This window comes from Brevundimonas sp. RM1, assembly GCF_052907225.1.
The window spans coordinates 221884-276507 of the sequence record NZ_JBRERY010000003.1 but is presented as its reverse complement, the minus strand read 5'-3'; the positions used below and the strand labels follow the sequence as shown (position 1 = coordinate 276507).

Sequence of the window (54624 nt, the reverse complement as noted above, 5' to 3'; positions counted from 1 at the left end):
ACCATGACCCAGGCCGAGGTCTGGCTCGAACTGTTCTCCCCGGACCACAGCGCCGCCCTGCGACGGCTGGAGGACGGCGGCGCCGTACGCTGCGACCTGATCGAACCGCTGGGCGAGGCGTTTCGCGGCGGCTGGATCCTGAACCCCGCCAACATCGTGCACATGGTCCGCGAACCCGACGCCTGGTGACCTCTTCAGGACATCGACCCGTTCGCCACAAGGCGCGCACCTGCTATCGGCGGCGAAAAGGCCTCCCGGCGATCGCGACGGCGTGCGCTTTCCATCCATTTCTTCCTGACCCAAGCCCCCCAACCTGATCTCCGTCGCGTTCCGGCTCGAAACCCAAAGAAATGACGGCGCGACGCCGCTTCCCTTCGCCTCGGCTCCACGGTTAAGGTCGGCGTTCCGTAGGGGGAGTATTCTCATGCCGTATCGTCGCCGCGCCGCCTGTTCTCTGCTGGCGCTCAGCCTGGCCCTGGGCGCCGCGCCCGCCCTGGCGCAACAGAATCCGCCCGAACTTCTGGCCGTCGTCGGCCACGACAGCGGCGAGCGCATCACCCGCTCGGCCGACGTGCGCCGCTATTTCGAGGCGCTGCGGACCGCCAATCCCGACCGCATGGTCATGGGCGACTACGCCCAGTCGTGGGAAGGCCGCCCCCTGTTCTGGGCCGCCGTCGGCTCGCCGCGCAACATCGCCCGGCTAGACGCCATCAAGGCCGCGACCAACGCCCTGGCCGATCCGCGCAAGACCTCGCCCGAGCAGGCTCGCGCCCTGATCAACGACACCCCGGCCATCGTCTGGATGGCCTATTCCGTCCACGGCAATGAGATCAGCCCCGCCGACGCCGCCCTGATCGCCGCGCGCCGCCTGACCGACAGCCTCGACGCCGAGGCGCAGGGCTGGCTGGAGAACGTCGTGGTCGTCTTCGTCCCGACCCAGAACCCCGACGGGCGCGAGCGCTTCATTAACAGCTTCGAAGCCGGTCTGGGCGCCCAGCCCAACGGCGATCCCCTGTCGGCCGAGCGGGCCGAGCCGTGGCCGTCCGGCCGCTTCAACCACAATCTGTTCGACCTGAACCGCGACTGGTTCATCCAGTCCCAGCCCGAGACGCAAGGCCATTCGGCCCTCATCCGCGAATGGCGGCCGCAGGTGGTGGTCGATTCCCACGAGATGGGCACCGACTCCAGCTTCTTCTTCCCGCCCGAGGCCCAGCCGCTGAACCCGTGGATCTATCCGCCGATCCTGGACGCGCGCGAGCGGTTCGGCCGCAACACCGCCGGGCGCTTCGACCAGGCCGGGCTGGACTATTTCACGCGCGAGACCTTCGACGCCTTCTATCCCGGCTACGGCGACGGCTGGCCCGCCTATTTCGGCGCCGTCTCCATGACCTATGAGCAGGGCTCGTCGCGCGGTCTGCTGGCGCGCCGCTCGTCGGGCGAGATGCTGACCTACGCCGACACGGTCAAGGGCCATCTGACCGCCACCCTGTCGACCATCGAGACCGCCGCCCGCGACCGCGAGAAGCTGCTCAGCGACTTCTACGCCTTCCACCGCGACGGGATTTCGGGCGGACGCGGCGCCTATGTCCTGTCGCGCTCCGCCGCCGCCGATCCGGCCGCCGCCGACAAGCTGGCGGGCCTGCTGGTCCGTTCGGGACTGGAAGTCGGACGCGCCACCGCCGCCTTCTCCGCCTGCGGCCAGAATTATCAGGCGGGCGACTACGTGGTGAACCTGTCCCAGCCCCAGCGCCGCATGGCCGAGACCCTGCTGGCCAAGGACGTGCCGCTGGACCCCAAATTCCTGGCCGAACAGGAGGCCCGCCGCGCGCGCGGCCTGGGCGATGAGATCTACGACCTGACCGGCTGGTCCCTGCCGCTACTGTTCAACGTGCCGAGCCAGCGCTGCACCGGCGCTCCGTCGGTGCAGACGGCCGCCGTCGGCCCTGAACTGATCCGTCCCGCCGCCGTGGCGTCCGGCGACGCGGCCTACGGCTACGCCATCCATCCGGGCACGGCGGGAATGCGCTTCCTCACCGCCGCCCTGACGGACAAGCTGCCGGTCCGCTCGGTCGAGGAGCCCTTCACCCTGGACGGCCGCGCCTATCCGGGCGGAACCTTCATCGTGCCGCGCGCCGGGTCGCCCGCCGACCTCGACGAACGCGTCCGCCGTCTGGCCGCCGGCAGCGGCGCCCAAGTGACGCCCCTGGCCACCTCCTGGGTCTCCAGCGGCCCCAGCGTCGGCTCGGACAAGGCGACCGTCATCGCCGCCCCGCGCGTCGCCATGGCCTGGGACGACCCGACCGAGCCGGAATCCGCCGGCTCCATCCGCCATGTGCTGGAGCGCGAATACGGCTGGCCCGTCACGGCCGTCCGCACCCGCCGCCTGGCGAACGCCGACCTGTCCCGCTACCAGGTGCTGATCCTGCCGTCGGGCGGAAACTATGAGCAGATCCTCGGCGAGAGCGGCGTCGCCAACCTGCGCGCCTGGGTCCAGGCGGGCGGCGTCCTGATCGGCGTCGGCTCGGCCAGCCGCCTGCTGACCGACCCCGATTCCAAGCTGCTGGAAAGCCGCCGCGAAAACGCCGTCTCCGGCGACGGCGACAAAGACAAGAAGGACGGCGGCAGCGAGATCGCCACCGACGCCGAATACCTGGCCCTGACCGGCCACCACGGCGGCGCGCCCGATCCGGTCGCCGGCGTCCTGGCCAGCGCCGTGGTCGACAACGAACACTGGCTGGGCGCGGGCGTCGCCCCGACCCTCAGCGTCATGGTGCGCGGCTCGGACATCTACACTCCGCTGGCCCGCGACCAGGGAACCAACGTCGTGCGTCTGGCCGGACCGGATCAGGTGCTGGCGTCCGGCCAGCTGTGGGCCGAGAACCGCCGCCAGCTGGCCTACAAGCCCGTCGCCATGGCCTCCGAAGTCGGTCGCGGCCAGGTCGTCGCCTTCACCCAGGACGTAACCATGCGCGCCTTCCTGGAAGGGCTGAAGCCTTTGTTCCTCAACGCCGTCTTCCGCGGCCCGGCGCATACCTCGGGGACGAAGGGGAACTGACATCCCTTCTCCCCTTGTGGGAGAAGGTGGACGGCGAAGCCGGACGGATGAGGGGTCTGTTGGAGGTTTGACGAGAGGCCGAGGCTGAGGTCTCGCAACCCCTCATCCGACCTCACTCCGTTCGGCCACCTTCTCCCACAAGGGGAGAAGGAACAGCACGCCGGCTTTGACAACCCGCGCCCGCACAGGCTTTGCTGCATCCGCCAGCAGGGGAGCTGACCACGCATGACCATCCACACGCCGCGCCCGCCCGCCGACGACGGCGACTGGACTCTGCTGCAAAGCCGGATCGACCGCAGCTTCTGGCAGTGGGATCGCCGCCGCGAGCCGGACGCGCCCGTCCTCAGCCGCTTCGTCATCCTGCGCCCGCCCGAACGCCTCGACTACGACACCTTCGACGAAGCCGAAGCCATGTTCGAGGCGATGGAGGAGTGAGCCGCGCCGCCCTCGCCAGACTCTCCCTCCAGCGTCGCGCGACCAGTCACTGGATTCGCGTCGCCAGCGGCGGGGCGGCCGTAACGCTCCAAGCCCGGGGAGCGACCAAAGGCCTGTCGCACTTCGCCTCGACCACCCGCCCCTCCTGCGTGCTGTAGCGCACAGGCGAGGCGGCCGCGCAGCGCGCTTGGACGGCGAAGAACATGGCCGTTGCGTCCGTCATCGGATCATGACCCTCGACCTTCGCCAGCAAGGGATCGCCCGACAGGACGCCGCACTTGTCGCCCGTATCCAGCCGCACGCCCTTCTCCGTCCGATAGAAGCCTGTGCTCCCCCCGGTGCAATTCTCGCCGTTCAGGTGGAACAGGGCCGCCGCGCGATACTCGTCCGGCGAAGGCTTTTCCTCCAGGGTGACGCCCAGCGCCGCCAGCCGCGCGGCGACGCCGTCCCAGCGCGTCGCTCCTGGACCATCCATCAGCAGGGCGACCGCGCGTTCGCCCTCAGGCCGGGCGCGGAACTCGGCGACGCCGTAACCGTCGCCCGCCATGCCCTGATCCAAGACCTCCTTCCACAGGTCGAAGACATCCCGCGCGCCTGACGACGCATGACGGGTCTCTAGATCGGCCAGCCACTGCACCACCGTCCCGCAATCATAGACCGCCGACCCCGAGCGCAGCCGCGCCGGGTCGTAATCGCGGTCGCCCAAGGCCTTGCGGCACCCGTTCAACCGTTGCGACAGGGCCTCATGCGCCGCCATCTCCGTCACCGCGCCGGTGGAGACCGCCGCCGCCCAGGCGCCGTATTCAGCCGCGCCCTCATGCAGCCAGGGCGCGGCCTCGCCGTCCCGGTTCTCCAGCCGATGTCCGTTCCACAGATGAAAGGTCTCATGCCAGACGAAGGTCGCCAGGCCGGCCGCCACGTGCGCTGGCGGTTCGTCCCAGGCCGCCCCGTGAAACCGGGTCGAGATGACGCCGCTGTCGCTCACGTCGCCACGGAAATCCACCGGCCCCGGACTGTCGGTCGTCACCAGCAGCACCGGCTCATACGGCAGATCCCGTCCCAGCCGCGCGCCGAAGAAGGCTTGGGCCGCGAAGAAGCCGTCGCGCATGATCCCAGCCAAGGTCGGCGATACGGTCTCGCCGATCGCCAGCTTGGCGCCTGGATAGGTCTCGACCTGGCTTTGAGGGCCGAGATAGACAGAGCCCTTCTCCGCCTTCGACATCGGCAAGGCCGTCTCGCCCGCCGCCGGGCGCGCGGTCAGCTCGGCGTCCATGCCCCGCAACGCCACGGCGGGTCCGTACAGGATGCTGCCCGATCCGATCTGCGCCAGGGCAAGGTAGCCGCGGTCGCGCTCGGTCGTATCGGGCCTGATCAGGATCTCGAAGGACTGGAACGGCGCCTCGCCCTCGACCGCCCCATCCGTCAAGGTCAGGCCTGGCGTCGTCATAGTCCACTCGGTGCGGACGATGTTCTGATTGAGAAACGCCACGCGCGTCGTCGGCTCGGCCAGGCGCCAGGTCACGGCCACTCCGCCGGGTGCCGAGCGCGCCTCGACCGTCGCCGCCTGCTGGGCCTGGGCGGGCGCCGCTGCGCCGCACGTCATGGCTGCGACCGTCGCCATCGCGGCGGCCGCGCGCAGAATCGTCTTGCTCATGGTCGCTTCCCTTACGCCCCGTGGGGAAGCTTGGCCTCGGCGCGCCCGCCTCGTCAACCGACGTTCAGTCTTAAGTTTCGACCTCCCCGCCCTGGACGATGCGGACCACGGCCAGGTCGGCGGTGACGTTGCCCAAGGTGCGGAAGATGTCAGGCACGACCTCGACCGCCAGCAGCAGGGGCAGTAGCTCCAGCGGCACGCCCATGGCGATGCAGATCGGGGCGATGGAGGCGAAGAAGCTGGCCTGACCCGGCAGGCCCACCGTGCCGATCGAGATCAGCACCGCCGTCAGCATGGCGGCCAGCAACTGCCCCGCCGAAGGCTCCAGTCCGAACAGATGGGCGCAATAGATGGCGACGCCCAGGTTGGCGACCGGGCTGGTGATGCGGAACACCGCCACCGCCAGCGGCAGGACCAGTCCCGCCGTCGACCGCTTGACGCCCAGTTCGTCGACCGCCCGCTCGACCATGACCGGCAGGCTGGCCAGCGACGACTGGGTCGAGAAGGCCACCACCTGCGCCGGCGCCGCCGCCCGCGCGAACCGGCCCAGCGACACCCGACCGAAGAGGACCGCCAGCGGATAGAAGATCAGGCCGATGCCGATGCAGGCGAGCGAGATCAGCGCCACATAGTGCAGCAGAACCCCCGCCGCGCTGGCCCCCGCCGTCAGCCCCACCCCGATCGACAGGGCGAAGACGCCCAGCGGCGCCGCCTTCAGCACCCAGCGGACGATGACGATCATCGTCTCGCCCACCGCCTCGAAGAAGGTGATCAGGGGAACCCGCAGCCGCTCCGGCAGGCCCGACGCCGCAAAGCCGAAGAAGACCGCGAACACCACCATGCCCAGAATGGCGTCCTCGGCCGCCGCGCGGATCGGATTGGCCGGGGCGATGGTCTTCAGGAACTCGCTGAACGGCGCGCCCGCGCCCAGGCCCTCTGCGCCTTCCGGCTTGATCGCCAGCAGCAGGCGCGCTCCCTCCGGGTCGATGGGCCAGACGGCGTGCAGTCCATAGGCCGCCGCGACGGCGTAGATGGTCGCGAAGACGATCAGCCCGCCGAACCACGACACCGCCTTCAGCGCCAGCCGCCCGGTCCGCGCCGCATCGGCGATGGAGGCGATGCCCGTCACCAGCAGGCTGAACACCAGCGGGATGATCGTCATCCTCAGCGCATTCAGCCACAGCTGGCCCAGCGCCTGGATGAAGTCCGCCGTCACGTGGCCGCCCGGCAGGCCCCAGGCCTGCGCCGCCGCCCCGGCCAGCAGGCCCAGCACAAGCGACAGCAGCACAAGCGTGCTGAGAGAGGTCAGAAAGGAGCGCGCCGATTTCATGACCGCCACGCTAGCAGCCGCCGCGCCGCGCGCCAGCGGAAAACGCCGTAGGCTCCGCGCCCTACTTCGGCGCGCCCGAGTTGGCCGGGTCCAGCGGCAGGCCCGCCGCCTGGCGCGCCTTCATCACCCGCAGCCAGCCGTGCATGGCCTCTGAATCCAGCCCGTGCATCATCAACCGATAGCCCGCCTGCAGCGTCGACAACGCCACCAGCGGATGGCCGTTCTTGACGAAGGCCATGTGGTAGCTCGTCCCCAGAATGCGGGCGATATAGATGGCCATCACCTCGTCCAGCTGCAGCGAACTGGACGCCCGCACGAAGTCGTCGCGCGGCAGCATCAGGGCGTAGATGGGGGTGTAGAACTCCACCGCCGTCTGCACGTCGACGAAGTTGTGCCATTTGCGCGGAAACTCCTCGAACGGAGGGAATTCGTCCGAGATCATGGAGAAGTCGATCCGCTCGGGGGGCGTCAGCTCCCGCCCCTCGGCGCGCAGGGCGGCGTTCATCTCGATGACGAAGTTGAAGATGTTCAGGTCGTGCTGAAGGAACAGGTCCGGCTCGATGTCCTTCAGCCGCGTCGGCGTCAGCGGCCACTTCGTCACCTTGTCGCCCACGCCCGCGTTCTCGCGCACGAAGGCGGTCAGCTCGGACCCGACGTGGAAGTGCCGCAGGATCACCCGATTGCCCTCGGGCGTCACAAAGGTCCGCAGGCCCCAGTGGATGGTCTTGTGCAGCAGGCCGTTCAGGTTCGGATATTTCGGCGAGATGACCCGCAGCACCTTCACCAGACAGAAGAACAGGAACACCAACGGCCGCGCCACCGGGAACAGCCAGCGCCGCGACCGCGACCGCGCCCCCAGCAACAGATCGCGCTTCGCCCCGTCGTCGATCGGCAGGCTGTGGTCCAGATACAGCGCCATCCACGGGTCGGGATCCTTGGGATCGAACCGCGCGGGGTCGAACGGATCCTCCCCCGGCTTGTAGTACCTCACGCCGCGATCTCCTCGATCTGCAGGGCGTAGAGTCGCGCCGTCACCCTGGCCGTGGTGACGATGCGTTCGGCGATGAAGGGATCGGGCAGCACCATGCCCAGCATCTCCTCGAACTCCTTCATGTGCTCGGCGTCGTTGTCGCCGTGATACAGCAGGAAGCGCACCGCCTCGTCGGGCAGGGCCAGCCGCTCCTGCACCTTCAGGCCCCAGGGCCGCGCCTTGATCGAGCCCAGCCCCTCGATAATGAACATGGCGCCCAGCAGGCCGAACGGATCGGGCTTGGACGCCTCATGGAACATCCAGGCTGACAGGGCCTCGGACCCCACGTTCTTCGGCGCCGACTGGATGTCCTCCAGCGCCCCGCCCGCCGCCACAAAGTCGGCCTCCAGCAGACGGAAGTCCCGATGCTCCGTCACCGCATGGCGCATCAGGGTCGAGCGCAACTCCAGATGGTCTTCGCCGATGTTGGATGCCGCCCGGCTCATCCACAGCGCCCCGTCCTTCACCTGCTGGCGCAGATTGATCAGGAAGGCGTGGTAGTCGGCGATCTCGAACCGCCCGCGCGTCAGCTTGCGGATCAGCGGGGTCGCCTCCAGGCGCTGCTCGAAATCGGCGAAGACCACCGCCAGCTTACGCAAGCAATCGGCCACCGCCGCCTCGGCCTCAAGTTCCGCCATCACACAATCTCCAGCATCATGAAGCCGATCATCGCCCGCCCGCTCTCGGGCACGATGCACAGCACCCTGTCTCCGCGCTTTCCGCGTCCCGACTTCAGGAAGGCGTCCAGCATGACCCAGATCGACGCCGAGCCGACATTGCCGCTGTCGGCCAACGTCGTGAACCACTTCTCCTCCGGGATCATGGCCGCCGTGCTTTCCAGCAGGCCGACGATCTCCTCGCGCAGCGACCGCGCGGAGTAGTGGCACAACAGATGATCGACCTGATCCGGCACGATCCGCCCGGCGTCTACCTTCTCCAGCCAGACGCCGATCCAGGCGCGAATGACGATCTTCAGCAGGTCGAAGTCCTGCAACAGGGCCACCGCCCCCGCCGCATGCGCGGCCACAGGGCCTGCGTGGCTCCAGGCGCTGGTCATGTCGGCGCGCGCTTCCGGCGTCGATCCGGCCCACATGCAGGGATCGAAGCGCCCGGCCAGGGAGGTCATGTCGATCCACTCGACCTTCAGGCTCAGACCCTCGGGCTTGGGCCTCGGCTCCATCACCACGGCGCCCGCCCCGTCCGACAGGGTGAAACGCAGGAAGTCCGCCTCGATCCGCGCCCGCCCCTTCTCGTCCACCAGCGCCGTGCCCTCATAGAAGGCGGGCCGGAACCAGCGGGATGAAAACTCCCCTGCACAGGCCGCGGCCACCTCCGCCTCGCCCGCACGCACGCTCAGCCACGCCCCCTTGGCCGCCATCAGGGCGCTGGCGCAGACCGATTGATAGCTGAACGCTTCCAACGGCCCCGCGCCCAGTTCCGCCTGAACCGCGCTGGCGTGACCGGGCACCAGATAGTCGCCCTGCGTCGCCGCCGCGCCCAGATGCTCAAGGTCGCCCAGGCTCAACCCCGCCTCATCCAGCGCCGCCCGCACGGCGTCCGCGCACATGGAGGCGTTGGAATGCAGCGGCTCGCCCTCAGCATCCAGGGCGTAGTGCCGCCCCTCGATCCCGTTCCAGCGCAGGGCGCGCCGCCCGACGGCGGACGCCCGCCCGCCGATGCGGCCGATGAAGTCCTCCATCCGATCATTGCCGATCCGCTCGCCGGGCAGAACGGCGCCGGTCCCGGTGATGAAGACGTCGCGAAGCTCACTCATGGTTGCGGACCTTGGCGACCCGCCCTGCTTCGCACAACCCGGAAACTGCCGTTTCAAAAGCAGAAAGGGCGGCGAACCGAAGTCCGCCGCCCTCTCCTCAACCTGAAATCAGGTCAGACCTTAGAAGGACTTCGTGAGGTTCACGAAGGCCGTCCGGCCCAGGTAGTCGTAGCCCGAGTACAGCGGGGCGTTGCCGACCCGGTTGTTATAGCCCGACGAGATCGTCGGCGGGTCTTCGTTCAGCAGGTTGCGAACCCCAGCCGTGACCGTCCAGCCTTCGCCCGTGTACTGAACCGAGGCGTTGTGCAGGTAGTAGTCATCGACTTCCAGATCGTACTGGCTAGCAGCCGGATCCTTGATACGACGGTAGCCGTAGTCGTCCATGCCCTGAACCCACTCGACGCCATAACGCACGCGCCACTTGTCCCAAGCATAAGACAGGTCAGCCGTGCCGGTGAACTCTGGGTTGTTCAACCGGCCCTTATACTCCTGCAGAGGATCTTCGGCGAACAGCTTGCTCGAGATCTCCGTGTATTGAGTAACAGCAAGATTGAACAGAACCGATCCCGGACCGACGTCTTTGCGATAACGCGCAGTGTAGTCCAAGCCCTTGACGATGTCGGTCGCCAGGTTGACGTAGCCGTTCTCGACCGTCAGGCGCTTGTCTCCGGCGTCGCGCGACACGAGCGAGCAGAAGCCCACGTCAGCCGCGAACTCAGCCGGGGTCGAGTTGTAGCAACGCTCCAGAATGTTGGCGGCGCCGTATTGGGCCACGCCGTTCTTCACTTCGATCTCGTAGTAGTCGACAGCGAAAGCGAAGTCGCCCCAGCCTTCCGGCAGGGTCGGACGCAGAACCAGACCGACGGTCAGGTTGGTCGAGGTTTCGGCCTCAAGACCGGCTTCGGCGCCGCCCTTGGTGATGACTGCGACGCTCGACTTCTGCTGGAAGTCAGCCGACACGCCATCAGCCGCGCAGTTGGCGATCAGGGTCGGCGTAGCCGAGTCCGGATCAACTTCGCTGCAGGGGTCGAAACCAGCGGCCTGGAAGCCCGAGGTCGCGCCTACGAACTGCTCGAACAGCGCCGGAGCGCGATACGAGGTGCCGTAGGTAGCGCGGAACGTCAGCATGTCGATCGGCTGATAGACCAGACCCACCTTGTAGGTCGTGTCGTCGCCGTAGGAGTCATAGTCCGTGTAGCGGAACGAAGCGTTCAGCGTCAGTTCCTTGGCGAACGGCTGATCACGCAGCAGCGGCGCTTCGATTTCGCCGAAGACTTCCCACACCGAGTCCGAACCGCGGGTAATGGCCGAGGTCGAGTAGTTGTAGGTGTTGCCCAGCTGCGAATCGAGACCCGGCGTGTCGTCGATCTCCGCATCACGCCATTCGGCGCCGAAGAAGCCCATGACCTTGCCGGCCGGCAGGTCGAACAGCGGACCGTCGATGCCGAGGCTGACGATCTTCTCTTCATACTCCGTCACGCCCTTGACCGGACGGAAGACGTAGTCGGTCCAGGCCTTCGGCAGCACGCCGCCGATAACTTGCGAGCTCAGCTTCGGCGCGGCGACGCACCCGGGGTTCGACGCCAGTTCACGGCACTGGAAACCGCCAGCGCCATTCGGAACAACATCCAGGCTTTCAATCAGGCGGTTCGTCAGGAACTGCTGGCTGGTGTATTCCGAACGCGACTTGGAGTAGCTGGCCGCCAGGTCATAGCGCCATTCCGGGATGAAGAAGTCACCCTTGATGCCGACGACGTTGCGGTTGAAACGCTGCTCTTGCGTCGACGTGTCGTTGCCGAAGCCGATGAAGGCGCGAACGCCGATGTCGGCGTCCTTGTTCAGGCCCTGATCGCCCGAGAAGGTGCTGAAGGACAGGTCCGAGGGAATCAGCGGGCTGCCCTTGGCGTAGTCAAGCGCCAGCTGACGGTAGCCCGTCTGCGACGACTTGCGCTGGTTCAGCAGGAATTCGCCATAGACTTCGGCGTTGCCCAGGGCGTTCAGCTGGTAGCCGCCTTCGCCGTAGATGGTGGTGATCTCGACCGGCGAGATCAGCGAACGGTTCAGCATGCGGTCGTCAAAGGTGTCGCGCACGTTGACGTTTACGCCCGTACCGCCGACGCCTTCATAGCCGGCCATGTCGCCGGTCACGCCCGAGTTCGGACGGAAGCGGTTGAACAGGACGTTGGGGGCGCCTGCGGCAGGGGTGCCCGCCACGCCGTTGAAGACACGGTTGCCGTCATCGTCCAGCCCGCCGTCGACGCCGACGCCGATCGTGTTGATCGACGAACCGTTCGAGCCGGTGCTCGTGATCGGGTAGCACTTGGACTCGCCGGTCAGCGGGTCGATGAAGTCGCGACCGAGGCGACGGCCGTCGGTCTGGCAGCGCGTGAATTCACGGTCGCGCAGGGTCAACTCGTCGCGCTCATAGCGCTCGATCGAGCCGGCGGCGCGCCAGCGGTCGCCACGGGCGCCGGCCGTCAGCGACAGACGGGTCGAGCCGCCGTTGCCGTTGGCTTCCAGCGGCTCGTTGCGCTGGGCTTCGAAGACCAGGCCTTCGAAATTCTTGCGGGTCTGGATGTTGACCACGCCGGCCACGGCGTCCGAACCGTAGACCGACGAAGCGCCGTCCCGCAGGACTTCGACGCGGTCGATCATGGCGGTCGGCAGCACGTTCAGGTCGGCCGAGCCGACCGAGCCGCGCGAACCGGCGGGCGAGACGCGACGGCCGTTCAGCAGCACCAGGGTGCGGCTCGGGCCCATGCCGCGCAGACCGATGGTGTTGGCGCCGGGGCCGCCGTTGGTGACGTAGCCGCCGTAAGAGTTATTGATCTGGGCGGAACCGCCCGTGACGGCCGTGCTCTGCAGAGCTTCCGTCGTCGAGGCGAAGCCTTGCAGCGTCGCTTCTTCGCGCGTCACAACCTGCGTGGGCGAAGGCGCGTTATAGTTGTCGCGACGGATACGCGAGCCGACGACGACGATTTCGTCGACCTGGGTCGCTTCCTGGTCAGTATTCGAAGCGCTTTGAGCAAGCGCCGTCCCCGGAATAAGCATGGCCATCGACAGTGCGGCGGCTCCAGCCGCCATCGTCGTGCCCAGCAGGTAGTCTTTACGAGTGCGCATAAGCCTCTGTGTACCTGTTAATCGTTACTGAACATCACGTCGTTCTGTGAACGACGCTGAAAACCAATGTTCGTCATTACGCTTCTTGGCTGTTGCAATGGCTATGGCTGGGTCGTCACAGCATCAACCAATTTCTTTCAAAAAATCATTGTTAGGGGAAATTATGAGGCATTTTTGACGCGCAAAGGCCGAGTTCGGACCGTTATTTCGTCCTTTTCGACCACATTTTGCTCAAATATGTTTTCAATAAGTCGAATTCGCCTCATTTGCGGCGACATACAAGCGTGACTGTGGCGCAGGTAAGTTCAACCTGTGGTGGCGCGCTGGCGGATTCTGGCCCCGTCCCGCCCCCGCCGGGCCTAGCGCCTTGCACGCGCGCGCATTACCTTGATGTTCATGGCCCGTTCTCCCGCGAAACCGACCAAGCCCGTTCACACGCCCAATCCCGGCATGGCCGAGGCGCCGGTCGCCTTCGACCACGGCCGCGCGCCGATGTTCGCGCCCGTGAACGGCCCGCGCCTGACGCCGGAGGAGGCGCCCGCCGCCCCCGCCGACTGGGTGCCTCACCGCCCCGACCGGCCGACGAACAAGAAGCGCGTCCCCTTCCGGCTGGAGACGAAATACCAGCCCGCTGGGGATCAGCCCTCGGCCATCGCCGAGCTTGTGGCCCAGGCGGACGAGGGCGATCGCGAACAGGTGCTGCTGGGCGTCACCGGTTCGGGCAAGACCTTCACCATGGCCAAGGTGATCGAACAGACCCAGCGCCCGGCCCTGATCCTGGCCCACAACAAGACGCTGGCGGCCCAGCTCTATTCCGAGTTCAAGGCCTTCTTCCCCGACAATGCGGTCGAGTATTTCGTCAGCTACTACGACTACTACCAGCCCGAGGCCTACGTCCCGCGCACCGACACCTACATCGAGAAGGACAGCTCGATTAACGAGCAGATCGACCGGATGCGCCACGCCGCCACCCGTGCGATTCTGGAGCGGGACGACGTCATCGTCGTCGCCTCGGTCAGCTGCATCTACGGCATCGGCTCGGTCGAGACCTATACCGCCATGACCTTCAACCTGAAGGTCGGGGACCAGATCGACGAGGCCAAGCTGCGAGCCGACCTGATCGCCCTGCAGTACAAGCGCAACGATGTCCATTTCGAGCGCGGCATGTTCCGCAAGCGCGGCGACACGCTGGAGATCTTCCCCGTCCACCTCGAGGACCGCGCCTGGCGCATCAGCCTGTTCGGCGACGAGATCGAGGCCATCGACGAGTTCGATCCCCTGACCGGCAAGAAGACCAATGCGCTGGACGAGGTCACCGTCTACGCCGCCAGCCACTACGTCACCCCGCGCCCGACGCTGAATCAGGCCGTCAACGGCATCAAGGCCGAGCTGAAGGAGACGCTCGACTGGATGGTCGAGAACGGCAAGCTGCTGGAGGCCCAGCGCCTCGAACAACGCACCCGCTTCGATCTTGAGATGATGGAGGCCACCGGCTCCTGCGCCGGCATCGAGAACTACAGCCGCTGGCTGACCGGCCGCGCGCCCGGCGAGCCGCCGCCGACCTTCTTCGAATACATCCCCGACAACGCCCTGCTGTTCGTCGACGAGAGCCACGTCACCGTCGGCCAGATCGGCGCCATGTTCCGCGGCGACTACCGCCGCAAGTCGACCTTGGCCGAATACGGCTTCCGCCTCCCCTCCGCCATCGACAACCGCCCGCTGAAGTTCGAGGAATGGGACGCCATGCGGCCCCAGACCGTCTTCGTCTCGGCCACCCCCGGCGCCTGGGAGCTGGACAAGACCGGCGGCGTCTTCACCGAACAAGTCATCCGCCCCACCGGCCTGATCGACCCCCCGGTCGAGATCCGCCCCGTCTCCGGCTCCACCCGCAACCAGGTCGACGACGTCATCGACGAGGTGAAGGCGACCAGCCGCGCCGGCTACCGCTCCCTGGTCACCACCCTGACCAAGAAGATGGCCGAGGACCTGACCGAATACATGCACGAACAGGGAGTGCGCGTCCGCTACATGCACTCCGACGTCGACACGCTGGAGCGGATCGAGATCCTGCGCGACCTGCGCCTGGGCTCGTTCGACTGCCTGATCGGCATCAACCTGCTGCGCGAGGGCCTCGACATCCCCGAGTGCGGCCTGGTCGCCATCCTCGACGCGGACAAGGAGGGCTTCCTGCGCTCCGAGACCTCCCTGATCCAGACTATCGGCCGCGCCGCGCGCAACGTCGACGGCCGCGTCATCCTCTACGCCGACCGCATGACCGGCTCGATGGAGCGCGCCATCGCCGAGACCGACCGCCGCCGCGAGAAGCAGCAGGCCTACAACCTCGAACACGGCATCACGCCCGAGACGGTCAAGCGCGACATCAAGGAGATCCTCGAGAGCCCCTATGAGTCCCGCGACCTGGACCGCCTGACCCGCCCCGGCGTCGCCGAGGAGGCCAAGCCCTTCGTCGGCTCCAACTTCCAGGCCGCCCTCAAGGATCTGGAAGGCCGCATGCGCGACGCCGCCGCCAACCTCGAGTTCGAGGAAGCCGCCCGCCTGCGCGACGAAATCAAGAAGATGAAGCTCCTCGACCTCGAATTCGCCAACGAAGCGCTGACGGGCGCGGGGGAAGAGGTCGACAAGTCAGCGCCGAAACGTTGGCGGAAAGAGGCGGCGGCCGAAAAGGCGGAGGCGTTCAGAAAGGGGCGGTAAACCTTCCCTTCTCCCCTTGCGGGAGAAGGTGGCGGCCGAAGGCCGACGGATGAGGGGTCTCGCTGCGGGTGGATTTCGCAACCTTCATCACCGTCCAGAAACCCCTCATCCGACCTCGCTCCGCTCGGCCACCTTCTCCCGCAAGGGCAGAAGGAATAACGTTGTCCTATGAACGACTGGCTGCACTCTCGCGCCAAGGCGATGCGTCGCGAACCCGCCCTCTATGAGCGGCGGCTGTGGGCCATTCTGCGGGACCGGCGGCTGGAGGGTCTGAAATTCCGGCGACAGGTCGTGATCGGGCGCTATGTCGCCGATTTCGTCTGTCTGCGTCATCGCCTGGTCGTCGAGGCCGACGGCCCGCACCACGGCGACCGCGCCGAGGACGCCGCCCGCGACGACTTCCTGCGCGGAGAAGGCTTCCGCGTGCTGCGCTTTCCCAACCCGCAGATCGAGAACCGCCCCCACGAGGTGCTGGCGGCGATCATCGCGGCGGCCGATGAAAAGCTGACGCGCGACTAATCCCTTCTCCCCCTGCGGGAGAAGGTGGCCGAGCGGAGCGAGGTCGGATGAGGGGTCTCGCTGTGGATGGACGATCGCCTTCGTCCTCTGTCGAGAAACCCCTCATCCGTCGGCCTTCGGCCGCCACCTTCTCCCGCAAGGGGAGAAGGACGAACCCTCCTACCTTCCCGCCCTAACCGCAGCAATTTCCCGCCTTTCCCTCTCCGCCATCCCCTTTCCGCCCGCCCTGCCTCGCCGCCATGCCACCCTGCCCTCGTTCCGTCGCATGGAGGGCTCGTGAGGCCTGCGACCTTGCGGGCGGCGGGAGCGGATGGAGCGGGGTTCTTGTCGGACCGTGCGGCGTCCGTCGCGGCGGCCGGTCGAGGGCGGGAGCCCAGCGGCGCGTCGGGCGGAGCGCGCCGGGCGGTCCAGGATGCGAAGGGCGGCGACGCGGGCGAACGCCGGCGCCGGCGCCCGGCTTGCCACAACCTGACGGCTGCCGGCTGCTTTCGCGGCCTCAAGCAGCCCGAAGGGCGGTAGGCCAGGCATCAAGACAAGAAGCCGACGGAGCCTAGCGACGGGGCGTTCGACCCGTCCGTCAGAGAGGTTCCGGCCAGGGTCGCGGGGGTTACGCGGACCGTTCCGGGAGGCCTGTCGCAAGCAGGCCCCCGCCCGCCGCGGGCGCCGGGGGTAGCCGATAAGACCGGCGCCTGCCCCGAGCTCGTGGAAGCCCGTCCGCGCGGAGCGTCTGTCGGCGTCGAAACGGTAACACACATCACACTCCGGGCGTCGGCCCGGCGCTCCGCCCAGCCCTCCCACCGCCCGCCGAAAGGCGCGGCGGCCATCCGTGTTCCTTCTCCCGCAAGGGGAGAAGGAAGACCCGCGCCCAGCCCTCAGCAAGGAAAGCCCCCATGACCCGTCCCCGACCGCCGCGCGCCGCTGCGTCTCCGCCTGTTCCCGATGACGACGACCGGCCCCTGCATCCGGCCGAGGAGCGTCGGCTGCGACGCGAGCTGGCCAGCCGCATCGATCACCTGTGGGCCATCGCCGAGCGGCGTCGCGTGCGCTGGGCGACGCCGCCCTTCATCCCCGATTCATGAGGCCCTGTTCATGAGGCTTACAGGCAACATGGCCGCGCGCCGTCGAGCTTGGCCGCAAAATGGGATGCGACCTTGCGGCGAAAATGCGGCATGGTGCGTTCAGGAGAGACTCGATGACCAAGTCCAGCAATGAATCCGACGCCCGCGCCGCCCTGCGCGTGGTCTCCTCGCCGGAAGCCGAGGTCTATGACCTGATGCGCGCGCCCGAAACCACCGCCGAACGGGTCAAGCGCCTGCAGGCCGAAGCCCGCGCCCTGGCGCTCGAACAGGTCGAGGCCCTCGAAGCCGCCCTGTGCAAGGCCGCCGACATGGCCAAGGAGATCGCCGACGGCGGCGACGCCTATCCCGTCGGCGCCCGCGAACTGGCCGCCCGCCTGGTCCAGGATCTGCCCGCCAAGGCCGAGACCATGAAGGCCATCGTGGCGAAGAGTCATCCTTGATCGGCCGCGGTCAGAAGGCTCCGCCTTCTCGACCCGACGCGGCCTGTGCGCTTCGCGCCGCGCCTCCCTTCAACGCCCTCATCCTCGGGCTTGACCCGTGGATCCAGCAGGCGCGCCGCTACGACCCCACCACGTCCTCGTACTCGGGATGGCGCTTCAGCCAGGCGACGGCATAGCTGCAATGCGGGATCAGGGTCAGCCCCTCGGCGCGGGCGTGCTCGGCCAGGGCCTGCATGAAGCGGCCCGCAGCCCCCGCGCCGCGCAGGGCCGGGTGCGCCTCGACGTGCAGGATGACGCGGGCGTGGCCGCGCACCGCATACTCGGCCCAGACGGGATGCTCGGTCCCGTCCGCGTCGGCGAACATCTGCTGGAAGCGGCGATCGGCGGCGTGGTCTTTGAAGGCGGGCACGGCGGTTCCTCCCGAATGGATCAGTTCAGGCCGGCCGGTCGGTCAGCAGGGCCATCAGACCCAGAACGCTTTTCACCGTGAACCAGATCGACACCAGCAGCAAAAGAAGCCCGAACAGCAGAAGGAACGGAATCCCGATCAGCAGAACGGAAGCCACCGCACTGACCGCCACCAGCACCCACAGGACGGCGCTGATCCAGAACACCGACCAGAACAGGCTGATCTGGTCCTCGACGTGCTGGGCCGCCAGCCCGGTCGCCGAGCCCCGGTTCATATAGGCCAGCGCCAGGCCGACCAGCACCAGCAGGTTCGCGCTGGGGATCGACAGGATATAGAGAATCCACGCCACCACGGCGCCGTCTCGGCCCGCGACGGGCGCGGCGGTGTTCTGATCGCTCATGACGGCGGGCCTTTCAGTAGAAAAGACGACGCGGCTCGGCGATGGGCCGCCCGGTCAGCAGATCCTTCAGGCCCAGGGCGCCGCGCACGATGGTCCACACCGCCATGACGAACAGGACGAAGACCCCGACGTTGACCAGGATCAACACCGCCCCGGCGATGATGGCGCACACCGCCGCCAACAGTGTCCGCTGCTGGAAGACGAAGTGGCTGCGCAGCATGGGATCGACGGGCGCGGGGCGGCGCCACACGCGCAGCAAGCCGATCGCCGCCGCCGCGCCGAAGGTCGGCGCCGCCAGCAGGATCAGGGCGTAGCCCGCATAGAGCCCCGTCAGATCGGCCGAGGCCTCGCCGCCGCTGTTGCTGCTGTAATCGCCGGACTGGACCATCGGAACCTCTTGTCAGGCCGGGATGATGGCGGGACGGACGATCCCGCGCAACCGGCCTCAGCGCGAATAGGCGACTTCGCAGGCGGCGGCGGCCGCATCGGGAATGGCGCCGGGCTTTTCGACCCGCACGACGACGTTCAGCACGCGGGGATCGGCCAGGCAGGCGACGGCCGCGCGCTCGGCGAAGGTCTCGATCAGGGCGATGTGCGGCCCCGCCGCCAGCTCGCGCACGATGCGGGCGACGCCGTCATAGTCCAGCGTATCGGCCAGCCGCTCGACCGGGGCGGCGCCCAGGTCCAGCTCGACGTCCACCACCAGGGGCTGCAGCCGTCCATGCTCATGATCATAGAAGCCGATGGAGGCCTCGACCTTCAGGGCGCGGACCATGACCTTCAGGCCCAGGCGGCGCGGCTCGACGGACGGCAGGGGGGTGACGACGGCGCTCAAGACCAGGTCTCCGGCGGCAGAAGATCATTGATGCTGAAATCGGCCCGATCGCACCAGGCGCCCAGTTCCCAGGCCCGCTCCGCCTCGGTCAGGCCGCGCGTCAGGACGGTGTTGGTCGGCGTCTCCTCGATGGCCAGTTCGGCCAAGCGGAACGGCAGGCCCTCGGCGGCCAGGATGGCCTCCAGCTTGCGCCACAGGGCGATGACCAGGGCCTCGGTCGTCGGATCGCCGTCCACGGTCAGCACCTGATTCAGGCGGTGCGGCTCGTGCTGCTGGAACCAGGCCAGCAGGGGGTCGGCGCGGTTCAGCTGGAAGGCGTGGTCCAGGCTGCGGTCGACGAAACCGTGCCAGCGCGCCTTCAGCCGCTCGAACGAGGCCGCGTGGTTGGCGCCGCCGAAATCGATCTCGGCCGTCGGCTCCAGCGTCACCGTCACGAACTCATTGTGCCCATGCGGCACGGCGCACTTCGACCCCGCATCGGCGATCAGCCGATGCGCCATCGAGAAGCGGCGAGTGAAACGGACAGCGGGCATGAAGGTCTCAGGATGAATGGCGGCAGCTAAAGCACCAACCTATCGGCAAATAAAGGTCATGTGACGACGAACGCCTTCAGGCGAATTCCAGATCGCGTTCGCGGCGGGTCAGGCCGGCGCCGGCGTCCACCACCAGATTCTGCCCCGTCAGGCTGCGCGCCGTCAGGATGAAGGTCAGGGCGGCCGCCAGATCCTCGACCGCCACCGGCCGCTTCAGCGGCGTGGCCTCGGCCCCCGCCTGATAGTCGGCCTCGGGCCAGCCGGCCGAGGGCAGGGTCAGACCCGGCGCGATACCGCAGACGCGGATGCGCGGCGCCAGGGCCAGCGCCAAGGCTCCGGTCATATGGGCGATGCCCACGCGGCTGACGGTATAGGAGAAGAAGTCGGGGTTCGGCGCCGTGACCTTATAATCCAGCATATTGACCACCACGCCCTCATCCCCGTCGGGCAGGCGCGCGGCGAAGTCCCGGATCAGGGCCAGGGGCGCCAGGACGTTGACCTCGTGGTGAAGGCGCAGGTCCGCCTCCTGGAAGGTCTCCAGCTGGTCATAGACAAACAGGGAGGCGTTGTTGACCAGCGCCCGCAACGGCCCGAAGGCGGCGGCCTGATCGATCAGGGCGGCGCGCGCCCCGGCGTCCGTCAGCTCGGCCTGGACGGCGACGGCGCGCCGTCCCATGGCCTCGATGGCCTGGACCACGGCCTGCGCGCCTTGCGCGTCCGAGCGATAGTGGACGACGACGTCATGGCCCGCCTGGGCCGCCGCCTTCGCCAACACCGCCCCGATCCGGCGCGAGGCGGCCGTGACCAGCGCCACGCCCCTCGAAGGGGCGTCAGCCGACCTGGGCTCAGTCAACCCGGCCGAACTCGAAGTAGTTGAAGGCGGCGACGACGGCGATGAAGGCGAAGATGGTGGCGATGGCCAGCATGATGGGTCTCCTGTTCCGCCCCCGAATAGGGGCAAGCGCGCCCCTGTTCAAGCCATGGCTCAGTCGTCAACGACCATGCCGGGCGGAGGCGGCGACAAGGTCTGCGGACATTGCGGCTGACTTTCAAAGTGCGCGCGATAGTCGGCAAAGGGGACGGGGAAGGCCATCTCCTCGCGGCGAGCCTCCAAGTCTTCGACACTCTCGATCGGATAGGGCCGCCATTTGCCGTTGTCGCAACGAAACTGCGTCCCATAGCGCTGGGGGCGTCCCTCGGATGTCGCCAAGCGATCAAACATCATGGCGTAGCTCTGACCGTCGATTTCGCCCGTCGCGACCAGCGGCTCCAGTACGGGAAGGAAACGCCGCCACAGACCCTCGTCCGAGTGCTGGATAATGTGGAAAGCGGCCGCAGAGGCTTTGTCGCCATATCGACTTTTCAGAAACCAGCCTTCGGGCGGCGTCATCGCCAGAAGCGCCTGCTGATTTTCCTGGTCCACCGCTTCGATCACTGCTCCCGCAGCTCGAACCGCCGCCATGCGCTCCGTGTCCGGTATGCGCGAGAAATCCAAGCGGGTAATGACCTGCCGTCCCGCCTGATCCAACTCCCCCATCCGCTCCAAGCGCGCCCTGTCGTCAAGCGCCGTCCCAAGGACGGCGTGCCGCGCGCGCACCTCTTCAATCGCCATGCTCACTGGCGCGATGATCTCCTGCGTCTCAGGCGAAAGCGCCTGAAGTTGAAGCCCCAACATGACCGCCGCCAGCAACATCGTCGTCCCCCGTTCCTCTTCACAGCAGCCTACCACAAGCCATGGTGCGCCCTACCATCCGCCATGCCATGCTTGCCGAATGACCACCTGGCGCACTCGCATAGAACCCTTCACCCGGCCGCTGTTCTTCGCCTGGTCGCGGATGAGCCGGGGCATGACGCTGGGCGTGCGCGGCGTCGCGGTCGACAGCGAGGGGCGGGTGCTGCTGGTCAAGCATACATATTTGGAAGGCTGGTGGCTGCCCGGCGGCGGGGTGGACAAGGGCGAGACGACGCAAGCCGCCGTCATCCGCGAACTGCGCGAGGAAGCCGGACTGATCGTCCGGGGCGAGCCGCGCCTGCTGTCGGTGCACTCCAACGAACGCTTCTTTCCGGGGGATCATGTGCTGGTCTTCCGCGTCGACGCCTTCGACCTGACCGAGCGGACCAGCCACGGCGAGATCGCCGAGATCGGCTGGTTTCACCCCGACGCCCTGCCCGAAGACACGACCCGCGCCACCTGCGATCGCCTGGCCGAAATCTTCGGCGGCGCCGCGCCCGATCCGAACTGGTGAGACCGCCGATGCAGCTTCCCGTCCTCGCCCTGCTGGCCATGATCCTGGGCGGCGCCGCCACCGCCCTGCAGGGACCGACCAATGCGCGGCTGGCCAGCGCCGTCGGCTCGCCGGTCAATGCGGCGCTTGTCTCCTTCTTCGTGGGAACCGTCGCCCTGGCCCTCGTCGCCGTGACGCTGCAGGCGCGGCCGGACGTGCAGGCGATGAAGGCCCTGCCCGCCTGGGCCTGGCTGGGCGGCCTCTACGGCTGCGTCTTCGTGGTGGCCGCCGCCTGGGGCGTGCCGAAAATCGGCGTGGCGCTGACCATCACCCTGATGGTGGCGGGCCAGTTGGCGTTGAGCCTGATCCTCGACCACTTCGGCGTCATGGGCGTGCCGCAGCAGCCGATCAGCCTGACCCGCATCGCCGGAGTGCTGCTGGTGATCGGCGGGGTGCTTCTGGTCCGGCGCGGCTGAGCCTATATCCCGCCTGATGACCGACCCGACGCCCGACATCCCGGAGACGCCCGACTCGCAGGCGAACGCCCTTCCGCTTCAGGCCGCCGAACTGATCGCGGACGAGGCCCGGCGCGCGCCCGACAAGCCCGGCGTCTATCGCATGTACGGCGAGGACGGCGCCTGCCTCTATGTCGGCAAGGCCAAGTCGCTGAAGAAGCGGGTGGTGCAATATGCGCAAGGCCGCTTCCACACCCAGCGCATCGGCCTGATGGTGTCGCTGACCCGCGCGATGGAGCTGGTGGTCACGGCGTCCGAGACCGAGGCCCTGCTGCTCGAATCCAACTTCATCAAGAAGCTAAAGCCGCGCTTCAACGTCCTGCTGCGCGACGACAAGTCCTTCGCCGAGCTGATGATCCGCCGAGACCACCGCGCGCCCCAGGTCCGCAAGCATCGCGGCGCCCATACGATTCCCGGCGACTATTTCGGCCCCTTCGCCTCAACCTGGGCGGTCAACCACACGCTGAACACCCTGCAGAAAGCCTTCCTGCTGCGGTCCTGTTCGGACAGCGTCTATGAGACCCGAACCCGCCCCTGCATGCTGCACCAGATCAAGCGCTGCTCAGCGCCCTGCACCGGCCTGATCTCGCTTGAGGACTACGGCGATCTGGTCACGGAGGCGGAACAGTTCCTGCGCGGCAAGTCGCGCGCCGTCATCGGCCGCCTGTCGCAGGAGATGCAGGCAGCGTCCGACGACCTCGACTTCGAGACCGCCGCCCGGGTGCGCGACCGCATCCGCGCCCTGTCGGCCATCGCCATGGAGAACAGCGTCAACGCCGACGGCGTGGCCGAGGCCGACGTCTTCGCCCTGCACGCCGAGGGCGGCCAGGCCTGCGTCCAGGTCTTCTTCTATCGCGCGGGCCAGAACTGGGGCGGACGCGCCTATTTCCCGCGCGTGGACAAGAGCGACAGCGACCCGGAAATCCTCGCCGCCTTCCTGGGCCAGTTCTATGAGGACAAGCCGGTCCCGCGCCTGATCCTGTCCAACGTCCGCCCGCACGAGCTGGAGCTGCTGGAGGAAGCCTTCAGCATGAAGGCCGAGCACAGGGTCGAGATCGCTCGCCCCCAACGCGGCGGCAAGGCCAGTCTGGTCGACCACGCCCTGACCAACGCCCGCGAGGCGCTGGGCCGCAAGCTGGCCGAGAACTCGGCCCAGTCGAAGATTCTGGACGAGGTGTGCGAGGCCTTCGGTCTGGACGCCCGGCCCGAGCGGATCGAGGTCTATGACAACGCCCATATTCAGGGGACCAACGCCGTCGGCGGCATGGTCGTCGCGGGGCCGGAGGGCTTCCGCAAGAACCAGTACCGCAAGTTCAACATCCGCGGCGAAGACCTGACGCCCGGCGACGACTACGGCATGATGCGCGAGGTCATGCGCCGCCGCTTCGGCAAGATGGTCAAGGACGAGGAAGCCGGAGAGGCGGTTGAGCGCCCCGACCTGCTGCTGGTCGACGGCGGGGCGGGCCAGCTGGCCGAGGTGCTGGCCGTCATGGCCGATCTGGGCGTCGACGACATCGCCGTGGTCGGCGTGGCCAAGGGGCCGGACCGCGACGCGGGCAAGGAGCATTTCTTCATGTCCGGCAAGCCGCCCTTCATGCTGCCCCTGAAGAGCCCGGCCCTCTACTACATCCAGAGGCTGCGGGACGAGGCCCACCGTTTCGCCAACGGCGCCCACGCCAAGCGCCGCTCCATGGACATCAAGAAGAACCCGCTGGACGAAATCGAGGGCGTCGGGCCGGGACGCAAGAAGGCCCTGCTGCACGCCTTCGGCTCGGCCAAGGGGGTCAGCCGCGCCTCCGTCGCCGATCTGGTCAAGGTGGACGGCGTCAATCAGTCGCTGGCCGAGCGCATCCACGGCTTCTTTCACAAGTCGTGAAACACATGCATTTGCGGTTGAGCGACCAACCGTCGCGGGTTTAGGAAGCGCCTCATGACCAACGAATTGACCAAGGGCTATCACCGCTTCCGCCAGAACCGGTGGCCGTCCGAACGCGCCGAATACGAAGCCCTGGCCGCCAACGGTCAGAAGCCGCACACCCTGGTCGTGGCCTGTTCCGACAGCCGCGCCGACCCGGCCCTGATCTTCGACACGGCGCCGGGCGAGCTGTTCGTGGTGCGCAACGTCGCCAACCTGGTCCCGCCCTATGAGCCGGACGGCAAGCTGCACGGCGTCTCGGCGGCGCTGGAGTTCGGCGTCAATGTGCTGAAGGTCAAACACGTCGTCGTCATGGGCCACGCCTCCTGCGGCGGGGTGAACGCCATGCTGAACGGCGCCCCCGCCAACTGTCAGGACTTCGTCGCCCCCTGGGTCGAGCAGGCCGCCCCCAGCGTGCGCCGCGCGGTCGAGACCCTGCCCGCCGAACAGGTCGAGTGCGCGGCCGAAGAAGCCGTGGTGCGCCTGTCCCTGGACAATCTGCGCACCTTCCCCTGGATCGCCGAGAAGGAAGCGGCGGGCGAACTGAAGCTCAGCGGCCTGCATTTCGGCATTGCGCTGGGCATCCTGTCCAAGCTGACGGGACCGGGACGGTTCGAGCGGCTGGACTGAGACGTTCGGTCCGGCGCGGCGCCCTCGCCTCTGGCCGCGAACCGTGGCACACCCGGCGTGTTGCAACGGAAGACGTCATGGCCCCTGCCTACAAAGCCATCCCCAACATCCTGACCAGTCTGCGGCTGGCGGCCGGGATCGTCATGTTCCTGCTGCTGGCGGGCGCGACCAGCGGTTTTCCCTTCGTCTCGGCCTGGCTGAGCCCCGACGATCAGTTCGCCATGTACCGGACGGGCTTCTGGATCTTCGTCATCGCCGCCTCGACGGACTGGATCGACGGATACCTGGCCCGCCGCTGGAACGCCACCACGCGCTGGGGCGCCATCCTTGACCCGATCGCCGACAAGATCCTGGTCACCGGCGCCGTGCTGGGCGTTCTGACGAGCGGCTCGGTGCAGCAGATCATCATCCCCTGCGGCCTGATCCTGTTCCGCGAGTTCGCGGTCTCGGCGCTGCGCGAGACCATGGCGGGGCGCATCAACCTGCCCGTCACCCTGGCCGCCAAGTGGAAGACGACGCTGCAGATGGTGGCGCTGGGCTGCCAGCTGTTCGCCCGCAACTGGGACGGCTGGGGTCTGCCGTTCGACTATCTGCCCGCCTTCCAGCTGTTCTCCGACGCCCTGATCTGGCTGGCCGCCATCGTCACCCTATGGACCGGCTGGCAGTATTTCAGCGCGGCGCAAAAGCAGATGCGCGATCTCTAAAACCTTCTCCCCTTGTGGGAGAAGGTGGTCCGTCAGGACCGGATGAGGGGTGTGAGCGCGACGGGCATGAAAAAGGGGCGCAGGCTGCGGAGGCTGAACTTCAACCCGCGCCGCCGACACCCCTCATCCGTCAGGCTCCGCCTGCCACCTTCTCCCGCAAGGGAAGAAGGGCGTTAGAGCGCCTTCTCGAGCACCACGAACTCCAGCTCGCGCGTCTGAGGCAGGCCGAAGCGTTCGTCGTCCAGCGGGAAGGGCCGCGTCTCGCCGGTCAGACGATAGCCGCGCCGCTCGTACCAGGCGATCAGTTCGACGCGTTGGCGGATGACCGTCATCTCCATGCGCGTCGCGCCGAAACGATCGATCGCCTCGGCTTCGGCGGCGGCGATCAGCCAACGACCAAGACCGCCCGCCTGGCGCCGCGGATCAACGGTCAGCAGGCCGAGATAGGCCAGGCCTTCGCCCTGTTTGGCTACCTGGACGCAGCCGGTCAGGACGCCGTCGATCTCGGCCAGCAGCAGCACCCGTGACGCATCGGCCAGGATGTCGCGCAGCTCCGCCTCATCCGTGCGCTGGCCGCCCAGAAGATCGGCTTCATGGGTCCAGCCCGCCTTGGCGCTGTCGCCGCGATAGGCGCTCTCGATCAGACGGTGCAGCGCCGGAACATCGTCCGGCGCGGCGGGACGGAAGGTCGCTTCGCTCACTGGACGCCCAGCTCGCTGAGCAGGTGATCCATGTCGTAGACGTCGCGCAAGGCGGTGGTCACCGCCTGGGTCGTGACGATGACGCTGCGGTTGACGTTGCGGTCATAGCCGTAGGCGTTGCGCTGGGTCAGGACAGTGGAGTCGAAGTTGGCGCCGATGATCTCGCCCTTGGCGTTGACGGCGGGCGAACCCGACGAGCCGCCGATGGTGTCGGACGAAACAGCCATGTTCATCACCGCATTGGGGTCGATGCGGTCCTTGGCGGCCAGCAGCTTGGGCGCGACGTTGAAAGGCTCGGCCCCCGTCGCCCGGTCCCACAGGCCCGCGAAGGTGGTGAAGGCAGGGATACGCTGGCCCGGAACATCCGTGCCCTCGACCCGGCCGTAGGTCAGGCGCAGGGTGCCGGTGGCGTCTGGGTAGACGGCGTCGCCGAAGACGGCGAAGCGGGCGGCGGCCAGTTGCGCGGAGGCGCGGTCGGTCGGCGCCTTGACCTTGTCATCCCACTCGGTGCGGACGGCGCGGGCGTCGGCGTCGATGGCCAGGACATACTGGATCAGCGGATCGGTCGAAGCCTGGACGGCGGGCAGGCCGCCTTCCCACAGGGCGCGGCGCACGGCGGGGTCAGCCAGCTTGGTGCCGGTGATCAGGCGCGCCGACAGGGCCTCGGGGCTTTCCTTGCCCAGCAGGGTGCGGACATATGGGCTGTCGACGGTCAGCCATTCGCGGGTCTTGGACAGCCACCACTCCAGACGGATCTGCTCCAATTCCGGATAGGTCGGGCGCTCGGCGAACAGGCTGGACTGCACGCCGGACAGGCGGCTGTCGGCGAACTCGGGCAGACGCTGGTCCGACGGCTTGGCGCGCTCCTGCGCCCCGCGCACAATGGCCCGCGCCCAGCTGAACAGCGGCGAGCCGCCCGCGACCGAGGTCGTGCCCATGCCCGTGCCGCCTTCCAGCAGGGCCATCGGGGCATAAAGCTCGCGCGCGATCGGTTGCACCTCGGCCAGGGCGGCCCAGGGATCGCCGACTTCGGCCGACAGGGCTTCATTCTCGGCGACGCGGCGGTGGAAGACGGTCTCCTGACCGGCCAACTGGTCCATGAAGGCCGGGTCGATCAGGGCCGCCATGCGCCCACGGCCGCGCTTGTAGGTGTTCTCCACGCCGACGATGGGGTCCATGGCGATGAAGGCCTGTTCCTCGCCCTCTTCCGAATAGCGGATCAGACGGCCGCGCAGCTCCGAGGCGATCAGCTGATCCAGCGGCAGCACCACGTCGCGGATGGTCATCAGCTGGGCCTGCGTCAGCAGGCGCTGGGTCGAGCCGGGGTTGCCGGTGACGAAGACGGGCTCGCCCTCGGTCGGCTTGTTCGGGTTCCAGGTGAAGTGGGTCGGCGTCGCGGCGGGCTTGCCGTCTTCGTACAGGCGGATGAAGGCGGCATCGATGGCGAAGCGCGGGAAGGAGAAATTGTCCAGGTCGCCGCCGAAGGTCGCGGCGCGATCTTCCGGCGCCCAGGCCAGACGCACGTCGGAGTATTTGCGGAACTTGTAGAGCTTGAACTGACCGCCGCGATACAGGCTGACGACCTGGCAGCGGATCTTGGGATCGTTCCCGCAGGCCTCGGTCTCGATGCGGCCCGCCTCGGCCTCACGCGCCTGAGTATAGGCCTGGCCGTCCAGGCCCTCGCCGGCCTTCTGCACCCGCGCGGTGACGTCGGTGATGTCGGTCAGGATCTCGGCCGAGCCGCCGGGGCATTTCAGCTCCTCCTCGCGGCTCTTGGGCGTGAAGCCGGTCTCGGCGTACTGCAGCTGGGGCGTGGACAGGTTCGCGACGCAGGTGGCGACGCAGTGGTTGTTGGTCATCACCAGCCCCTCAGCCGAGATGACGCCCGCCGAGCAGCCGCCGAACTTCACCGAGGACTGGCGGACGCGATCCAGCCAGGCCTGGTCGATGCTGGTGCCCAGCGTCTGGTTGGCGCGGGCGATCGGGAAGTTGTCATAGGTCCACATGCCCTCCTCAGCCTGGGCCGACGAAGCGGCGGCGAAGGCCAGGACGGCGGCCGAGGCGAAAAGCGAAAGGGTGTGAGCAGGGCGCATGAAGTATCCTCGGCGTCGCCGCCTCGACCGTCGTCGAGGCCCAGGTTGCGGCTTCTGGAAGCCAGAGCCGTCTTGCGGTCAGTCTGAACAGAACCTGGAGTGAAACCGCAACCCCTGCCGAGCGCATTCACGGGGCGCGTTCGCAGGTCTAGATTCGGCGACTGGCGAAACGAGACAGGGTTGAGGCGATGGCCGACGACTTCCCTCAGGGCGTGGCGCATCTGGTCCCGGACGACATGCGGGCGCGGCTGTCCTCCGATCCCGCAAGCCTGGAGCTGTGGCGGAGCCTGACGCCGCTGGGCCGCAATGAGTTCATCTGCTGGGTCGAAGACGCCAAACAGGCCGCCACCCGCCAGAAACGGATCGAACGTGCGGTCGAGGAACTGCACGAAGGCAAGCGCCGCCCCTGCTGCTGGGCGGGCTGCATCCACCGCACCGATAAGGCGCCCAGCCGCTGGCAGCAGGCTGTGCTCATCGAGAAGAAGGGCAAGCCGCAGTAGTCCTGAACGGACAAAGAAAAAGGGGCGCCCGAAGACGCCCCTCAAATCCCGGACCTGAATCCGACAGGCTTAGCGACGCACGCCCAGTTCGCGCAGCAGGCGCGGCTGGTTGTAGACGGTGCGCAGGGCCTCGGTGACGGCGGCGGTCGAGACCGTCACCGTGCGGTTCAGCTCCCCGTCATAGCCGAACGAGCCGCCCAGGGAGTGGATGTTGCCGTCGAAGGCGGCGCCGATCACTTCACCCTTGGCGTTGATCACCGGCGAGCCGGAGTTGCCGCCGATGATGTCGTTGGTCGAGACGAAGTCGTAGACGACGTCCTTGTTGATCCGGTCCTGCGCGGCGACGAAACGCTCGGAGGCGTTGAACGGCTCGGCGCCGGTGGCGCGCTCGTACAGACCGCCCATGTAGGTGAAGGACGGCACGGTCACGCCGCGATAGGTCCAGCCCTTCACCTGGCCGTAGGACAGGCGAAGCGAGAAGGTCGCGTCGGGATACAGGTTGTCGCCATAGACGGCGAAGCGGGCCTGGGCGACCTTTTCCGCGGCGCGGGCGGTCGGGGCGTTGACGCCGGCGTCCCACTGGGTGCGGATCGCTTGCGCCGCATTGTCGTTGGCCAGGACGAAGGCGATCATCGGGTCGCCCGAGGCAGCCAGCTGCTCCGGCGTCATGGCCAGGGCCTCGGCGCGGAAGGCCGGGTCGATCAGGCGGCTCTGCACCAGGCGGGCGGCGATGACTTCCGGGCTTTCGGCGCCCAGCATGGCCTTCACATCGGCGCTGTCGACCGTCAGATACTCGCGGGTCTTCAGCATCCAGTGCGACAGCTGGATCTCCTCGACGCCCAGCGGGATCGGCGCTTCCGAGGCCAGGCGACGGCCCAGGGCGGCGATGTCGCTGTCGGCGTAGCCGGCGCGGCGCTCAGCGACCGGCTTGGCGCGTTCCTTCGACGCGCGGACGATCGACCGGGCGTAGGAATACAGGGTCGAGCCGCCGCCGGCGTTCGCCTCAAGCTGGCGATAGGGCAGGTAGAGGTCGCGGGCCGTGACCTGCACCTTCTCCAGATCGCCCCACGGGTCGCCGATGCGCTCGGCCACGGCCGGGTCGGCGGCGACGCGTTGACGCAGTTCAGCCTCTTCCTGGCGCTTCTTGCCCATGAAGGTCGGGTCCGTCAGGGCGCCCTGCTGGCCGTAGTAGACCTTGAAGCTGTTCTCCAGACCGAAGATGGGGTCGAGGGCGACGCGCTTCTCTTCCTCGCCGGTCGTCGAATATTCGACCAGACGGCCGCGCAGTTCGGCGCTCTGGATCAGGGTGATCGGGATCTGCTGGTCGCGCAGACGCTCCAGCTGGCTGATGGTCAGCAGACGCGAGGTCGAGCCGGGGTTGCCCGCCACGAAGGTGACTTCGCCGTCGACCGGGGCGTTGGGGTTCCACTTCAGGTGGTTGGGCGAAGCGACCGGCTTGCCGTCCTCATAGGCGCGCAGGAAGGCGGCATCGAGGGCGTAGCGCGGGAAGTTGAAGTTGTCCGGGTCGCCGCCGAAGAAGGCCGCCTGGAACTCCGGCGCGAAGGCCAGACGCACGTCCTCGTACTTGCGGAACTGATAGAGGGCGTATCTGCCGCCGCGATAGAAGCTGATGACCTGGCAGGTCAGCTTGCGGTCGTCGCCGCAGGCTTCCTTCTGGATGGCGTCGATCTCGGCCGAGCGGGCGGCGACGAAGGCGGCGCCTTCCAGACCCGAGCCGGCGCCCAGGACGCGCTCGGTCACGTCAGTGATGTCGGTCAGAACCTCGGCCGTCTGACCGGGGCAGGTCTTCTCTTCCTCACGCGTGGCGGGCATCCAGCCGTTCTTGACGTAGTCGTTCTGGGCCGTCGACAGATCCTGGACGCAGGAGATGACGCAGTGGTGGTTGGTCAGGATCAGGCCTTCGCCCGACACGAACGACGCCGAGCAGCCCTGCAGGCGCACCGCCGCGTTCCGCACGCGATCCAGCCACGACTGGTCGATGCGCGTGCCGTATTTGTCGTTCACCGTCTGGATGGGGAAGTTGTCGAAGGTCCACATGCCCTCGTCGGCGCGAGCAGCCGAAGCGGGGGCGTTGACCACCACGACGGCCATGCCGAGGGCGGCCAGGGAAGCCGTGAACGAAAGAGTGCGGCGAAGCGACATAGGCGTCTCCGAATAGGCGGGACACCACGCCACGCCTTGCTGTTGCGCGTCACTAGCCTTGCCGGGGGCGCTTCCTCAAGCCCCGTGACAAATCCGGCAGAGCCAGCCTTACCCCGATTTAACTTGGCCCGGGGGCGAGGCGCGGTCAGATAACAGCGCAAGTCAGGGGAATGAATACGCGTCATGTCGCTCGCGCTATCCACGCTGCTCTTCGAGTGGCGCCGCTATATGGCCGCCGTCATGGCGCTGGCCCTTTCGGGTCTGCTCGTGCTGGCCATGACCGGTGTCTTCATCGGCATCGGCAAGGGCTTCACCGCCCAGATCGAACGGTCCGGTGCGGACATCATGATCCTTCAACCGGGCGCCAAGAGCCTTATCAACGGGCCGTCGGGCGTGCCGCGTCGCTTCATCCCGCTGGCCTACAACCATCCCGAGGTGGTCGAGGTTCAGCCCCTGGACGGCGCCGGCGGCACCTTCCAGTCGGTCAATGAAGTCGACCCCACCCGCAGCCAAGCCGACAACGCCAAGCAGGGCGCTCCGCGTCTGAAATTCGTCCAGTCCAGCATCATCGACACCACGCCCGGCTCGGTCACCATTCCGACCGACTATTCACGCGAACTGGTCGACGCCCTGCGCCAGCCCTACACCGTCGCGGTCGATGAAACGGCGCTGACGACCCTGGGCGTCAAGCTGGGCGACAAGGCCCTGTACAACGGTCAGACCGTCACGGTCGTCGGCGTCACCCGCGGCTATCCCAACATGATGCAGCCCGGCGTGGTCATGTCGCGCGACACCCTGCGCATGCTGGGTCAGGCCGACACCGGCCCGCGCGTCGGCCCCCTGATGATCAAGATCAAGGATCCTGCCCGCGCCGCGATCGTGGTCGCCCAACTGAACACCATGGGCAACGGCCAGTGGAAGGCCTGGACCCGCCAGGATCTGGCCGACGCCAACGCCGGCGCCATGTTCGAAGAAGGCATCCTGGTCATCATCATCGGCGGCTGCGTGGTGCTGGGCATCATCATCGGCGTGGCCATCACCTGGCAGACCCTGCGCGGCGCCATCATGGCCAACATCAAGGAGTTCGCCTCGCTGCGCGCCCTGGGCGTGGGCATGGGATCCTTGCGCCGCATCGTCATGGAGCTGAGCTTCTGGGTCGGGGTGGTCGGCGTGGCCGCCGCCATCGGCCTGACCTGGCTGCTGTCCCTGTTCGCCATGTCCAAGGCGGTCATCATCGCCCTGCCCCTGCCGCTGCTGATCGTGGTGGGCGGCGGTCTGATCGCCATCGCCATGCTCTCGGGCTTCCTGTCCATGGGCATCCTGAAGAAAAGCCAGCCTGCGGACCTGCTGCGATGAACACTATGGCTTTTGGGCACACGAAAGTTCACGGCAAACATGGCGAGTTCGCCATCGAGGCCAAGGGGCTAATCAAGCGGTTCAAGTCCGGCAAGAACTACGTCGAAGTTCTGAAGGGCGTGGATTTCGACGCCCGCCACGGCGACCTGACCATGGTCATGGGGCCGTCGGGATCAGGCAAGTCGACGCTGATCGCCGCCCTGTCCGGTCTGCTGCGCCCCGAGAAAGGTCGCGTCGACGCGCTGGACGTGGACGACATGTGGAAGCTGTCGTCAGGCCGGATCGACAAGTTCCGTCTGGATCACTGCGGCTTCATCTTCCAGGGCTTCAACCTCTTCCCCTCGCTCAGCGCCCTGCAGCAGGTGACGACGGTGCTGAAGTTCCAAGGCCTGACGTCCGATCAGGCCAGGAAGCGCGCGACCCTGGCGCTGGAGGAGGTCGGCCTCGGCCATCGCCTGCACCAACGTCCGGCCGCCCTGTCCGGCGGCGAGAAGCAGCGCGTCGCCATCGCCCGCGCCCTGGCCAAGGATCCTCAGATCCTGTTCGCCGACGAGCCGACCTCGGCCCTGGACGGCGAGAACGGCCAGGTCGTGATCCGCCTGTTGCGACGGGCGGCGACCGAGCACGGCGCCGCCGTCATCTGCGTGACCCACGACCCGCGCCTCGAGGCCTGGGCCGACCGGGTCATCCACATCGAAGACGGCGTGATCATCGACGATCAGCGCCGCACCCCCAATCCCGACGCCGTTCTGGCCTCGCACTGACACCGATCCTCTGAGGACGCCTCACATGCCCGCTTTCCTGAAAAACAAATGGCTCTGGATCGGCCTCGCGCTGCTGATCGTGCTGCTCGTCGGCTTCACCATGGTCCGCTCCGCCGGCGCCGCCAAGAAGGCGGAAGCCGCCGCCGAGGCCGAGAAAAAGGTCGAAAGCCCCTATGCCGCCATCGCCAACGGCAAGGTCGACGTCGAGGGCGGCATCATCCAGATCGCCGCGCGCCGCGGCGGCGTGGTGCGCGAAGTCCTGGTGCAGGAAGGCGACCGCGTGACCGCCGGCCAGATCCTGGCCCGCCAGGAAGACGACGAGCCGCGCCTGGCGTTGCAGACCGCCGCCGCCAATCTGTCGGAAGCCGAGAGCCAGCTGCGCCTGATCAACGTCGACATCGCCACGGCTCAGCGCGAGTACGACCGCCTGCAGAAGCTGGTCTCGACCAACTTCGTCGCCGCCCAGCGCCTGGACCAGGCCCGCGACGCCATCGCCTCGGCCCAGGCGCGGCTCGGCTCGCAGCAGTCGGCTGTGCAGACCGCCCGCGCCCGCCGCGACGAGGCCGCCTACAACGTCGAGCTGACGGTCATTCGCGCCCCCGCTGACGGCCGCATCGTGCGCCGCTACGCCAACCCCGGCGCCGGCGCCTCGACCCTGAACGTGTCGAACATGTTCGATCTGGAGCCCGACGCCCCCCGCATCGCCCGCGCCGAGATCGTCGAGGCCGACATTCCGAACATCACCGCCGATCAAGCCGTGGAGATCACCCCGGAAGGCGACCCGTCGAAGGTCTATGTCGGCAAGGTTCTGCGCCGCGCCGCCGTCTTCGGCGCCCGCAAGCTGGCGTCGGACGACCCGTCGCAACGCACCGACGAGCGCGTGGTCGAGGTGGTGGTCGCCGTCGACGAGGCCCCGCTGCTGATCGGCCAGCGCGTTCTGGTCAAGTTCATGAAGCCGGGCGAGACGGCCGGCGCCAAGCGCGACACCAGCATCGCCGGCGTTCCCGCCAACCGCTCGATGCAGACCCCGGCCAAGCGCTAAGGCTGACGGAAACGAATACGGAAAGGGGCCTCGCAAGAGGCCCCTTTTTTACTGTCCAGTCCTCTCGCGTCCCTCCCGACGGCGAAGGGCCTTAATGGATCATGCGCCCGTAAATTCCCCCGGCCTCTTCTCCAGCACCGCCGTCACGCCTTCGATGTGGTCGTCGGTCAGATGGGCAAGGGCCTGCATGGCGGCCGACAACTCCAACATCTGATCGAAATTCATGTCGCGGCCCTGACGCAGCAGGGTCTTGGCCATGCGCAGAGCCTGGGGCGGCTGGGCGGCGATCTGACCGGCCGTCTCCATCGCCTCGTCCATCAGGGACTCATGCGGAACGACGCGATTGACCAGACCCCACTGCTCGGCCGTGGCGGCGTCGATCGAGCGGGCCGTGAACAGCAGTTCAGCGGCGCGATTGTAGCCGATATTGCGGGGCAGCAGCCACGAACCGCCGTCGCCGGGAATGATGCCCAGCTTCATGAAGGGCACGCCGAAGCTGGCGCGGTCCGAGGCGATGCGGATGTCGCCCAGCCCGGCGATGTCGCAGCCCAACCCCATGGCCGGGCCGTTGACCGCCGTCACCAGCGGAACCTCAAGCCCGTAGAGGGCGCGCACGATACGGTGGACGACGCGGCGATAGCGTTCGCGGATGGCGGCGCCCGAGCCCTCGAACAGGTCGCGGCGGTCCTTCATCGCCTTCAGGTCGCCGCCTGCCGAAAAGGCGCGGCCGGCCCCCGTCATCACCACGCAGCGGATGGAGGGATCAGCGTTGACGGCGTCGCAGGCGGCGGCGAAGGCCTCGCCGTCCTCCAGGCCCGGCAGGGCGTTCAGACGGTCCGGCCGATCCAGGGTCCAGACCATGACCGCGCCTTTGCGCTCTTCGACGATCAGACCCATGCCGCGCTTCCTCTTCTCCAATGGAGCTGTCGGTGTCGGCCAGGGCGCGGCGGGATGGCAAGGGCGGAATTGAAAAACCCCGGTCGTTCTGACCGGGGCTTCTGGTTGGATCATCCAGTCTCGCGACTACGCGCGCGGCCGTTTGATCGTTATGGGCACGAAGTTGGACGGATGGCTGACCACGCGGTCGCCTGCGCCGTTCATCTGCTTCGTGTTCACCAGCATCCCGCCGAATAAGGCGAAGGACAGCATGGCGTGCTGGAGATTGCGCTCTTTGTTTTCGTTCATTTTTGGCGTCTCCTTTCGCTGAACGATGAAAGAAGACACGTCGTGCTTATTGGGACTCTCACCCTGTCAGTCGTTTCGCGTCGACGATCAAGATAGCGAAGCTGTGGAAAAAGTCAAGAATTATAGTCCGCTCTCGGACTCATTGTAGCGATAGCGTCACAAATCATGACCGAAGCCCCCGCTCCTCGCCCGCCGCGCCCCGTCGCCAGCCCATGCGTCATGGTCTGCACCGTCGACGGCGCCTCGGGCCTGTGCCTGGGCTGTTTCCGCACGCTTCAGGAGATCGCGACCTGGAGCCGAATGACGGACGAGGCCCGCGCCGCCGTCATGGCCGACCTGTCGAGCCGCAAGGGTCGGATCGATCCCCGCCTGCTGGGCGAATGAAGACCCTGGGTCGTCAACCTTTCGTTCGCCACGTCGCTTCACCGCATGGGAAGACCAAGGCGGCATAGTCCGCTTCATGATCCGCTTTGACCCGCGCTCCGCTGTCGTTTTCGCCGCCGCCCTGGCGTCGGCGTCGGCGTGCATCGGCGCCCTGATGTGGTGGGAAGGCCCGGCCCAGGCCTACGCCGCCGTGGCCCTGAAGGAGGCGCCGTCGGTGACGCGCGCGGCCGACGGCCACTATTGGGCCGAGGCGACCGTCGAGGGACGGCCGATGCGGATGCTGGTCGACACCGGCGCCAGCGTGGTGACGCTGAGCCGCGCCGACGCCGAACGGCTGGGCGTGCGGCTGAAACCGCATGACTTCAACCAGACGCTGAACACCGCCTCGGGCCAGGTGCCCGCCGCGCGGGTGCTGCTGACCTCCCTGTCGGTGGCGGGGGTCGAGATGACCTCGGTCGAGGCGCTGGTCGTCGATCGCGACATGCCCGCGGCCCTGCTGGGCATGAGCTTCCTCGGCCGCCTGTCGGCCTTCGAGGCGCGGCCCGACGGCCTGATCCTGAGGGGCTGAACGCGCCTCAGCCGCGCCGACCGAAGGGCACGACCTTGTTGTCCCGGTCATGGCCGATATCGGCGTCGCCCAGATAGGCGATGCCGGAGCGCACGCACCAGTAACGCACGATCTCTTCCGCCGTCAGGCCGAAGTCGGGATCATTCGCCGTCACGTCCGACACCCGGCCCAGACGGATGCCCGCGACACGGCGGATCGAGGCCTGGCCGGTCAGGTGGAACATCATCCGGTCGACGCGATAGAGGGCCTCGGACACCTCTTCCAGCATCAGGACGTGGCCGGTCAGGTCCGGCTCGATCGCCGTGCCGACCAGTTCATTGAGGATGGTCAGGTTGAAGCCGACGGCGGGCCGGGCGTCGGTCAGCAGGGACGGCTCCAGCGACGTCGCGTCGCCGCTCCGCAGCCAGTTCACCGCCCGCAGGCCCGTGGCGTCATGGCGCGACCCGTCCGAAGCCATCGGCCCATGCGCGACATGGGGAAAGCCCGCGCGATACAGCGCCGCCAGCAGGCTGCCCGCGTCGGAATAGCCGAGGTAACGCTTGGCGTAGGCGTGGGCGGTCAGCTCGGGGATCACCGCCTCGGCGATGCGGCAGGCGCCGTAGCCGCCGCGCGCGAACCAGACGGCGTCGATATCGGGATCGTTGGCGGTCTCGACGAAGGCGCGGGCGCGGGTGGCGTCGTCGCCGCCGAAATGGCCGTGCGCCTCGAACAGGGCCGGATGCAGCACCAGCTCGACCTCGCCGCTCGGCCAGGTCGCCGCCGCCCAGGCCCGGATCGCCTCGCCCCGCGCGGGGTCCAGGCGGGAGCTGGCGTTGACGACGCCGATTCGGAACGGTCTGGTCTGCATGGACGGGGTGGCCTCGGGCGCCTCACGTGCTAGTCAGGCCGCCGGACATTCCCCGGTTTCCAGCCCTGAAATCAAGCCGATGAACAAAGACTATTTCTTCTGCGGCGTCGGCGGTTCCGGCATGCTGCCCCTGGCGATGATCGTTCAGGCGCAAGGCCACCGCATCGCAGGCTCCGACCGCGCCCTGGATCAGGGCCGTACGCCGGACAAGTTCGACTGGCTGCGCGCCCACGGCGTGACCCTGCACCCGCAGGACGGATCGGGCGTGGTGAGCAAGGATCAGGTGGTCGTCGCCACTGGCGCCGTCGAGGACACCGTGCCCGACATCGGCGCGGCCAAACGCGTCGGCGCCCTCATCAAGACCCGGCCCCAGCTGCTCAGCGAACTGTTCAACGCCGCTCCGACTTCGATCGGCGTGGCGGGCACCAGCGGCAAGTCCACCATCACCGGCATGATCGCCTGGATCCTGGATCAGGCGGGCCGCGCGCCGACCGTGGTCAACGGCGCCGTGATGAAGAACTTCGCCGACGCCGACCACCCGTTCGCCAGCGCCCTGATCGGCGGACCCGATCTGTTCGTGGCCGAGGTGGACGAGAGCGACGGCTCCATCGCCCGCTATGACCCGACGGTGGCGGTCGTCTCCAACATCTCGCTGGACCACAAGTCGATGGAGGAGCTGCGCGACCTGTTCGGCGGCTTCGTCGGCCGGGCGACGACGGCGGTGCTGAACCTCGACAACCCCGAGACGGCGGCGCTGGCGCAAACCCTGGAGACGGGCAAGGCGATCACCTTCGCCCTGGGCGAGGAAGAGGCCGATCTGTCGGCGCACGACCTGCAACCGCTGCCCACCGGCATGACGTTCGAACTGCGCGTGCGCGGCGAGGCGGCGCGAGCCGCGCGACTGAACGTGCCGGGCGCGCACAATGTCGCCAACGCCCTGGCGGCGCTGGGCGCGGTCAAGGCCCTGGGCGTCGGCATGGATCAGGCGGTCGCGGCGCTGGAGACCTTCAGCGGCATCCGGCGGCGGCTGGAGGTGGTGGGCGCGCGAAACGGCGTCACCGTCATCGACGACTTCGCCCACAACCCGGACAAGATCGCCGCCACCCTGAAGACCCTGCACGCCTTCGACGGGCGGTTGCTGATCCTGTTCCAGCCGCATGGCTTCGGCCCGCTGAAGCTGATGCAGCGCGAGTTCATCGAAGGCTTCGCCGGTCTGATGCGCCGTGACGACGTGCTGCTGATGCCCGAGCCGGTCTATTACGGCGGCACCACCGACCGCAGCGTCGGCAGCGAGGACATCGCAGCGGGCGTCCGCGCGGCGGGTCGTCAGGCGCAGGCCCTGGCCACCCGCGCCGACTGCGGCGACCGCATCGTCGAAATCGCTCAGTCCGGCGACCGGATCGTGGTCATGGGCGCGCGCGACGACAGCCTGTCGACCTTTGCGGCCGAACTGCTGGCGCGTCTCTGATCGTCCGTTCTCGGACTATCTGTAAGATTAGCCTTGCAAAACATTCACTTCCGGCAAAGCGCCTGTTAAGCGCCCTGGCCTAACCCTGCTCTCGCAAGAAGCAGGAGACGGCTGGAAATGGCCAGGATCGGAGACTTCGTGGACGCCTCGGCGCCCATGGCGCCGGACGCGCCGGGGGCCGACGCCCTGGCCCGTTTCGAGGCCGAGCCCGAGACCCTGGTCATCGCCGTGGCCGACGCCGACGGACGCCCCGTCGGCCTGATCGAGCGCAACGCCTTCACCCTGAAGCTGGCCGCCGAGTTCGGCCGCGCCCTCTACGCCCGACGCCCGATCTCGGCCCTGATGGACCCTGATCCGATGATGGTCGAAGCCGACGCCTCGGCCGACGTCCTGTTCGCCTCGATGGACACGGCGGGGCTGGGCGCCTTGCTGAAAGGCTTCATCGTCGTCTCGCGCGGCCGCTATGTCGGGGTCGGCGCCGGGCTGCACGTGCTTCAGGCCGGGGTAGCGATCCACAAGCGCCGCGCCGAAGCCATGGCCGAGCTGGCCCAGAACCTGGTCCGCGCCGAGGCCGAGGCGCGCGCCTCCAGCCGGGCCAAGTCCGAATTCCTGGCCGTCATGAGCCATGAGATCCGCACGCCTTTGAACGGGGTGCTGGGGGTGGCCGCCTTGATGGAGCGCCAGCTGACGCAGGAGGATCTGCGCCCCCATGTCCGCACCATCCTGGACTCCGGAAACAGCCTGTTGCGCCTGCTGACCGATGCGCTGGACATGTCCCGCGCCGAAGCCGGGATGCTGACGTTGGAGCCCGCTCCTCTGGACCTTCAGGCGGTGACGGCGGACCTCTCGGCCCTGTGGAGCCCCCGCGCCGAAGAGAAGGCGCTGGATCTGCGCGTCCATGGCAATCTGCGCGCCGCACGCTGGATCGTCGGCGACGAGATGCGGCTGAAGCAACTGTTGAACAATCTGATCGGCAACGCCTTGAAATTCACGGAAGGCGGCGCCGTCGAGGTGCGCCTGGATACGGCGTTGGAGGACGGACAGGTGCGCCTGTCCGCCACGGTCGACGACAGCGGCCCCGGCGTCAGCGAGGACGCCGCGCGCGCCATCTTTGAACCCTTCAACACCGGCGACGCGGGCCGCCAGGGCGCGGGCGCGGGGCTGGGTCTGGCCATCTGCCGCCAGATCATAGACCGCATGGACGGACGCCTGGCGGTCGAACGATCACCCCAGGGCGGGGCGCGCTTCCGCTTCGAGCTGCGCCTGCCGCTGGCCGAGGCCGATGGACGCCGCAACGACGGCGCCATGGCCGATCCCACCGCCCACCCCACCCTGCACGTCCTGGTGGTGGACGACAACGCCGCCAATCGCTTCGTGGCGGGCAAGGTGCTGGAGTTGTTCGGCTGCACCCATGAAACGGCCGAGAACGGTCGTCAGGCGGTCGAGTGCGCGACGACGGCGCCCTTCGACCTAATCCTGATGGACGTAAAGATGCCGGTGATGGACGGGGTCGCCGCCACCCGCGCCATCCGCGCCCTGCCCGGCCCCGCGTCCGCCCTGCCGATCCTTGCGCTGACGGCCAACGCCGACCCGCGCGACGAGGCGGACTATCTGGCGGCGGGAATGGACGGAGTGGCGCAGAAGCCGATCCAGCCCGAGGCCCTGCTGAACGCCATCCGCCTGGTCCTGTCGCGCGAACAAACCGCTCAGGCCGCCTGACCGGATCAGCGGCGCCGATAGTCGCAGTTGCAAGTCATTTGCATTTCGTGGCAAGGCCAGGGCGTGACCGACGCCGCCGCCTCTTCTGCAAAGCCCGCCGCCCAGCCGAAGACCAAGGCCGCACGGCCGCCCGCGCGCGCCTTCTGGTTGAGACAGTTGCAAAGCTGGCACTGGATTTCGGCGGCGGTCAGCATGATCGGCCTGCTGCTGTTCGCCGTGACGGGCGTCACCCTGAACCACGCCGCACAGATCCCGGCCGAGCCCGTGGTGCGCGAACAGACCGCCGTCCTGCCCGCCCCTCTGCTGGCGCGGCTGGCCGAGTTTCCTCAGGAGACGACCAATCCCGCGCCCGACACCGTGGCGCGCTGGGCGGACGCGGCCTTCGACGTCCGCATCGCCGGAAAGCCGACCGAGACGACGGCCGAGGAAATCTACGTCGCCCTGCCCATGCCCGGCGGGGGCGCCTGGCTGACCATCGACCGGGCGACGGGCGAGGCCCTGCATGAAAAGACCACGCGCGGCTGGGTCGCCTGGCTCAACGACCTACACAAGGGCCGCAACACCGGCGCGGCCTGGTTCTGGTTCATCGACGCCTTCGCCGTCGCCTGCATCGTCTTCACCCTGACGGGGCTGGGCCTGTTGTGGCTGCACGCCTGGCGGCGGCCCCTGACCTGGCCGCTGGTCGGGCTGGGGCTGCTGATCCCCGTCGTGCTCGCCCTGTTCTTCATCCATTGAGGAGCCGCCTCATGCGTCCGCTTCCCCTGATCCTGACCGCTGCGGGTCTTTCAGCGGCCGCCGCGCCCGCCCTGGCCGCCGACCTGTCGGTGTCGATCGAGCTGCCGCGCATCAACAGCGCCGCCTATCACCGCCCCTATGTCGCCGTGTGGATCGAAAAGCCGGATCAGAGGGCGGTCCAGACCCTGGCCGTCTGGTATCACCCCGGCAGCCGCAACAGTCAGGGCGACGGCACAGACTGGCTGAGGGATTTGCGCGCCTGGTGGCGCAAGGGCGGCCGGGCCATGGCCATGCCCGCCGACGGAATCTCCGGCCCGACCAAGGCCCCCGGCCGCCATGCCGTCAACGTGCCCGGCGCGCGCCTGCGGAACCTGCCCGCCGGGCAGTACACGCTGGTCGTCGAGGCGGCGCGCGAGATGGGCGGGCGCGAGTCCGTGCGCGTGCCCTTCCACTGGGGCGCGGCCAATACGGCCTCCGGGACGGGATCATCCGAACTGCGCGCCGTGCGCGTCGCCGTGACCCGCTGAACGATCCCAGTCATAAGGGGCCTTCGTCTCTTTCAGCCAGACCGTTGCGCCCCCCATGAAACGATCCGCCTCCGCCCCCTCGCCGATCCTGATCGGAGGGCCGGACGACAGCCGACGCGACGACCGCGTTCTGATCCCGCCCATGACCGGCGCGCCCGAACGGCCGCCCAGCGACCTGATCTGGTCCCTGTCGGGCGAGACCATGGGCACGACCTGGTCGGTGCGGCTGGTTCCGCCGCCGGGCGCCGCCCAGGGCGATTTCGCGGCGGCGGTCGAGGAAGAACTGGCCCGCATCGTCGCCGTCTTCAGCCCGTGGGAGGCCGACAGCGAGATCAGCCGCTTCAACGCCGCTCCGGCCGGAACCTGGGCTCTGTCGGACGACTTCTGGGCCCTGCTGACCCAGGCGCTGGATCTGGCCGACGACGTCAGCGGCGCGGTCGATCCCAGCCTAGGCGCCCTGGTCGACCTGTGGGGCTTCGGCCCGCCGGGACCGCGCTCGGTCCTGCTGCCCCTGCCGTCCGACGAAGAGGTCGAGGCGGCTCGCGCCGTCTCGGGCTGGCAGAAGCTGAGGCTGCACCGCGAGGCCCAGGCGGCGATCCAGATCGGCGGCATGAAGCTGGACTTCTCGGGCATAGCCAAGGGCCATGCGGTCGATCGCGTCTCAGACCGGCTGAGCGCCCTGGGCGCGACCTCGCACCTGGTCGAGATCGGGGGCGAGCTGAAGGGACGCGGCGTCAAGCCCGACGCCCAACCCTGGTGGGTCGAGATCGAGGTCGTCGCCGGATCGCCCGCGCCGCGCACGGTGGCGGCTCTGGTCGACCTAGCCATGGCGACTTCGGGCGAGGGGCGCCGCGCCTTCCCCCATGAGGGGCGGCTCTATTCGCACACCCTGGACGGCGCGACGGGGCGGCCGGTCGACAACGGCCTGGCCCAGGTCACGGTCTTCGACGCCTCGGCCATGCGCGCCGACGCCCTGGCCACGGCGTTGACCGTGCTGGGCCCGATCGAGGGGCCCGAACTGGCCGAGGCCCTGGGCCTGGCCGCTCATTTCACCGAACGCACGCCTGACGGCCTGATCGAGCGCATGACCCCCGCCTTCGCCGCCATGCTGGACGACGCCTGAGGGAGCGTCAGACCTCGGACCAACGCCGCAGCAGGTTGTGATAGACGCCGGTCAACTCGATCACCGCCGCGTCCTTCGGTCCCTTGTCCAGATTGACCCGCTGGATCGCCACATCGAGGCGGAACAGGGTCTCGCGGTCGGCGTCGTCGCGGATCAGGCTCTGCAGCCACATGAAGCTGGAGACGCGCGCGCCGCGCGTCACGGGCGTCACCCGGTGCAGGCTCTTGGACGGATAGAGAACCAGATCGCCCGCCGGCAGCTTGACCGACTGGGCGCCGTACATCTCCTCGATGATCAGTTCGCCACCGTCATAGTCCTCAGGCTCCGACAGGAAGAGGGTGGCCGACAGATCGCTGCGAATGCGATGGCCGTCGCGTTGGCGGATGGCGTTGTCGACGTGGGTGCCGAACTCGCCGCCGCCCTCATAACGATTGAACAGGGGCGGAAAGATCGTGTGCGGCAAGGCGGCCGAGACGAACATCGGATTGGCGTTCAACGCCTGGACGACCAGCGCCGACACCTCGCGCGCCTGGGCGCTGTCCTCGGGCAGTTGCTGATTGCGCTTGGCCGTCGCCGACTGATGGCCCGAGGTCATGTTGCCGTCAGCCCAGTGTCCGGCGTCCAGCGTCCGACGCAGGGCCTTCACCTCGGCCTTGGTGAAGACTTCGGGGATGTGCAGCAGCATGGCTCTCTCACCGTCTGGAAACGCATCGGCCCCGCCGCTCGAACGAACGACGGGGCCGACATGATGGCGCGAAACGCGGCCTCTTAGTAGCGGACGTTCAGCGTCAGGATAGCCTGACGCGCCGGGGCCACGTCGGCGTGGTGCACGCCGTTGGTGCGGATGATGTACTCCTCATCCCCGGCGTTCTGGACGTTCAGCTGCACTGAGGCGCGGTCGTTGATGTCGTAGGAGGCGAACAGGTCGACGCGGGTGTATTCCGGCGCATAGACGCGGTTGGCGCCGCCGCCGGCCCCGCCTTGGTTTCCGCCCCAGGACTTGGAGACGTAATAGACGCCGCCGCCCAGGCTCAGCTTGGGCAGGACACGGTAGGTGGTGAACAGGCTGGCGCTGTGCTCGGGCGTATTGGCCAGCGGGTCGCCCAGGTTGACGCTGCTATAGGCGCCGCGCACCAGTTCGGAGTCCATCCAGGTGTAGCCGCCGAAGACCTGCCACTTGTCGGTGATGTTGCCCGACACGCCCAGCTCCACGCCCTGCACCCTGGTCTCGCCCGCCTGCTCGAACAGGCCCGGCTCCACTTCGATGGCCGCGTCCTTGCGCGTCAGGTGAAACAGGGTGCCGCTGAGCGCCAGACGGTCGTTGAACAGATTGGCCTTGGCGCCGATTTCGAAGCTCTCGGTCTGCTCCGGATCCAACACCGTGCTGGCCAGGTTGCCGCTGCCTACGCCACCGACGCCGTTCTGATCGCCCGCCGAGATCGTGGGCGGCGTCGAAGCGGTCGAGAAGGAGGCGTAGACGCTGCTGTTCGCCGTCGGCTTGTAGACCAGACCCACCTGATAGTTGACGAAGTCCCAGTCCGCCTCGCGCATGACAGGCGCCGTAGCGCCGCGCGGCAGCTCCGTGCCTTCGACGTCATAGCGGTCGTAGCGCAGGCCCAGGTTCAGCTTCCACCGCTCGCCCAGGCTGACGGAATCAAAGGCGTAAAGCCCCAGCGCATCCGTGTCCGAATATGTCTCGGTCCCGCGCGTGATCGTGCCCGTCCACGGGTCGTTCGGGTTCGGCGCATAGACCTGGGTGCAGTCCAGGCCCGTCAACGGCGCCGGGCAGGCCGTGCCGGTCAAGGTCGTGACCGTATAGGAGGCGTTGCGGTTCTTCTCGCGCGCCAGCTCCAGACCGACGTCGAAGTCATGCTTGACCGAACCGGTCAGGAAGGAGCCGTGCAGGTCGGTGACGTTGGCCAGGGTCTCGGCCGGGTTCCAGCGCGACTTCAGACCCCGCTTCATCCACCAGACGCCATTGATCTGCTGCGCCGCGCCGCCGTCGCCGGGGTTGGTGACGACATAATCGTTCAGCGTCTGAGAGTAGCGGGTGACGTTGCGCAGGGCCAGGGTGTCGCTGAAGCGATGCTCGACCTCCAGCGTCAGGCTGTCGACCGTATTGTTCAGATAGTCGCGCGCCTTCAGGCCGTAGAAGCTGTCATAGGGCACGTCCAGCACGCCCGAGGCGTCCGGGCGCGGCCCGGTCGCCCCGCCCAGCTTGGTGTAGAGCGGGACGCCGTAGTCGGGCGTCTGATTGCTGTCGAGATGGTAGTAGCTGACCGTCAGCATCGTCGGCGCGCCCAGGCCCACGGCGACCGCAGCCCCGACGCCCCACTTGTCGAAGTCGACGCCGTTGCGGCCCGGCACGTCGCCCTGCGAGGCCATGACGTTCAGGCGCATGGCGGCGGTCGGACCGACCTGCCAGTTGGCGTCCACCGTGCCGCGCAGATAGTCGTCCGTGCCGACGCCGGCCGAGCCATGGACGAAGTTGGTCAGACGCGGCGACTTGGAGCCCAGATTGATGCTGCCGCCGCCCGAACCGCGACCCGAGTAAACGGAATCGGCGCCCTTGATGACCTCGACCTGCTCCAGGTTGAAGACCTCGCGCTGCTGGCCGCCGGTGTCGCGGATGCCGTCGACGAAGATGTTGTTGCCAGAGGCCTGACCGCGGATGAAGGGCCGGTCGGCCAGGGGCTGCCCGCCTTCGCCCGCACCGAAGGTGATGCCCGGCGAGGTGCGCAGGATGTCCTGCAAGGAGGTGGCCGCGGTCTGTTCGATGATCTGCTGCGGGATCACCGTCACGGTGCGCGGCGTGTCGACCAGGGGCGTGACGAACTGCGGATCCTTCGGCTCGCGCTTCACGCGATGGCCGTGCACATCCACCGTGCCCAGGTTGGTGGCGTCCTGGCTAATCACCCCATCAGCGGGCGCGGCCTCGTCAGCCGCCGCGATCGCCGGCGCGGCGCACAGCATGCCGGCGGCGCTGGACGCGAACAGGAGCGCCTTGAGGGCGGCGGAGCGGGTGTCGGACATGAGGAGGAAACCGGCCATTGATTGAGACCGGCTCGCATTAGCACCATTTCAAGGTGCGACAATCTGACTCCTGCGACTAAATCGCACTTGCGGATCAGGTGTCACACGCAGGTCACACCTGGGGCTTGGCGACCGCCTTGATTGACACCGTCGGATCGGCCAGCAGGGCGTCGTCCACCGCTGTCCCCTTCCCGATCAGCAGGCGTCCGCCCATGAAGTCGGCTGGGGCGTTGACCGCCTCCACCGCCACGATGCGTTCGCCGCTCAGGTGGAAGACCGAGAAGGCGCCGCCGGCCGGATCGCCGCGCACCAGTTGGCGATCGGCGTCGAAAGGCACCCCCGCGATCTGCAATTTGACGTCATACTGGTCGGACCAGAACCACGGCACTTCCGGCGCCGGGGCCGCGCGGCCGACGATGGCCGAGGCCGCCTGCTTGGCCTGCTCCAGGGCGTTGGGCACGCTCTCCAGCCGGTGCATGACGCCGCCGTGGACCGGGATCGGCCGCCGCGTCACATCGCCGATGGCGTAGATGTTCGGGTCGCTGGTGCGGGCGGTCTCATCGACCACTACGCCGTTTTCGCACGTCAGTCCCGCCGTCCGCGCCAGGGCCTCGCAGGCGAAGGCGCCGACGCCGACCAGCACCGTATCCGCCGCGATCAGCGTCCCGTCCGCCAGACGCACGCCCGCGTCCTCGAACCCAGCGACCTCGACGCCGGTCAGGATCTCAACGCCATGCTTCCTGTGCAGATCGGTGAAGAAGGCCGACAGGGGCTGAGACGCCACGCGCGCCAGCACCCGGTCCATGCGCTCGATCACCACCGCCTCGGCGCCCAGGGCGCGGGCCGAGGCCGCCGCCTCCAGCCCGACATAGCCGCCGCCGACCACCGCCAGCCGCTTGCCGGGCGCCAGCACGGCCTTCAGCCGTTCCGCGTCGTCGAGGGTGCGAAGCTCCAGCAGGTCGGGCCGGTCAGCGCCGGGAAGGGCCAGCTTGCGCGCCGTCGAGCCGGTGGCCAGGATCAGCACGTCGTAGGTCTCGACCGTTCCGTCGGCGAAGGTCACGGTCCTGGCGGCCGCGTCGATGGCGCTCGCCGTGACGCCGGTGCGCAGGGCGATGTTCTGCTCGGCGTAGAAGCTCTCGGGGCGCAGCAGCAGGTCTTCCAGACCCGCCTCCCCTTTCAGCCAGGCTTTCGACAAGGGCGGCCGCTGATAGGGCGGCGCGCTTTCCTGCCCCGCCAGGACGATCTCGCCCTCAAACCCATACTGCCTCAGCAGCGCCGCCGCCGAGCCCCCCGCGTGTCCCGCGCCGATGATCACAACCTTGCTCATGACAGCGCAGATAGAGACGCCGGAAGCGAAGCGCCACCGCCTTTGCATCCATTCTGAGCACGACAGACCGGGAAGCAGGTTGACCGTTCCATTGTTACAGCATAATGGAACGCGCCATGAGCACCGACGCCGCCAGGACCGCATTGCTGGACGCCCTGCTTTCGCTGAAAACGCGGGAGGAGGCGGACGCCTTCCTGGCCGACCTGTGCACTCCGGCCGAGCTGCGCGCCATGGCCGAGCGGTGGCAGGTGGCGCGGATGCTGGACGCCGGGGACAAGACCTATCGCGAGATCGCCGCCGAGGCGCCGGCCAGCCCGACCACTGTCGTGCGCGTCGCGCGCTCCCTGAAGGACATGCCGCACCAGGGCTATCGGCTGGTGCTGGACAGACTGAAAGCCTGAGTTGAGATCATGAGTACGGTTCAGGGGCGGCTGCGCATCGCCGTCCAGAAATCCGGCCGCCTGGCCGAACGCAGCCTCGATCTGGTCCGCGATGCGGGCCTGCGCGTGATCAAGGGCAACAACGATCTGCTGTACCGGATCGAGAACTATCCGATCGACCTGCTGCGGGTGCGCGACGACGACATTCCGACCTTCGTGGCGGACGGGGTCTGCGATCTGGGCATCGTCGGCGAGAATGTGCTGGAAGAGGTCAGGAACGGCGGGCCGAATGCAGAGGTCGTCATGCCGCTGGGCTTCGGCCGCTGCACGCTGAAGATCGCGACGCCGCCGGGGCTGGACTACGCCGGGCTGTCGTCCTTGCAGGGCCTGCGGATCGCCACCTCCTATCCCAGGATTCTGCGCCGCTTTCTGAATGAGGCGGGCGTCCAGGCCGACATCGTCACCATGCGCGGCGCGGTAGAGGTGGCGCCGCGGCTGAAGCTGGCCGCCGCCATCTGTGATCTGGTCTCGACGGGCGCCACGCTGGAGGCCAACGGGCTGACGGCGCGCGAGACGGTGCTGGACAGCCAGGCGGTGCTAATCAAGGCGCCGACGCCGCCTGAGGCGGGGCTTCAACACCTGCTGGACTCCATCGTCGAGCGGATGGCGGGCGTCGTGTCCTCGCAAGGGGCCAAATACGTGATGCTGAATGCGCCGCGCGCGGCGCTGGACCGGATCACCGCCCTGCTGCCCGGCGCCGGATCGCCCACCGTCATGCCCCTGTCGGGGCGCGACGACGCCGTGGCCGTCCACGCCGTCTGTCAGGAGGCGGTCTTTTGGGAGACATTGGAGAAACTGAAGGCGGAAGGGGCGTCGGCCATCCTGGTCCTGCCCATCGAGAAGATGATGTGATGAAGCGTATCGACTGGAACCAACTCGACGCCGCCGGACGCACCGCCGCCCTGGCCCGCCCGCAGCGCCGCACTGAAGGCTTCGTCTCCAGCGTGGTGCGCGAGATCTTCGACGACGTGCGGGCGCGCGGCGGCGAGGCCGTGACCGACTGGGCGACCCGGCTGGACGGCGCCCCGCCGCGCCGCATCGAAGTCACCGAGACGGCCGCCGCCAAGGCCCGCCGCGACCTGCCGCCCGCCGCCGCCCGCGCCCTGCGCGTCGCCGCCGACAATGTGCGCGTCTTCCATCAGGCGACCCGGCCAGAGGACACGCCCTTCATCGAGACGACGCCCGGCGTGAAGTCCAAGCTGGTCTGGCGGCCCATCGGCTCGGCCGGCCTCTATGTTCCGGGCGGAACGGCGCCGCTGTTTTCATCGCTGCTGATGCTGGCCATACCGGCGGACGTGGCCGGGGTCGGGCGGCGCGTCGCCGTGACGCCGCCGTCGAAGGACGGCTCGGTCCACCCCGCCATGATCGCCGCCGCCGCCGAGGCGGGGCTGGACGAGCTGTGGCTGCTGGGCGGAGCGCAGGCCATCGCCGCCCTGACCTTCGGCGCCGAACTGGAAGACGGCGTCATCGCGCCCGTCGACAAGCTGTTCGGTCCCGGCAACGCCTATGTGGCCGAGGCGAAGCGCTACGCCTCGTCCCTGCCCGGCGGCCCGGCCTGCGACCTGCCTGCGGGGCCGTCGGAACTGCTGGTCATCGCCGACCGCGACGCCGATTTCGAGATCGTCGCCGCCGACCTGCTCAGTCAGGCCGAGCATGATGCCGATGCTCAGGTGATCCTCGTGTCCGACAGCGGCACGGCCCTGAACGAGATCATCGCCGAGGTCCAACGCCAGGTCGACAGCCTGCCGCGCGCCGCCATCGCCCGCGCCTCTCTGGCCGAGGCCCGCGCCATCCGCGTGCGCGACATGGCCGAGGCGTGCGAGGTGGCGAACCTCTACGGCCCCGAACACCTGTCGATCCAGACGCAAGAGGCCGAACGGCTGGTCGAGCGGATCAGCGCGGCGGGCGCGGTTTTCGTCGGGCGCTGGGCGGCGGAGACGCTGGGCGACTATGCGGCGGGGCCCAGCCACGTCCTGCCGACCGACGGCGCGGCGCGGACGCTGGGCGGCGTCACCACCGCCAGCTTCATGACGACCATGTCGGTACAGACCGTCACCGAGCCGGGCGCCGCCGCCCTGGCCCCTGTCGCCGCTGCCCTGGCGCGGCTGGAGGGGCTGGAAGCCCACGCCAGGGCCGCCGATCTGAGGAGTGCGGGATGACCAACAACCTCTTCCTTCTCCCCTTGAGGGAGAAGGTGGGCGCCGGAGGCGCTCGGATGAGGGGTGTGCTGGCTTCGCCCTTCTCCGTCTCGCTGCGCAGGTTGCCTTCTCCCACGAGGGGAGAAGGATCATGACGCTGCCCGCCCCTTATCCCCCACTGGTGTCGGGCGGCGACGGTCTGGAGCGTTATCCGGCCGAGCCCGCCGTGCTGGCGGCCCGCATGGCCGCCCTCTATGGCGTCGGCGCCGATCAAGCGCTGCCGACGCGCGGACTGACGCACGGGCTGGAACTGGTCTGGCGCGTGGCCGCGCGTGACGGGCTGAGGGTGCAGGCGCCCGACGCCGAGCCCTATACGCAACTGGCCGCCCTCTACGCCCGCCTGGCCGAAGACGCCGACACCGCCGCCGTGGTCGTCCGCGCCCTCGGCTCGTCCGAGGCCGTAGCCGAGATGGCCGAGCGCGTCGCCCCCGCCTTGTTGGTCGTGGACGAAGGGCTGGTCGAGTTCGCCGAGGCGCCCTCGGCCGCCGCCGTGGTGAAGGACCACGCCAATCTGATCGTGCTGCGCAGCCTGTCGTTGGCCTATGGGCTGGCCGGGGCGCGGGTCGGGGCGGCGGTCGCGCAAGCGCAGACGCTGGCGCGGCTGGCCGGCGTGCTTGAGCCCTACGCCCTGCCCGAGATCTCGGTGCGGCTGGCGATGCAGGCGCTGGACCCGTCGCGGATGATGGAGACGGCCGAACGCATCAGCGCCGTGCGCCGCGAGCGCGCCCGCGTCGCCGAGGCCCTGTCGCGCATCATGGCGCTGGAAGCCGGGGTCGGGCCGGTGATCATCGCCAAACCCTCGGACCCGGCGGGCGCCGTGGAGGCCCTGCGCCGCTACGGCCTGGCCGCCGATCCGGCGGGCGAGCGAGTGCGCCTGCCCGTCTCGCTGAAGCCCGAGGTCAACGACCGCCTGTTGGCCGCGCTCGGCGCCGCCAGCCCGGCCGCGCGGCGCAACCGCACGGGTCAGGCCATTCGCGACACCAAGGAGACGCGCATCGTCTGCGCCGTCGATCTGGACAGCGCCGGGCCGGTGAAGATCGAGACCGGCGTCGGTTTCTTCGACCACATGATCGAACAGGTGGCGGCGCACGGCGGATTCTCCATCCGTCTGGCGTGCGAGGGCGACCTGCACATCGACCCGCACCACACGATCGAGGACTGCGCCATTGCGCTGGGTCAGGCGCTGAAACAGGCGCTGGGCGAGCGGCGCGGCATCGGCCGCTATGGCTTCGTCCTGCCGATGGACGAGGCCGAGGCGGCGGTGTCGATCGACCTGTCGGGGCGGCCCTATCCGGTGTTCGAGGGGACGTTCGCGACGCCGATGCTGGGCGACTACCGCACCGATCTGACGGCGCACGTCGTGCGATCGCTGGCCGAAAATCTGGGCGCGGCCGTCCACGTCCGCGTCACCGGCGACGACGACCACCACAAGACCGAGGCCGTGTTCAAGGCGCTGGGCCGCGCCCTGCGACAGGCGATCCGGGTCGAGGGCGATGTCGTGCCCAGCACCAAGGGCGTTCTGTGATGGCGGCCGCTGCTTCCCTTCTCCCCTTGAGGGAGAAGGTGGCCTGCGGAGCAGGTCGGATGAGGGGTGCGCTGGCCTCATCCTCAACGTCAGCCGTCCTGCATGCTGACACACCCCCCTCATCCGAGCGCCTCCGGCGCCCACCTTCTCCCACAAGGGGAGAAGAGCGATGAACGTCACCTTGATCGGTTACGGCTCGGGCAATGTGGCCTCGGTGCGGTTCGCGTTGGAACGGCTGGGCGCGCGGGTGCGGATCACCGACGACCCGGCCGATGTGGCTGAAGCAGAGCGGATCATCCTGCCCGGCGTCGGCGCGGCCGGTTACGCCATGCAGCGGCTGAATGCGTTGGGCCTGATCGAACCGCTGCGCCGATTTCCACGTCCGCTGCTGGGCGTATGCCTCGGCCAGCAGCTGCTGTTCGACGTCAGCGCAGAAGACGGCGAGGCCGACCTGCTGGGTCTGATCCCCGGTCGAGTCGAGGCCATCCTTCCCGCCCCGTCGCGCCCTTCGCCCCACATGGGGTGGAGCCGCTTGACGATCCGCCGCGACGACCCGCTGCTGGACGGCGTGCAAGACGGCGACTGGGCCTATTTCGTCCACGGCTATGTCTGCCCCGACGGTCCGGCGACCCTGGCCGCCGCCGACTATGGCGCGCCCGTGCCCGCCGTGGTCAACAGCGCCAACCGCTGGGGCTGCCAGTTTCACCCGGAACGGTCGGCCGCGCTCGGCGCGCGTATTCTAAAGAACTTCCTGGAGTTGCCCGCGTGATCATCTATCCCGCCATTGACCTGATCGAGGGCCATGCGGTTCGCCTGTTGCACGGCGATTTCAATCACGTGACCCGCTATGATTCCCACCCCGCCAACCGGCTGGCGGCCTTTGCCGCCGAGGGCGCCGAATGGATCCACGTCATCGACCTGGATGGAGCCCAGGCGGGCGAGGCGCGTCAGTATGAACTGATCGGCGACATGGCCCGGGCCGTGGACATCAAGGTCCAATCCGGCGGCGGCGTCCGCTCGGCAAAGGATATCGAGCACCTGCTGGGCGCCGGGATCAGCCGTGTCGTCATCGGCTCGCTGGCCGTCACCGACACGGATCAGGTGCTGAAATGGCTGGAGCAGTTCGGCCCCGACGCCATCGCCCTGGCCCTGGACGTCCGCTACGAGGACGGCCTGCCCGTGCCCGCCCTGAAGGGCTGGACCCAGTCGTCGGGCGTGGATCTGTGGAGCGTGCTGGAGCGCTATCCGGTCGGCATGCTGCGCCACATCCTGATCACCGACGTCGGTCGCGACGGCGCCCTGACCGGCCTGAACCAAGAGTTGCTGTCAGAGGCCATCCGCCGTCGCCCCGAGCTGGAGATTCAAGCCTCGGGCGGGGCCGCTGGTCTGGACGACCTGATCGCCGCCAAGGCCATCGGCTGCGCCGGCGCCATTACGGGCCGCGCCCTCTACGCCGGCCGCTTCACCGTGGCCGAAGCCATCAAGGCCGTGAACATGGCTCCGGTTTCGGCCAATGACCGCTAGGCGCATCATCCCCTGCCTCGACGTGAAGGACGGTCGCGTGGTCAAGGGCGTGCGGTTCGAGGGCCACGTCGACATGGGCGACGCCGCCGAACTGGCCGCGCGCTATCGCGATCAGGGCGCCGACGAACTGGTCTTCTACGACATCACGGCCAGCCCCGAGGGGCGGACGCTGGACTATGGCTGGGTGCAGGACATCGCCCGGTTGCTGGACATCCCCTTTTGCGTCGCAGGCGGCATCCGCAACGTGGAGCAGGCGGCGCGCTGCCTCGATCACGGGGCGGACAAGGTGTCGATCAACTCGCCCGCGCTGGAGCGGCCCGAACTGATCGGCGAGATGGCCGCGCGGCTGGGGCGGCAATGCGTCGTCGTCGGCGTCGACAGCGCCTTTGAGGGCGGCGAATGGCGGGTGCACAAATACACCGGCGATCCGGATGCTCGGCGCGGCGCCGGACGGCTGACGATGGAGTGGATCGTCGAGGCGCAGGAGCTGGGCGCGGGCGAGATCGTGCTGAACTGCATCGATCAGGACGGGGTGCGGCGCGGCTATGACCTGGACCAGTTGGCCGAAGCGCGGCGGCGGCTGACCATTCCGCTGGTGGCGTCCGGCGGGGCCGGAGCTGCCGAGCACTTCCGCGATGTGTTCGTGGAGGCGGACGTGTCGGGCGCGCTGGCGGCCAGCGTGTTTCACTCAAGCGCGATCGCGATTCCGGAACTCAAGCGTTACCTGGATGCGCAAGGCGTGGAGGTGAGGATATGACCCTCGACATCTCTCAGATCGACTTCTCCCAACTGGACTTCGCCAAGGGCGGCGGGCTGATCCCGGCCGTGGTGCAGGACGCCGACACCCTTCAGGTGCTGACGCTTGCCTATATGGACGAGGCGGCGCTGCGCGAGACGCTGGACAGCGGACAGGCCACCTTCTTCTCGCGCTCGCGCGGCGGACGGTGGCGCAAGGGCGAGACCTCGGGCGACTTCCTCAACGTCGTCTCGGTGACGCCCGACTGCGACGGCGACTCCGTGGTGGTGAAGGTGCGCCCGGTCGGAAACGCCTGCCACCTGAACCGCATCAGCTGTTTCGGCGAGGAGGACGCGCCCGGCCTGGGCCGCATCGGGCGGCTGGAGCGCACCATCCATGTCCGAGCCCAGGCCGACCCCAACGACAGCTGGACCGCCCGCCTCATCGCGCAGGGGCCCAAACGCGCCGCCCAGAAGGTCGGCGAAGAGGGCGTCGAGACGGCTCTGGCCGGGGCGGCGGGAGATAATGCGGAACTCGCCGGCGAGGCGGCGGATTTGATCTATCACCTACTGGTGCTTCTGCACGCGCGTCACATGGTGTTTCAGGACGTGCTGGACGTCTTGGCCCAGCGGGCGGAACCGGCCAATCACTCTGGCTGACCACGGTCACGCTTGGCGGGCCGATCTTCTGCAAGGGAGGCCTCAAGATGGCGGCTTTGATCCTGTTCGGCGGCGGCGGCGACCTGGCCATGCGGATGCTGTTGCCGTCGCTCTACTTCCTGGATCACGACGGGCTTCTGCCGCCGGAACTGAAGATCATCGGCGCCGCCCGGTCGCAGGAAACCGCCGAGGACTACATCGCCAAGGTGCGTCAGGCGGTGCAGCCCCGCGCCGAGGCCGCTGACGCCTGGGACGAGACGAGTTGGGCGCGCCTGACCCGGCGGCTCGAATACTTGGCGGTGGACGCCACCGACGCCGAAAGCCTGCGCGCGGTGAAGGCGCTGACGAGCGATGGCCCGATCACCTCTTTCCTGGCTGTGTCGCCTTCGCTCTACGGCCGCATCGTCACGGCGATGAAGACGGCCGGTCTGGCCGGTCCCGACGACCGCATCGTGCTGGAGAAGCCGGTCGGGCGCGATCTGGAAAGCTTCCGCGCCATCGACGACGCCGTGGCTCACGCCTTTGACGAGAGCCAGGTGTTCCGCATCGACCACTATCTCGGCAAGGAGACGGTGCAGAACCTGATCGCCCTGCGCTTCGGCAACGCCATCTTCGAGCCTTTGTGGAACAATCTCACCATCGACCATGTGCAGATCACGATCGGAGAAACGGTCGGCGTCGGCGACCGCTGGC

Annotated in this window: 55 protein-coding genes (2 of these 55 cut by a window edge); 32 read left to right on the top strand and 23 right to left on the bottom strand. The window is 68.2% G+C overall.

What is annotated here, in order from left to right; all coding sequences use genetic code 11:
• The 3 genes from ACU5AP_RS05095 to ACU5AP_RS05085 form a co-directional block, all read left to right on the top strand.
• Positions 1 to 189, top strand: partial view of a hypothetical protein gene (locus ACU5AP_RS05095; protein ID WP_446680875.1) — the 3' portion only. It extends 174 nt beyond the left edge of the window; the window shows 189 of its 363 coding nt (coding positions 175-363); its start codon lies off the left edge, out of view; the stop codon is at positions 187 to 189.
• Between the two features lie 235 nt (positions 190 to 424).
• Entirely contained in the window at positions 425 to 3055 is a 2631-nt protein-coding gene (locus ACU5AP_RS05090; RefSeq protein ID WP_128718758.1) for a M14 family metallopeptidase, read from the top strand.
• 225 nt (positions 3056 to 3280) lie between these two features.
• Entirely contained in the window at positions 3281 to 3490 is a 210-nt protein-coding gene (locus ACU5AP_RS05085; protein WP_040346158.1) for a hypothetical protein, read from the top strand.
• A 46-nt stretch (positions 3491 to 3536) separates the two neighbouring features.
• Here ACU5AP_RS05085 and ACU5AP_RS05080 read toward each other — a convergent pair whose 3' ends face one another.
• The 6 genes from ACU5AP_RS05080 to ACU5AP_RS05055 form a co-directional block, all read right to left on the bottom strand.
• The gene (locus tag ACU5AP_RS05080; RefSeq protein ID WP_128718759.1) at positions 3537 to 5144 is read right to left on the bottom strand and encodes a hypothetical protein; all 1608 of its coding nucleotides are present in this window, start codon (positions 5142 to 5144) and stop codon (positions 3537 to 3539) included.
• 70 nt (positions 5145 to 5214) lie between these two features.
• Positions 5215 to 6474: a dicarboxylate/amino acid:cation symporter gene (locus ACU5AP_RS05075; RefSeq protein ID WP_128720650.1), complete on the bottom strand. Its 1260-nt coding sequence runs from the start codon at positions 6472 to 6474 to the stop codon at positions 5215 to 5217.
• Between the two features lie 61 nt (positions 6475 to 6535).
• Positions 6536 to 7465, bottom strand: a complete 930-nt coding sequence (locus ACU5AP_RS05070) for a DUF6999 family protein (protein ID WP_003166096.1) — start codon at positions 7463 to 7465, stop codon at positions 6536 to 6538.
• A complete protein-coding gene (locus ACU5AP_RS05065) occupies positions 7462 to 8202 on the bottom strand; it encodes an iron-containing redox enzyme family protein (RefSeq protein ID WP_128718760.1) in 741 nt (246 codons plus the stop codon). The genes ACU5AP_RS05070 and ACU5AP_RS05065 overlap by 4 nt, the downstream gene beginning before the upstream one ends.
• A complete protein-coding gene (locus tag ACU5AP_RS05060) occupies positions 8142 to 9278 on the bottom strand; it encodes a beta-ketoacyl-ACP synthase III (protein WP_128718761.1) in 1137 nt (378 codons plus the stop codon). Before ACU5AP_RS05060 ends, ACU5AP_RS05065 begins: the two co-directional genes overlap by 61 nt.
• Before the next feature lie 120 nt (positions 9279 to 9398).
• Complete coding sequence (locus ACU5AP_RS05055) at positions 9399 to 12398, bottom strand: TonB-dependent receptor plug domain-containing protein (protein WP_128718762.1); 3000 nt, start codon at positions 12396 to 12398, stop codon at positions 9399 to 9401.
• Between the two features lie 396 nt (positions 12399 to 12794).
• On the opposite strand from ACU5AP_RS05055, the gene uvrB reads away from it, so the two are divergent.
• From uvrB to ACU5AP_RS05035, 4 genes are all read left to right on the top strand, one after another.
• A complete protein-coding gene (uvrB, locus tag ACU5AP_RS05050) occupies positions 12795 to 15110 on the top strand; it encodes an excinuclease ABC subunit UvrB (protein ID WP_223850610.1) in 2316 nt (771 codons plus the stop codon).
• Positions 15111 to 15278: 168 nt separating this feature from the next.
• Positions 15279 to 15629, top strand: coding sequence for an endonuclease domain-containing protein (locus ACU5AP_RS05045; RefSeq protein WP_446680874.1), 351 nt, complete (start codon positions 15279 to 15281; stop codon positions 15627 to 15629).
• Between the two features lie 890 nt (positions 15630 to 16519).
• The gene (locus tag ACU5AP_RS05040) at positions 16520 to 16708 is read left to right on the top strand and encodes a hypothetical protein (RefSeq protein WP_003166104.1); all 189 of its coding nucleotides are present in this window, start codon (positions 16520 to 16522) and stop codon (positions 16706 to 16708) included.
• A gap of 113 nt (positions 16709 to 16821) precedes the next feature.
• Complete coding sequence (locus ACU5AP_RS05035; protein WP_003166105.1) at positions 16822 to 17148, top strand: hypothetical protein; 327 nt, start codon at positions 16822 to 16824, stop codon at positions 17146 to 17148.
• 118 nt (positions 17149 to 17266) lie between these two features.
• On the opposite strand, the gene ACU5AP_RS05030 is transcribed toward ACU5AP_RS05035, so the two are convergent.
• From ACU5AP_RS05030 to ACU5AP_RS04995, 8 genes are all read right to left on the bottom strand, one after another.
• Positions 17267 to 17557: a GNAT family N-acetyltransferase gene (locus ACU5AP_RS05030; RefSeq protein ID WP_083674022.1), complete on the bottom strand. Its 291-nt coding sequence runs from the start codon at positions 17555 to 17557 to the stop codon at positions 17267 to 17269.
• Between the two features lie 25 nt (positions 17558 to 17582).
• A complete protein-coding gene (locus ACU5AP_RS05025; RefSeq protein ID WP_076224748.1) occupies positions 17583 to 17957 on the bottom strand; it encodes a hypothetical protein in 375 nt (124 codons plus the stop codon).
• 13 nt (positions 17958 to 17970) lie between these two features.
• Positions 17971 to 18345: a serine/threonine protein kinase gene (locus tag ACU5AP_RS05020; RefSeq protein ID WP_076224746.1), complete on the bottom strand. Its 375-nt coding sequence runs from the start codon at positions 18343 to 18345 to the stop codon at positions 17971 to 17973.
• Between the two features lie 57 nt (positions 18346 to 18402).
• Positions 18403 to 18792 carry a dihydroneopterin aldolase gene (gene folB / locus ACU5AP_RS05015; RefSeq protein WP_003166109.1) on the bottom strand — a complete coding sequence of 130 codons (390 nt, stop codon included), beginning with the start codon at positions 18790 to 18792 and terminating at the stop codon, positions 18403 to 18405.
• Positions 18789 to 19325 (bottom strand): 6-pyruvoyl trahydropterin synthase family protein, encoded by a 537-nt coding sequence (locus ACU5AP_RS05010; RefSeq protein ID WP_128718765.1) that lies wholly within the window; start codon positions 19323 to 19325, stop codon positions 18789 to 18791. The genes folB and ACU5AP_RS05010 overlap by 4 nt, the downstream gene beginning before the upstream one ends.
• Positions 19326 to 19401: 76 nt before the next feature.
• Positions 19402 to 20139 (bottom strand): SDR family oxidoreductase, encoded by a 738-nt coding sequence (locus ACU5AP_RS05005; protein ID WP_083674021.1) that lies wholly within the window; start codon positions 20137 to 20139, stop codon positions 19402 to 19404.
• Between the two features lie 31 nt (positions 20140 to 20170).
• Positions 20171 to 20302 carry a hypothetical protein gene (locus ACU5AP_RS05000; RefSeq protein WP_003166112.1) on the bottom strand — a complete coding sequence of 44 codons (132 nt, stop codon included), beginning with the start codon at positions 20300 to 20302 and terminating at the stop codon, positions 20171 to 20173.
• Between the two features lie 8 nt (positions 20303 to 20310).
• Positions 20311 to 21018 (bottom strand): DUF6624 domain-containing protein, encoded by a 708-nt coding sequence (locus ACU5AP_RS04995; protein WP_046652239.1) that lies wholly within the window; start codon positions 21016 to 21018, stop codon positions 20311 to 20313.
• Positions 21019 to 21097: 79 nt separating this feature from the next.
• Between ACU5AP_RS04995 and ACU5AP_RS04990 the strand changes: the two genes are divergently transcribed.
• The 5 genes from ACU5AP_RS04990 to pgsA all read left to right on the top strand — a co-directional run bounded on the left by ACU5AP_RS04990 (position 21098) and on the right by pgsA (position 25314).
• Complete coding sequence (locus ACU5AP_RS04990; protein ID WP_446680873.1) at positions 21098 to 21571, top strand: NUDIX domain-containing protein; 474 nt, start codon at positions 21098 to 21100, stop codon at positions 21569 to 21571.
• An 8-nt stretch (positions 21572 to 21579) separates the two neighbouring features.
• Complete coding sequence (locus tag ACU5AP_RS04985; protein WP_003166115.1) at positions 21580 to 22026, top strand: DMT family transporter; 447 nt, start codon at positions 21580 to 21582, stop codon at positions 22024 to 22026.
• Positions 22027 to 22042: 16 nt separating this feature from the next.
• Complete coding sequence (gene uvrC / locus ACU5AP_RS04980) at positions 22043 to 23941, top strand: excinuclease ABC subunit UvrC (protein ID WP_446680872.1); 1899 nt, start codon at positions 22043 to 22045, stop codon at positions 23939 to 23941.
• A gap of 54 nt (positions 23942 to 23995) precedes the next feature.
• On the top strand, positions 23996 to 24610 hold the full coding sequence (locus ACU5AP_RS04975; RefSeq protein WP_046652243.1) for a carbonic anhydrase: 615 nt from the start codon (positions 23996 to 23998) through the stop codon (positions 24608 to 24610).
• A gap of 77 nt (positions 24611 to 24687) precedes the next feature.
• Entirely contained in the window at positions 24688 to 25314 is a 627-nt protein-coding gene (gene pgsA / locus ACU5AP_RS04970; RefSeq protein ID WP_003166118.1) for a CDP-diacylglycerol--glycerol-3-phosphate 3-phosphatidyltransferase, read from the top strand.
• 173 nt (positions 25315 to 25487) lie between these two features.
• Here the strand turns inward: pgsA and ACU5AP_RS04965 are convergent, their stop codons facing one another.
• The gene (locus tag ACU5AP_RS04965) at positions 25488 to 26015 is read right to left on the bottom strand and encodes a GNAT family N-acetyltransferase (RefSeq protein ID WP_003166119.1); all 528 of its coding nucleotides are present in this window, start codon (positions 26013 to 26015) and stop codon (positions 25488 to 25490) included.
• Entirely contained in the window at positions 26012 to 28108 is a 2097-nt protein-coding gene (locus tag ACU5AP_RS04960) for a S46 family peptidase (RefSeq protein ID WP_446680871.1), read from the bottom strand. The genes ACU5AP_RS04965 and ACU5AP_RS04960 overlap by 4 nt, the downstream gene beginning before the upstream one ends.
• Positions 28109 to 28296: 188 nt before the next feature.
• Between ACU5AP_RS04960 and ACU5AP_RS04955 the strand changes: the two genes are divergently transcribed.
• Positions 28297 to 28608 carry a YdeI/OmpD-associated family protein gene (locus ACU5AP_RS04955; RefSeq protein WP_003166120.1) on the top strand — a complete coding sequence of 104 codons (312 nt, stop codon included), beginning with the start codon at positions 28297 to 28299 and terminating at the stop codon, positions 28606 to 28608.
• Positions 28609 to 28677: 69 nt separating this feature from the next.
• Here ACU5AP_RS04955 and ACU5AP_RS04950 read toward each other — a convergent pair whose 3' ends face one another.
• A complete protein-coding gene (locus tag ACU5AP_RS04950; protein WP_128718769.1) occupies positions 28678 to 30771 on the bottom strand; it encodes a S46 family peptidase in 2094 nt (697 codons plus the stop codon).
• Between the two features lie 183 nt (positions 30772 to 30954).
• Here ACU5AP_RS04950 and ACU5AP_RS04945 point away from each other — a divergent pair, with 183 nt between their 5' ends.
• The 3 genes from ACU5AP_RS04945 to ACU5AP_RS04935 are packed head-to-tail and all read left to right on the top strand — an operon-like array spanning position 30955 to position 33933.
• Positions 30955 to 32127 carry an ABC transporter permease gene (locus ACU5AP_RS04945; RefSeq protein WP_040346171.1) on the top strand — a complete coding sequence of 391 codons (1173 nt, stop codon included), beginning with the start codon at positions 30955 to 30957 and terminating at the stop codon, positions 32125 to 32127.
• A 5-nt stretch (positions 32128 to 32132) separates the two neighbouring features.
• Positions 32133 to 32891: an ABC transporter ATP-binding protein gene (locus tag ACU5AP_RS04940; protein WP_223850611.1), complete on the top strand. Its 759-nt coding sequence runs from the start codon at positions 32133 to 32135 to the stop codon at positions 32889 to 32891.
• 25 nt (positions 32892 to 32916) lie between these two features.
• Positions 32917 to 33933, top strand: a complete 1017-nt coding sequence (locus ACU5AP_RS04935; RefSeq protein WP_312990633.1) for an HlyD family secretion protein — start codon at positions 32917 to 32919, stop codon at positions 33931 to 33933.
• Between the two features lie 99 nt (positions 33934 to 34032).
• On the opposite strand, the gene ACU5AP_RS04930 is transcribed toward ACU5AP_RS04935, so the two are convergent.
• On the bottom strand, positions 34033 to 34830 hold the full coding sequence (locus ACU5AP_RS04930) for a crotonase/enoyl-CoA hydratase family protein (protein ID WP_128718771.1): 798 nt from the start codon (positions 34828 to 34830) through the stop codon (positions 34033 to 34035).
• Positions 34831 to 34956: 126 nt separating this feature from the next.
• Positions 34957 to 35118 (bottom strand): hypothetical protein, encoded by a 162-nt coding sequence (locus ACU5AP_RS04925; protein ID WP_162938831.1) that lies wholly within the window; start codon positions 35116 to 35118, stop codon positions 34957 to 34959.
• A 165-nt stretch (positions 35119 to 35283) separates the two neighbouring features.
• Here ACU5AP_RS04925 and ACU5AP_RS04920 point away from each other — a divergent pair, with 165 nt between their 5' ends.
• Together ACU5AP_RS04920 and ACU5AP_RS04915 are read left to right on the top strand one after the other, a co-directional pair.
• Positions 35284 to 35502 carry a DUF1289 domain-containing protein gene (locus ACU5AP_RS04920; protein ID WP_128718772.1) on the top strand — a complete coding sequence of 73 codons (219 nt, stop codon included), beginning with the start codon at positions 35284 to 35286 and terminating at the stop codon, positions 35500 to 35502.
• 76 nt (positions 35503 to 35578) lie between these two features.
• Positions 35579 to 36070, top strand: a complete 492-nt coding sequence (locus tag ACU5AP_RS04915; RefSeq protein WP_003166129.1) for a retropepsin-like aspartic protease family protein — start codon at positions 35579 to 35581, stop codon at positions 36068 to 36070.
• Between the two features lie 7 nt (positions 36071 to 36077).
• Here ACU5AP_RS04915 and ACU5AP_RS04910 read toward each other — a convergent pair whose 3' ends face one another.
• Positions 36078 to 36917: an LD-carboxypeptidase gene (locus ACU5AP_RS04910; RefSeq protein ID WP_128718773.1), complete on the bottom strand. Its 840-nt coding sequence runs from the start codon at positions 36915 to 36917 to the stop codon at positions 36078 to 36080.
• Positions 36918 to 36996: 79 nt separating this feature from the next.
• On the opposite strand from ACU5AP_RS04910, the gene ACU5AP_RS04905 reads away from it, so the two are divergent.
• The 5 genes from ACU5AP_RS04905 to ACU5AP_RS04885 all read left to right on the top strand — a co-directional run bounded on the left by ACU5AP_RS04905 (position 36997) and on the right by ACU5AP_RS04885 (position 42489).
• Complete coding sequence (locus ACU5AP_RS04905; protein ID WP_128718774.1) at positions 36997 to 38385, top strand: UDP-N-acetylmuramate--L-alanine ligase; 1389 nt, start codon at positions 36997 to 36999, stop codon at positions 38383 to 38385.
• 117 nt (positions 38386 to 38502) lie between these two features.
• Positions 38503 to 40104, top strand: coding sequence for an ATP-binding protein (locus tag ACU5AP_RS04900; RefSeq protein ID WP_128718775.1), 1602 nt, complete (start codon positions 38503 to 38505; stop codon positions 40102 to 40104).
• A gap of 63 nt (positions 40105 to 40167) precedes the next feature.
• Positions 40168 to 40839, top strand: a complete 672-nt coding sequence (locus ACU5AP_RS04895) for a PepSY-associated TM helix domain-containing protein (protein ID WP_446680870.1) — start codon at positions 40168 to 40170, stop codon at positions 40837 to 40839.
• A gap of 11 nt (positions 40840 to 40850) precedes the next feature.
• Positions 40851 to 41366, top strand: coding sequence for a DUF2271 domain-containing protein (locus ACU5AP_RS04890; RefSeq protein ID WP_128718777.1), 516 nt, complete (start codon positions 40851 to 40853; stop codon positions 41364 to 41366).
• Between the two features lie 55 nt (positions 41367 to 41421).
• Positions 41422 to 42489 carry an FAD:protein FMN transferase gene (locus tag ACU5AP_RS04885; protein ID WP_128718778.1) on the top strand — a complete coding sequence of 356 codons (1068 nt, stop codon included), beginning with the start codon at positions 41422 to 41424 and terminating at the stop codon, positions 42487 to 42489.
• Between the two features lie 7 nt (positions 42490 to 42496).
• On the opposite strand, the gene ACU5AP_RS04880 is transcribed toward ACU5AP_RS04885, so the two are convergent.
• From ACU5AP_RS04880 to ACU5AP_RS04870, 3 genes are all read right to left on the bottom strand, one after another.
• A complete protein-coding gene (locus tag ACU5AP_RS04880) occupies positions 42497 to 43174 on the bottom strand; it encodes a Fe2+-dependent dioxygenase (RefSeq protein ID WP_128718779.1) in 678 nt (225 codons plus the stop codon).
• A gap of 83 nt (positions 43175 to 43257) precedes the next feature.
• Positions 43258 to 45522, bottom strand: coding sequence for a TonB-dependent receptor (locus tag ACU5AP_RS04875; RefSeq protein ID WP_446680869.1), 2265 nt, complete (start codon positions 45520 to 45522; stop codon positions 43258 to 43260).
• Positions 45523 to 45634: 112 nt separating this feature from the next.
• Entirely contained in the window at positions 45635 to 46849 is a 1215-nt protein-coding gene (locus ACU5AP_RS04870; protein ID WP_128718781.1) for an NAD(P)/FAD-dependent oxidoreductase, read from the bottom strand.
• Between the two features lie 116 nt (positions 46850 to 46965).
• Between ACU5AP_RS04870 and ACU5AP_RS04865 the strand changes: the two genes are divergently transcribed.
• The 9 genes from ACU5AP_RS04865 to zwf form a co-directional block, all read left to right on the top strand.
• Positions 46966 to 47250 (top strand): YerC/YecD family TrpR-related protein, encoded by a 285-nt coding sequence (locus ACU5AP_RS04865; protein WP_112999704.1) that lies wholly within the window; start codon positions 46966 to 46968, stop codon positions 47248 to 47250.
• 9 nt (positions 47251 to 47259) lie between these two features.
• On the top strand, positions 47260 to 48141 hold the full coding sequence (gene hisG, locus ACU5AP_RS04860; RefSeq protein WP_128718782.1) for an ATP phosphoribosyltransferase: 882 nt from the start codon (positions 47260 to 47262) through the stop codon (positions 48139 to 48141).
• The gene (hisD, locus tag ACU5AP_RS04855) at positions 48141 to 49448 is read left to right on the top strand and encodes a histidinol dehydrogenase (RefSeq protein WP_128718783.1); all 1308 of its coding nucleotides are present in this window, start codon (positions 48141 to 48143) and stop codon (positions 49446 to 49448) included. The genes hisG and hisD overlap by 1 nt, the downstream gene beginning before the upstream one ends.
• Before the next feature lie 130 nt (positions 49449 to 49578).
• Positions 49579 to 51012, top strand: a complete 1434-nt coding sequence (gene hisB, locus ACU5AP_RS04850) for an imidazoleglycerol-phosphate dehydratase HisB (protein ID WP_088410471.1) — start codon at positions 49579 to 49581, stop codon at positions 51010 to 51012.
• Positions 51013 to 51181: 169 nt separating this feature from the next.
• Positions 51182 to 51781 carry an imidazole glycerol phosphate synthase subunit HisH gene (hisH, locus tag ACU5AP_RS04845; protein WP_128718784.1) on the top strand — a complete coding sequence of 200 codons (600 nt, stop codon included), beginning with the start codon at positions 51182 to 51184 and terminating at the stop codon, positions 51779 to 51781.
• The gene (gene hisA / locus ACU5AP_RS04840) at positions 51778 to 52536 is read left to right on the top strand and encodes a 1-(5-phosphoribosyl)-5-[(5-phosphoribosylamino)methylideneamino]imidazole-4-carboxamide isomerase (protein WP_128718785.1); all 759 of its coding nucleotides are present in this window, start codon (positions 51778 to 51780) and stop codon (positions 52534 to 52536) included. The genes hisH and hisA overlap by 4 nt, the downstream gene beginning before the upstream one ends.
• Positions 52526 to 53293, top strand: a complete 768-nt coding sequence (hisF, locus tag ACU5AP_RS04835; protein WP_446680868.1) for an imidazole glycerol phosphate synthase subunit HisF — start codon at positions 52526 to 52528, stop codon at positions 53291 to 53293. Before hisA ends, hisF begins: the two co-directional genes overlap by 11 nt.
• Complete coding sequence (gene hisIE / locus ACU5AP_RS04830) at positions 53290 to 53931, top strand: bifunctional phosphoribosyl-AMP cyclohydrolase/phosphoribosyl-ATP diphosphatase HisIE (protein ID WP_446680867.1); 642 nt, start codon at positions 53290 to 53292, stop codon at positions 53929 to 53931. The genes hisF and hisIE overlap by 4 nt, the downstream gene beginning before the upstream one ends.
• 47 nt (positions 53932 to 53978) lie before the next feature.
• Positions 53979 to 54624, top strand: the 5' end (the start) of a protein-coding gene (gene zwf / locus ACU5AP_RS04825; RefSeq protein WP_446680866.1) for a glucose-6-phosphate dehydrogenase. It continues 809 nt past the right edge of the window; 646 of the gene's 1455 nt are visible here — the first part of the coding sequence; the start codon lies at positions 53979 to 53981; its stop codon lies off the right edge, out of view.

Coding starts and splice junctions, on each gene's coding strand:
- ACU5AP_RS05090 (WP_128718758.1), top strand. CDS start 425: ATGCCGTATCGTCGCCGCGCCGCCTGTTCTCTGCTGGCGCTCAGCCTG.
- ACU5AP_RS05085 (WP_040346158.1), top strand. CDS start 3,281: ATGACCATCCACACGCCGCGCCCGCCCGCCGACGACGGCGACTGGACT.
- ACU5AP_RS05080 (WP_128718759.1), bottom strand. CDS start 5,144: ATGAGCAAGACGATTCTGCGCGCGGCCGCCGCGATGGCGACGGTCGCA.
- ACU5AP_RS05075 (WP_128720650.1), bottom strand. CDS start 6,474: ATGAAATCGGCGCGCTCCTTTCTGACCTCTCTCAGCACGCTTGTGCTG.
- ACU5AP_RS05060 (WP_128718761.1), bottom strand. CDS start 9,278: ATGAGTGAGCTTCGCGACGTCTTCATCACCGGGACCGGCGCCGTTCTG.
- ACU5AP_RS05055 (WP_128718762.1), bottom strand. CDS start 12,398: ATGCGCACTCGTAAAGACTACCTGCTGGGCACGACGATGGCGGCTGGA.
- uvrB (WP_223850610.1), top strand. CDS start 12,795: ATGGCCCGTTCTCCCGCGAAACCGACCAAGCCCGTTCACACGCCCAAT.
- ACU5AP_RS05045 (WP_446680874.1), top strand. CDS start 15,279: ATGAACGACTGGCTGCACTCTCGCGCCAAGGCGATGCGTCGCGAACCC.
- ACU5AP_RS05040 (WP_003166104.1), top strand. CDS start 16,520: ATGACCCGTCCCCGACCGCCGCGCGCCGCTGCGTCTCCGCCTGTTCCC.
- ACU5AP_RS05035 (WP_003166105.1), top strand. CDS start 16,822: ATGACCAAGTCCAGCAATGAATCCGACGCCCGCGCCGCCCTGCGCGTG.
- ACU5AP_RS05025 (WP_076224748.1), bottom strand. CDS start 17,957: ATGAGCGATCAGAACACCGCCGCGCCCGTCGCGGGCCGAGACGGCGCC.
- ACU5AP_RS05020 (WP_076224746.1), bottom strand. CDS start 18,345: ATGGTCCAGTCCGGCGATTACAGCAGCAACAGCGGCGGCGAGGCCTCG.
- ACU5AP_RS05010 (WP_128718765.1), bottom strand. CDS start 19,325: ATGCCCGCTGTCCGTTTCACTCGCCGCTTCTCGATGGCGCATCGGCTG.
- ACU5AP_RS04995 (WP_046652239.1), bottom strand. CDS start 21,018: ATGTTGCTGGCGGCGGTCATGTTGGGGCTTCAACTTCAGGCGCTTTCG.
- ACU5AP_RS04990 (WP_446680873.1), top strand. CDS start 21,098: ATGACCACCTGGCGCACTCGCATAGAACCCTTCACCCGGCCGCTGTTC.
- ACU5AP_RS04985 (WP_003166115.1), top strand. CDS start 21,580: ATGCAGCTTCCCGTCCTCGCCCTGCTGGCCATGATCCTGGGCGGCGCC.
- uvrC (WP_446680872.1), top strand. CDS start 22,043: ATGACCGACCCGACGCCCGACATCCCGGAGACGCCCGACTCGCAGGCG.
- ACU5AP_RS04975 (WP_046652243.1), top strand. CDS start 23,996: ATGACCAACGAATTGACCAAGGGCTATCACCGCTTCCGCCAGAACCGG.
- pgsA (WP_003166118.1), top strand. CDS start 24,688: ATGGCCCCTGCCTACAAAGCCATCCCCAACATCCTGACCAGTCTGCGG.
- ACU5AP_RS04960 (WP_446680871.1), bottom strand. CDS start 28,108: ATGCGCCCTGCTCACACCCTTTCGCTTTTCGCCTCGGCCGCCGTCCTG.
- ACU5AP_RS04955 (WP_003166120.1), top strand. CDS start 28,297: ATGGCCGACGACTTCCCTCAGGGCGTGGCGCATCTGGTCCCGGACGAC.
- ACU5AP_RS04950 (WP_128718769.1), bottom strand. CDS start 30,771: ATGTCGCTTCGCCGCACTCTTTCGTTCACGGCTTCCCTGGCCGCCCTC.
- ACU5AP_RS04945 (WP_040346171.1), top strand. CDS start 30,955: ATGTCGCTCGCGCTATCCACGCTGCTCTTCGAGTGGCGCCGCTATATG.
- ACU5AP_RS04940 (WP_223850611.1), top strand. CDS start 32,133: ATGGCTTTTGGGCACACGAAAGTTCACGGCAAACATGGCGAGTTCGCC.
- ACU5AP_RS04935 (WP_312990633.1), top strand. CDS start 32,917: ATGCCCGCTTTCCTGAAAAACAAATGGCTCTGGATCGGCCTCGCGCTG.
- ACU5AP_RS04930 (WP_128718771.1), bottom strand. CDS start 34,830: ATGGGTCTGATCGTCGAAGAGCGCAAAGGCGCGGTCATGGTCTGGACC.
- ACU5AP_RS04925 (WP_162938831.1), bottom strand. CDS start 35,118: ATGAACGAAAACAAAGAGCGCAATCTCCAGCACGCCATGCTGTCCTTC.
- ACU5AP_RS04920 (WP_128718772.1), top strand. CDS start 35,284: ATGACCGAAGCCCCCGCTCCTCGCCCGCCGCGCCCCGTCGCCAGCCCA.
- ACU5AP_RS04915 (WP_003166129.1), top strand. CDS start 35,579: ATGATCCGCTTTGACCCGCGCTCCGCTGTCGTTTTCGCCGCCGCCCTG.
- ACU5AP_RS04910 (WP_128718773.1), bottom strand. CDS start 36,917: ATGCAGACCAGACCGTTCCGAATCGGCGTCGTCAACGCCAGCTCCCGC.
- ACU5AP_RS04905 (WP_128718774.1), top strand. CDS start 36,997: ATGAACAAAGACTATTTCTTCTGCGGCGTCGGCGGTTCCGGCATGCTG.
- ACU5AP_RS04900 (WP_128718775.1), top strand. CDS start 38,503: ATGGCCAGGATCGGAGACTTCGTGGACGCCTCGGCGCCCATGGCGCCG.
- ACU5AP_RS04890 (WP_128718777.1), top strand. CDS start 40,851: ATGCGTCCGCTTCCCCTGATCCTGACCGCTGCGGGTCTTTCAGCGGCC.
- ACU5AP_RS04885 (WP_128718778.1), top strand. CDS start 41,422: ATGAAACGATCCGCCTCCGCCCCCTCGCCGATCCTGATCGGAGGGCCG.
- ACU5AP_RS04880 (WP_128718779.1), bottom strand. CDS start 43,174: ATGCTGCTGCACATCCCCGAAGTCTTCACCAAGGCCGAGGTGAAGGCC.
- ACU5AP_RS04875 (WP_446680869.1), bottom strand. CDS start 45,522: ATGTCCGACACCCGCTCCGCCGCCCTCAAGGCGCTCCTGTTCGCGTCC.
- ACU5AP_RS04870 (WP_128718781.1), bottom strand. CDS start 46,849: ATGAGCAAGGTTGTGATCATCGGCGCGGGACACGCGGGGGGCTCGGCG.
- ACU5AP_RS04865 (WP_112999704.1), top strand. CDS start 46,966: ATGAGCACCGACGCCGCCAGGACCGCATTGCTGGACGCCCTGCTTTCG.
- hisG (WP_128718782.1), top strand. CDS start 47,260: ATGAGTACGGTTCAGGGGCGGCTGCGCATCGCCGTCCAGAAATCCGGC.
- hisD (WP_128718783.1), top strand. CDS start 48,141: ATGAAGCGTATCGACTGGAACCAACTCGACGCCGCCGGACGCACCGCC.
- hisB (WP_088410471.1), top strand. CDS start 49,579: ATGACGCTGCCCGCCCCTTATCCCCCACTGGTGTCGGGCGGCGACGGT.
- hisH (WP_128718784.1), top strand. CDS start 51,182: ATGAACGTCACCTTGATCGGTTACGGCTCGGGCAATGTGGCCTCGGTG.
- hisF (WP_446680868.1), top strand. CDS start 52,526: ATGACCGCTAGGCGCATCATCCCCTGCCTCGACGTGAAGGACGGTCGC.
- hisIE (WP_446680867.1), top strand. CDS start 53,290: ATGACCCTCGACATCTCTCAGATCGACTTCTCCCAACTGGACTTCGCC.